General features: G+C 45.1%; 49 protein-coding genes (2 of these 49 only partly in view). 28 read left to right on the top strand and 21 right to left on the bottom strand.

The features are described 5' to 3' along the window. The 3 genes in view from JN178_RS18550 to JN178_RS18540 are tightly spaced (at most 18 nt apart) and all read right to left on the bottom strand, a layout consistent with a single transcriptional unit that may run on beyond the window. A protein-coding gene (locus JN178_RS18550; protein ID WP_202262786.1) for a sugar porter family MFS transporter crosses the window boundary here: on the bottom strand, positions 1-828 show its 5' portion. The gene continues 747 nt to the left of window position 1, outside the view; the window shows 828 of its 1575 coding nt (coding positions 1-828); the start codon lies at positions 826-828; the stop codon falls past the left edge of the window. Continuing rightward, positions 829-1830 carry a LacI family DNA-binding transcriptional regulator gene (locus JN178_RS18545; RefSeq protein WP_202262785.1) on the bottom strand — a complete coding sequence of 334 codons (1002 nt, stop codon included), beginning with the start codon at positions 1828-1830 and terminating at the stop codon, positions 829-831. Between the two features lie 18 nt (positions 1831-1848). Beyond that, positions 1849-3207 carry a GH1 family beta-glucosidase gene (locus tag JN178_RS18540; RefSeq protein WP_202262784.1) on the bottom strand — a complete coding sequence of 453 codons (1359 nt, stop codon included), beginning with the start codon at positions 3205-3207 and terminating at the stop codon, positions 1849-1851. A 207-nt stretch (positions 3208-3414) separates the two neighbouring features. Here JN178_RS18540 and JN178_RS18535 point away from each other — a divergent pair, with 207 nt between their 5' ends. Both JN178_RS18535 and JN178_RS18530 read left to right on the top strand, forming a co-directional pair. Then, on the top strand, positions 3415-4677 hold the full coding sequence (locus JN178_RS18535; RefSeq protein WP_202262783.1) for a sugar MFS transporter: 1263 nt from the start codon (positions 3415-3417) through the stop codon (positions 4675-4677). 2 nt (positions 4678-4679) lie between these two features. Continuing rightward, positions 4680-7268 carry a glycoside hydrolase family 3 protein gene (locus tag JN178_RS18530; RefSeq protein ID WP_202262782.1) on the top strand — a complete coding sequence of 863 codons (2589 nt, stop codon included), beginning with the start codon at positions 4680-4682 and terminating at the stop codon, positions 7266-7268. An 85-nt stretch (positions 7269-7353) separates the two neighbouring features. On the opposite strand, the gene JN178_RS18525 is transcribed toward JN178_RS18530, so the two are convergent. From JN178_RS18525 to JN178_RS18510, 4 genes are all read right to left on the bottom strand, one after another. Next, positions 7354-7785: a DUF3015 family protein gene (locus tag JN178_RS18525; RefSeq protein WP_202262781.1), complete on the bottom strand. Its 432-nt coding sequence runs from the start codon at positions 7783-7785 to the stop codon at positions 7354-7356. Positions 7786-7823: 38 nt separating this feature from the next. Further along, positions 7824-9641, bottom strand: a complete 1818-nt coding sequence (locus JN178_RS18520; protein ID WP_202262780.1) for an Lnb N-terminal periplasmic domain-containing protein — start codon at positions 9639-9641, stop codon at positions 7824-7826. 171 nt (positions 9642-9812) lie between these two features. Beyond that, entirely contained in the window at positions 9813-12758 is a 2946-nt protein-coding gene (locus JN178_RS18515) for a TonB-dependent receptor (protein ID WP_202262779.1), read from the bottom strand. Between the two features lie 67 nt (positions 12759-12825). Beyond that, a complete protein-coding gene (locus JN178_RS18510) occupies positions 12826-15504 on the bottom strand; it encodes a glycoside hydrolase family 16 protein (protein ID WP_202262778.1) in 2679 nt (892 codons plus the stop codon). A 441-nt stretch (positions 15505-15945) separates the two neighbouring features. Between JN178_RS18510 and JN178_RS18505 the strand changes: the two genes are divergently transcribed. Then, positions 15946-16896, top strand: coding sequence for a cation diffusion facilitator family transporter (locus tag JN178_RS18505; protein ID WP_202262777.1), 951 nt, complete (start codon positions 15946-15948; stop codon positions 16894-16896). A gap of 57 nt (positions 16897-16953) precedes the next feature. Here the strand turns inward: JN178_RS18505 and JN178_RS18500 are convergent, their stop codons facing one another. From JN178_RS18500 to JN178_RS18485, 4 genes are all read right to left on the bottom strand, one after another. After that, positions 16954-19374 carry a TonB-dependent receptor gene (locus JN178_RS18500; RefSeq protein ID WP_202262776.1) on the bottom strand — a complete coding sequence of 807 codons (2421 nt, stop codon included), beginning with the start codon at positions 19372-19374 and terminating at the stop codon, positions 16954-16956. Between the two features lie 305 nt (positions 19375-19679). Further along, positions 19680-21410 carry a solute:sodium symporter family transporter gene (locus JN178_RS18495; protein WP_202262775.1) on the bottom strand — a complete coding sequence of 577 codons (1731 nt, stop codon included), beginning with the start codon at positions 21408-21410 and terminating at the stop codon, positions 19680-19682. 17 nt (positions 21411-21427) lie between these two features. Next, positions 21428-23497: a glycoside hydrolase family 31 protein gene (locus JN178_RS18490; protein WP_202262774.1), complete on the bottom strand. Its 2070-nt coding sequence runs from the start codon at positions 23495-23497 to the stop codon at positions 21428-21430. A 142-nt stretch (positions 23498-23639) separates the two neighbouring features. Beyond that, positions 23640-24392 carry a sulfite exporter TauE/SafE family protein gene (locus tag JN178_RS18485; protein WP_202262773.1) on the bottom strand — a complete coding sequence of 251 codons (753 nt, stop codon included), beginning with the start codon at positions 24390-24392 and terminating at the stop codon, positions 23640-23642. Positions 24393-24492: 100 nt separating this feature from the next. Between JN178_RS18485 and JN178_RS18480 the strand changes: the two genes are divergently transcribed. From JN178_RS18480 to JN178_RS18440, 9 genes are all read left to right on the top strand, one after another. Continuing rightward, positions 24493-25242, top strand: coding sequence for a GntR family transcriptional regulator (locus JN178_RS18480; protein WP_202262772.1), 750 nt, complete (start codon positions 24493-24495; stop codon positions 25240-25242). Positions 25243-25533: 291 nt separating this feature from the next. After that, the gene (locus tag JN178_RS18475; protein WP_202262771.1) at positions 25534-26487 is read left to right on the top strand and encodes an aldo/keto reductase; all 954 of its coding nucleotides are present in this window, start codon (positions 25534-25536) and stop codon (positions 26485-26487) included. A 9-nt stretch (positions 26488-26496) separates the two neighbouring features. Next, positions 26497-27504 carry a TauD/TfdA family dioxygenase gene (locus JN178_RS18470; protein ID WP_202262770.1) on the top strand — a complete coding sequence of 336 codons (1008 nt, stop codon included), beginning with the start codon at positions 26497-26499 and terminating at the stop codon, positions 27502-27504. A 5-nt stretch (positions 27505-27509) separates the two neighbouring features. Continuing rightward, positions 27510-28514, top strand: a complete 1005-nt coding sequence (locus tag JN178_RS18465) for a YeiH family protein (protein WP_202262769.1) — start codon at positions 27510-27512, stop codon at positions 28512-28514. A gap of 73 nt (positions 28515-28587) precedes the next feature. Continuing rightward, positions 28588-29886, top strand: a complete 1299-nt coding sequence (locus JN178_RS18460) for a sulfite oxidase (RefSeq protein ID WP_202262768.1) — start codon at positions 28588-28590, stop codon at positions 29884-29886. Positions 29887-29888: 2 nt separating this feature from the next. Then, positions 29889-30269 (top strand): hypothetical protein, encoded by a 381-nt coding sequence (locus JN178_RS18455; protein ID WP_202262767.1) that lies wholly within the window; start codon positions 29889-29891, stop codon positions 30267-30269. A gap of 204 nt (positions 30270-30473) precedes the next feature. Continuing rightward, positions 30474-31553 (top strand): methyl-accepting chemotaxis protein, encoded by a 1080-nt coding sequence (locus JN178_RS18450; protein ID WP_202262766.1) that lies wholly within the window; start codon positions 30474-30476, stop codon positions 31551-31553. A gap of 48 nt (positions 31554-31601) precedes the next feature. Next, positions 31602-33104 carry a sensor histidine kinase gene (locus tag JN178_RS18445; protein ID WP_202262765.1) on the top strand — a complete coding sequence of 501 codons (1503 nt, stop codon included), beginning with the start codon at positions 31602-31604 and terminating at the stop codon, positions 33102-33104. Positions 33105-33257: 153 nt separating this feature from the next. Continuing rightward, positions 33258-34841: a methyl-accepting chemotaxis protein gene (locus JN178_RS18440; RefSeq protein WP_202262764.1), complete on the top strand. Its 1584-nt coding sequence runs from the start codon at positions 33258-33260 to the stop codon at positions 34839-34841. Positions 34842-34864: 23 nt separating this feature from the next. Here JN178_RS18440 and JN178_RS18435 read toward each other — a convergent pair whose 3' ends face one another. From JN178_RS18435 to JN178_RS18425, 3 genes are all read right to left on the bottom strand, one after another. Next, positions 34865-36214, bottom strand: a complete 1350-nt coding sequence (locus JN178_RS18435) for an ABC transporter permease (RefSeq protein ID WP_202262763.1) — start codon at positions 36212-36214, stop codon at positions 34865-34867. Beyond that, complete coding sequence (locus tag JN178_RS18430; RefSeq protein WP_202266122.1) at positions 36208-36894, bottom strand: ABC transporter ATP-binding protein; 687 nt, start codon at positions 36892-36894, stop codon at positions 36208-36210. Before JN178_RS18430 ends, JN178_RS18435 begins: the two co-directional genes overlap by 7 nt. A gap of 384 nt (positions 36895-37278) precedes the next feature. Continuing rightward, positions 37279-37566 (bottom strand): YebG family protein, encoded by a 288-nt coding sequence (locus JN178_RS18425; RefSeq protein WP_014951121.1) that lies wholly within the window; start codon positions 37564-37566, stop codon positions 37279-37281. A 246-nt stretch (positions 37567-37812) separates the two neighbouring features. On the opposite strand from JN178_RS18425, the gene rpsF reads away from it, so the two are divergent. The 7 genes from rpsF to JN178_RS18390 all read left to right on the top strand — a co-directional run bounded on the left by rpsF (position 37813) and on the right by JN178_RS18390 (position 45189). Beyond that, the gene (gene rpsF / locus JN178_RS18420; protein WP_014951120.1) at positions 37813-38214 is read left to right on the top strand and encodes a 30S ribosomal protein S6; all 402 of its coding nucleotides are present in this window, start codon (positions 37813-37815) and stop codon (positions 38212-38214) included. Between the two features lie 11 nt (positions 38215-38225). Then, complete coding sequence (gene rpsR, locus JN178_RS18415) at positions 38226-38453, top strand: 30S ribosomal protein S18 (protein WP_012519954.1); 228 nt, start codon at positions 38226-38228, stop codon at positions 38451-38453. A 26-nt stretch (positions 38454-38479) separates the two neighbouring features. Further along, positions 38480-38932 carry a 50S ribosomal protein L9 gene (gene rplI, locus JN178_RS18410; protein ID WP_202262762.1) on the top strand — a complete coding sequence of 151 codons (453 nt, stop codon included), beginning with the start codon at positions 38480-38482 and terminating at the stop codon, positions 38930-38932. A 293-nt stretch (positions 38933-39225) separates the two neighbouring features. After that, complete coding sequence (locus JN178_RS18405; RefSeq protein WP_202262761.1) at positions 39226-42351, top strand: efflux RND transporter permease subunit; 3126 nt, start codon at positions 39226-39228, stop codon at positions 42349-42351. A gap of 13 nt (positions 42352-42364) precedes the next feature. Then, a complete protein-coding gene (locus JN178_RS18400; protein WP_202262760.1) occupies positions 42365-43453 on the top strand; it encodes an efflux RND transporter periplasmic adaptor subunit in 1089 nt (362 codons plus the stop codon). A 135-nt stretch (positions 43454-43588) separates the two neighbouring features. Then, the gene (locus tag JN178_RS18395) at positions 43589-44674 is read left to right on the top strand and encodes an MBL fold metallo-hydrolase (protein ID WP_202266120.1); all 1086 of its coding nucleotides are present in this window, start codon (positions 43589-43591) and stop codon (positions 44672-44674) included. A gap of 74 nt (positions 44675-44748) precedes the next feature. After that, a complete protein-coding gene (locus tag JN178_RS18390; RefSeq protein ID WP_202262759.1) occupies positions 44749-45189 on the top strand; it encodes a hypothetical protein in 441 nt (146 codons plus the stop codon). Here the strand turns inward: JN178_RS18390 and JN178_RS18385 are convergent. Next, a complete protein-coding gene (locus JN178_RS18385) occupies positions 45137-45775 on the bottom strand; it encodes an MOSC domain-containing protein (RefSeq protein WP_202262758.1) in 639 nt (212 codons plus the stop codon). The genes JN178_RS18390 and JN178_RS18385 overlap by 53 nt on opposite strands. Positions 45776-45899: 124 nt before the next feature. Between JN178_RS18385 and JN178_RS18380 the strand changes: the two genes are divergently transcribed. From JN178_RS18380 to dnaB, 5 genes are all read left to right on the top strand, one after another. Then, a complete protein-coding gene (locus tag JN178_RS18380) occupies positions 45900-46475 on the top strand; it encodes an RNA polymerase sigma factor (protein WP_202262757.1) in 576 nt (191 codons plus the stop codon). Next, complete coding sequence (locus JN178_RS18375) at positions 46468-46974, top strand: hypothetical protein (RefSeq protein ID WP_202262756.1); 507 nt, start codon at positions 46468-46470, stop codon at positions 46972-46974. The genes JN178_RS18380 and JN178_RS18375 overlap by 8 nt, the downstream gene beginning before the upstream one ends. A gap of 13 nt (positions 46975-46987) precedes the next feature. Then, on the top strand, positions 46988-47974 hold the full coding sequence (locus JN178_RS18370; RefSeq protein WP_226431967.1) for a DUF4097 family beta strand repeat-containing protein: 987 nt from the start codon (positions 46988-46990) through the stop codon (positions 47972-47974). Positions 47975-48205: 231 nt separating this feature from the next. Beyond that, on the top strand, positions 48206-48676 hold the full coding sequence (locus JN178_RS18365; RefSeq protein ID WP_202262755.1) for a hypothetical protein: 471 nt from the start codon (positions 48206-48208) through the stop codon (positions 48674-48676). A gap of 133 nt (positions 48677-48809) precedes the next feature. Continuing rightward, positions 48810-50195: a replicative DNA helicase gene (dnaB, locus tag JN178_RS18360; RefSeq protein WP_202262754.1), complete on the top strand. Its 1386-nt coding sequence runs from the start codon at positions 48810-48812 to the stop codon at positions 50193-50195. Positions 50196-50260: 65 nt separating this feature from the next. Here the strand turns inward: dnaB and JN178_RS18355 are convergent, their stop codons facing one another. The 5 genes from JN178_RS18355 to rsd form a co-directional block, all read right to left on the bottom strand. Next, a complete protein-coding gene (locus tag JN178_RS18355; protein WP_202262753.1) occupies positions 50261-51457 on the bottom strand; it encodes an OmpA family protein in 1197 nt (398 codons plus the stop codon). A gap of 102 nt (positions 51458-51559) precedes the next feature. Then, complete coding sequence (locus tag JN178_RS18350; RefSeq protein ID WP_202262752.1) at positions 51560-51997, bottom strand: secondary thiamine-phosphate synthase enzyme YjbQ; 438 nt, start codon at positions 51995-51997, stop codon at positions 51560-51562. Further along, a complete protein-coding gene (locus JN178_RS18345) occupies positions 51987-52451 on the bottom strand; it encodes a chemotaxis protein CheX (RefSeq protein ID WP_202262751.1) in 465 nt (154 codons plus the stop codon). Before JN178_RS18345 ends, JN178_RS18350 begins: the two co-directional genes overlap by 11 nt. Further along, positions 52441-52914 (bottom strand): transcriptional repressor, encoded by a 474-nt coding sequence (locus JN178_RS18340; RefSeq protein WP_202262750.1) that lies wholly within the window; start codon positions 52912-52914, stop codon positions 52441-52443. The genes JN178_RS18345 and JN178_RS18340 overlap by 11 nt, the downstream gene beginning before the upstream one ends. A 54-nt stretch (positions 52915-52968) precedes the next feature. Beyond that, entirely contained in the window at positions 52969-53415 is a 447-nt protein-coding gene (gene rsd / locus JN178_RS18335) for a sigma D regulator (RefSeq protein ID WP_202262749.1), read from the bottom strand. A 211-nt stretch (positions 53416-53626) separates the two neighbouring features. Here rsd and nudC point away from each other — a divergent pair, with 211 nt between their 5' ends. The 3 genes from nudC (at position 53627) to JN178_RS18320 (ending at position 56448) form a co-directional block, all read left to right on the top strand. Further along, positions 53627-54460, top strand: coding sequence for an NAD(+) diphosphatase (nudC, locus tag JN178_RS18330; protein WP_202262748.1), 834 nt, complete (start codon positions 53627-53629; stop codon positions 54458-54460). A gap of 269 nt (positions 54461-54729) precedes the next feature. Continuing rightward, positions 54730-55821: a uroporphyrinogen decarboxylase gene (hemE, locus tag JN178_RS18325; protein ID WP_202262747.1), complete on the top strand. Its 1092-nt coding sequence runs from the start codon at positions 54730-54732 to the stop codon at positions 55819-55821. 24 nt (positions 55822-55845) lie between these two features. After that, positions 55846-56448 (top strand): hypothetical protein, encoded by a 603-nt coding sequence (locus JN178_RS18320; protein ID WP_202262746.1) that lies wholly within the window; start codon positions 55846-55848, stop codon positions 56446-56448. A 10-nt stretch (positions 56449-56458) separates the two neighbouring features. Here the strand turns inward: JN178_RS18320 and queG are convergent, their stop codons facing one another. Continuing rightward, positions 56459-57601: a tRNA epoxyqueuosine(34) reductase QueG gene (gene queG, locus JN178_RS18315; RefSeq protein ID WP_202262745.1), complete on the bottom strand. Its 1143-nt coding sequence runs from the start codon at positions 57599-57601 to the stop codon at positions 56459-56461. Between the two features lie 6 nt (positions 57602-57607). Here queG and JN178_RS18310 point away from each other — a divergent pair, with 6 nt between their 5' ends. Beyond that, positions 57608-57671: the beginning of an NAD(P)H-hydrate dehydratase gene (locus JN178_RS18310; RefSeq protein WP_202262744.1), read on the top strand. 1436 nt of this gene lie beyond the right edge of the window; 64 of the gene's 1500 nt are visible here — the first part of the coding sequence; it begins with the start codon at positions 57608-57610; its stop codon lies off the right edge, out of view.

Below are 57671 nucleotides of genomic sequence, written 5' to 3'. Positions count from 1 at the left end.
TATACCGGTAATTTGTTGTGCGATGGCCAGTATGACGCCAACCATTAAGGGATAGCGCATGCTCTTTGCGGTGACAAAGCCTAGTCTTTCTTTAAGTGACCATGTTTTTTGTTTTAAGGACGACTTAATTTCACTCAGTTGTGCGCTAGCCTGATGCTGGCTAAACAGTGTTTTAATGGTACTTTCTGCTTCGGCTTTATACCCTTTCATCACTAACCAGCGAGGACTGCGCGGTACGGTAAATAGTAAACATAACCACAGCAGTGCAGGAATGGCCTCAAGGCCCAACATATAGCGCCAGGTTTGTGTGTCTATGCCCAGCGCGACAACCCAATCAAGATTACTGCTACTTAGCTGCAAGAAGTAATAATTACTGAAATACGACAGTGCAAAACCGAAAACGATATTAAGTTGATTAACCGATACCATTTTACCGCGATTTTCAGGAGAACTAATCTCAGAAATATAAACAGGCGCAATAATGAGTGAGCAAAACGCAATACCGCCAATAAAGCGAGCAAAAACTAAGGTTAAGTAATTTGGTGCCAAGGCTGAGCACACCGATGAGACAAGGTAAAGTGCTGCAACAATGATCAGCGCTTTTCGCCGCCCTATGGCATCACTTACAGCCCCTGCAAATAGCATCGCAAATAGTGCGCCGAGTGTAGGCGAGCTAACCACGAAGCCTTGTTCCCATTCACTTAATGAAAATTGTGCGTCAATAAAGCCTATCGCACCTGAAATTACACTGGCATCAAAACCAAAAATGAAGCCTCCCAACGAGACTATGAGGGTGTAATACAACGACGGCGATAGCGCTTTATTCATTTATAGTGTGCCTAATGTGTCTCTCATCACGATTTCAGGCTCAAATAAATGCTCGATAGGTAGGCTACTTTTAATGTTGTAAACATGCTGTAGTACCCAGTGAGCAGCCATTTCGCCCATAGCGTGAATGGGGTTGTTTATGGTTGTTAACTTAGGATAAAGATAGCGGGAAAACAGCACGTTATCGAATCCAACAATTGAAAGCTGTGTTGGAATATCAAAACCGGCTTCTCTTGCCGCGGTCATCGCGCCAGAAGCCATTTCATCATTTGCACACACCAAGGCTGTCATGTCCTTGAATTGCGCTAGCATGTGATGCATCCCTTCTTGACCTGATGATTCATGAAAGTCGCCTTCAAATAAGGCGTTTTCATTAAACGCTATGCCTGCTTCTTTCAGCGCGCGTTTGTGACCGAGTAATCGGTCGTTGGCATCCTTTTTAAATAAAGGACCACTGATGTAACCAATATTCTTATGACCTTGTTCGAGAGCAGCTTGCGTAGCCAGATAGCCACCTTGTTCGTTATCTACAACAAAGCAGTTCTCATCAAGCTTATCGACTTTACGGTTAATTATGACAACGGGTAACTTTTCACTAACGAGTTTTTGAAGATATTCATCAGAAACAGCCTCTGCATGTAAAATGAGCGCATCACATCGGCGGCTTTTAAGAAACTCTATAGCGTCATGCTCACGTTTTTCATCGGTATGACCTGCGGTAATGATAACGTGCTTACCATTTTGCTTAAGTACTTGCTCAACGGTACTCATTAAGTCACCAAAATAAGAGCCGTGCAGCTCAGACACCAATAAACCAACGCTATTGGTGCGGTTAGAGGCGAGAGATTGCGCAATCGCATTGGGCTGATATCCCAATGAAATCATAGCGTCTTCAACTTTTTTTCGCGTGCGATCGCTAACTTTAGCGTTTCCGTTCATAACGCGAGAAACGGTAGCAAGTGATACGCCAGCCGCTTCAGATACTTCGTAAATTGTTGCCATACTCTTCGGTATTGTTCCTTATTTTATACCGCTAATGTACCTATTAATTCTGCTCTTAACCAGTTCTGCGTAGGCATTACCACTTTGCTTTATTGTTCTTTTTTGCGTTTCATAGTCAACGTGAACAATGCCAAAACGTTTAGAATATCCCAGCGCCCACTCAAAATTGTCCATCAGGCTCCATGCGAAGTACCCTTTAATATCCACACCTTGCTCAATGGCTTCATTAACCGCGTTAAGGTGGGTGTGGAAGTATTCTGTACGATCATCGTCTTTAACTTCGCCATCAATTAACTCATCGTTCATTGCCGCCCCATTTTCAGTGATGTAAATGGGAGGTAGTGTGTATTCGTTGTGCAAATCCACCAAGAGTTCAGTGAAAGCGTCAGGTGTAATTTCCCAACCCATAGCCGTTAACGGTGTATCAACAGGCGGAACGACGTTAAACCAATTTTTCTCATTGGCTTCATAAACGGTGCGGGTATAAAAGTTAATGCCCAAATAATCGATAGGCTGGGAAATAATCTCCATGTCGCCCTCAAGAATATCGGGGCGTTCTTCATTGCTCAGCTTTTCTATAACGCAGGGGTAACACGCGTCCATTAACGGTTTTAGGTACCACTGATTGTGATATTCATCAGCCCACTTAGCAGCCTGCTTGTCTTGCTCTGTATCTGTGTTGGCATGACAGGTACTGAAATTGAGTACGATACCGTGCTGACTGTTAGGGCATAATTGACGAAGTGCTTGTAGTGCTAAACCATGGGCAAGCAATAAGTGATGTGCTGCTTTTCGGCCATTGCCAACGCCTGTTTTCCCAGGTGCATGTATACCTGTCTCATAGCCTAAATAAGCTGAGCAAAACGGCTCATTAAGTGTGGCATAGGCATGCACTTTACCACCTAGTGCATTGGCGACAGCGGCGGCATAGCGCTGAAATGCGTAGGCAGTGCCTCGATTTAGCCAGCCACCTTTATCTTCAAGATGTTGCGGTAAGTCCCAATGGTAGAGGGTAACAAACACCTTCATTTTTCGTTGCAATAGCGCATCAACAAGGTTGATGTAAAAACGCATGCCCAGTTCGTTGACGCTGCCATCTTCGTTCATTACGCGTGGCCATGAAATTGATAGGCGGTACGCATCAACGCCAAGAGATGAAATTAGTTCAACATCTTGTAAGTAGTATTCAACATGTTTACAGGCTATATCGCCATTACTTCCGTCTTCGATAGTACCCGGTTGTGAACAAAATGTATCCCAAATGCAGTCAAGTCGACCTTTCCGGTCGCCTTCAATTTGAAAGCTAGATGTCGCTACTCCGTAGACAAAATCCTTGGTTAACATCAAGGAATTAGCGGGGAGGGTAATTTTGTGCATCGTTCTACTGTCCTGCAATTAACAAACATTTCAAATTCGCAAAGCAATTAGGTTTATCGAAATAACATGATTTTTACATTGAATTCGGCAACACTTCGTGTAATTATTCGATAAATGTAAGCGCTTACAAATTTATTCGTATTATGATGTAAGCGCTTTCAAATGTAAATTTATCATTAATTAAAAAAATAGCAATAGAGGTTACTCGTGGAAACACCAGCGCAACCGAATACGACAACTGCTTATCAAGCCGAAGACAAGGGGGGATACCGCTTTGCGCTTATCTCACTTACTACACTGTTCTTTATGTGGGGATTTATTACATGTCTGAACGACATCCTAATTCCTTACTTAAAAGGCGCATTTAACCTTACATTTACACAAGCAATGCTTATTCAGTTTTGCTTTTTCAGTGCGTATTTTATTGTGTCTTTGCCTGCAGGTATGGTGGTTTCTCGAATAGGTTACCAAAAAGGCATCGTGCTTGGACTCGGCATCGCATGTTTGGGGTGTGTATTGTTTTTCCCCGCCGCTGCCAGTCAAGTATACGGTATCTTCCTCCTTGCCCTGTTTGTACTCGCATCTGGGATCACTATTTTGCAAGTGTCGGCTAATCCTTACGTGACGGCGCTTGGGGATCCTAAAACAGCGTCATCGCGTTTGACAATGACACAAGCGTTTAACTCATTAGGCACAACGGTTGCGCCTTTCTTTGGCTCATACCTTATGTACGGTGCAACTGGTGAACATAGTATGGCAACCGCCTCAGCTTCTGATGTTCAGGTTCCTTACCTTATTCTTGCTGCTGCGCTTTTGTTACTCGCTCTTGTCTTTTTGTTTTTAAAGTTGCCAACACTCAACCATACCAGCGCGAATACGGGCGTTTTCAAAGGTGGCGCATGGCAACACAAACACCTAGTGCTTGGGGCAGTAGGTATTTTCATGTACGTCGGCGCTGAAGTTGCCATCGGCAGCATGCTCGTAAACTATCTGGCCAGCCCGAGTGTAGCGAATTTAACAGAAGCGAAAGCGTCTAAATTGCTTGCCTATTACTGGGGCGGAGCCATGGTAGGTCGCTTCATTGGTGCCCTTGTTATGCAAAAGGTGTCTGGCGGTTTAGTGCTAGCCTTTAACGCATTCTTTGCCATTGTGCTTATTTTGATTTCAATATCGACCACAGGCGATATGGCACTTTACAGTGTGCTTGCTGTTGGACTGTTTAACTCAATTATGTTCCCAACCATCTTTAGCTTGGCGCTTCAGCAGCTAGGTAAAGACACGCCACAAGGCTCAGGCATTCTTTGCTTGGCGATCGTTGGCGGTGCAATTGTCCCACTTTTACAAGGGATGCTAGCTGACAGTATTGGGGTAACACTGTCTTTCTTACTACCGGCTTCTTGTTACTTGTACATTGCTTACTATGGTCTTGTGGGCAGCCGTGTATCACAAACTAACTCGATTAAGGAATAACAATGCGAAAAACAAAACTCGCCAACATTGTTACGACGGCGCTAATTGGCGCGTTAACGGGCACAATGCTTAGTGCGTGTTCATCACCTGAGAGTCCGAGTAGCTCAATACCTAAACAAGAAGCCGCCAGTGATAAATCGCCATCTCAAGCTGCAGAAAATGCTGCTGCCATATGGCCAAAGCTTGATATAGAAGTAAAGCCTGATGCAAGTGTTGAGGCGAAGGTGTCAGACATCATGGCGTCTATGACATTAGAGCAAAAAATTGCTCAAATGATTCAGCCAGAAATTCGCAATATCACCGTGGAAGATATGCGAAAGTATGGCTTTGGGTCGTACCTAAACGGCGGTGGCGCATTTCCTAATAATGACAAACATGCCACGCCTGACGATTGGGTAGCATTAGCAGAAGCGCTTTATCAGGCTTCGGTAGACGATAGTTTAGATGGTTCAACGATTCCCACCATGTGGGGAACAGATGCGGTACACGGTCATAATAACGTGATTGGTGCCACGCTGTTTCCCCACAACATTGGGCTTGGAGCAGCAAACAACCCAGAATTGATGGAACAGATTGCGCACATTACAGCGAAAGAGGTAATGGCAACCGGTATTGATTGGGTATTCGCCCCTACGGTGGCTGTTGTGCGTGATGATAGATGGGGGCGCACTTATGAAAGTTATTCAGAAGACCCTGCCATTGTGCGTGACTATGCTGCATCTGTTGTAAAAGGCTTACAAGGGGCAGCTGATAAAGACTTTTTAAGCGACCAACGCGTAATTAGCACTGTTAAACATTTTGTCGGTGACGGTGGTACGGTTGCTGGCGATGACCAAGGTGACAACATCGCGACTGAACAAGAACTCTTTGATATTCATGCGCAAGGTTATGTAGGTGGTCTCACTGCAGGTGCGCAGTCTGTTATGGCCTCATTTAACAGCTGGCACGGCGAAAAACTTCACGGCCACAAGTACTTGCTAACTAATGTATTGAAAGAGCAAATGGGGTTTGATGGGTTTGTTGTGGGCGACTGGAATGGTCATGGCCAAGTGGCGGGATGCAATAACGAAGACTGTGCACAAGCCATAAATGCCGGCTTGGATATCTTTATGGTGCCGAACGACTGGAAAGCACTGTATGAAAATACCCTCGCTCAAGTTAAAGATGGTACTATCGCGATGTCGCGAATTGATGATGCTGTTCGTCGTATCTTACGCGTAAAAGTGCGTGCTGGGTTATTTGAAAAACCAAGCCCGGCCAACAGGCCTTTATCAGGTGACCGCTCTCTTATTGGGAAAGACAGCCATAGAGATGTGGCGAAGCAAGCGGTAAGAGAATCCTTAGTGTTGCTTAAAAACAAGGCAAAGACGTTACCGCTTGATGGCGCAAAGCGTATTTTAGTCGCTGGTGACGCCGCTGATAATATTGGTAAGCAATCAGGTGGTTGGTCAATTACCTGGCAAGGTACTAACAACACCAATGATGACTTCCCCGGTGGTACGTCTATTTTCGATGGTATTAAACAGCACGCTGAGCAAGCAGGCGGTGAAGCGGTATTATCGGTGGATGGTGAGTTTGATGCGAAACCCGATGTCGCTATTGTTGTATTTGGTGAAGAGCCTTATGCAGAAGGGCACGGCGACAGAGAAACACTGATTTATCAGTACGGTAACAAGCGCGACCTCGCACTACTTAATAAATTGAAAGAACAAGGTATTCCTGTTGTTTCTGTTTTTATAAGTGGTCGCCCTATGTGGGTTAACGCTGAGTTAAATGCATCAGATGCATTTGTTGCCGCGTGGCTACCAGGTTCTGAAGGTGCAGCGGTTGCTGACGTTCTTTTTGGTAAGCAAGATTTTAAAGGAAAGCTACCGTTTTCTTGGCCTGCGACACCGCAACAAATTGTGAATGTAGGCGATGACGATTACGCGCCACTTCTACCCTACGGCTTTGGTCTGACATTGAGTGATGAAGATGTACTGGGTGATTCACTTAACACCAAAGTTGAAGTAAGCAGCGAGAATGAAGCGCCTATGGCAATTCTAAATGGGTCGGTGCAAGCGCCTTGGGTGCTATGGTTATATTCTGGTGAAGAGTCTTTGTCAGTAAATGCGAGCACGCATACCGTTGGCGCTGTGAGCTATCGCACGGTGGATAAAGAAGTTCAAGAGGATGCCCGTAAAGTGAGTTTTGATGGCAGTGCGTATGGCGCAATGCGCTTTGCGAGCAAGAGTTTCTTCCGTGAAGATCTTAGTGCGCAATTACTCAATAATGCGGCGCTCACATTCAGTGTAAATCGTCACTCTGAGATAAATGCGCCAGTGAATCTTGCGATGAACTGCGAAGGCGAAGGCGATGCAGCAGGTAGTTGTTCTACTAATATCGATATTAGTGAGCAACTAAAGGCTTTACCACGTGATACATGGTCAACATTAAGCATCGATTTACAGTGCTTTGTTGAAGAAGGTATTGATTTTACCGGGCTTGTAGTGCCATTCGAGTTAGGCAGCGCCGGAAAGGCAAGCTTGAGTGTGGCTGATATCCAATTTACGCCTGATATGGCCAATGAGGCTGAAATTTCTTGTCAGTAGCCATTAGCCTATAAGCGAAACTAAACTATAAAAAATGCCGCTAAGTCTTAAAGACTAAGCGGCATTTTTGTTTGCGCTCTATGTATTAGATAGCAGCGATAACTGCGTTGTAATACGCTTCTGGTTGCGTCTCAGCATTTACTGAACCACGAACCGCAGCTACTACAGCAGCTTTGTTTTCGTTCGCTACTTCAAGGATGTCTAGCATTGCATTTACGTGCTCGCCTTCACCCATAGCAGTTTGCTCTAGTACTGCGTCAAAGTTGTCTTGAATGAACATTGCAACTTTAGTGCGCTTGCCAGAACAAGAATCTTCAGAAGACACTTTTGATGTAATAGCTGTAGTACCCAAGTCCCAAATGATGTTAGAAAGTGCAGCCGCAGTACCGTTGTCGTCAAAGATAGCCGCGCCAATACCACAGTGTTTCCACGGGTTAACCGCTTCAACGCTATCTTGAGCAAATGCGTTAGAAGATAACGCCGCAACAGCTACTGCAATAGATGCAATCTTTTTCATTGTTTTAACTCCATTTTTTTAGATTTATTATTTTCACTTTAAAAGTAGTGTGACCATGCGATTGAAAATTCAAATGCATCGTCATAGCGTAATAACGTTCTGAAATCGAATGTTTGTTCATTCGTAAACCGTTGTTCCCACGTTGCGTAGGTCCGGCTTTTATCAAAAGCGTTTACATACCTCTGATGTCCCACGCTAAAGGACATAGCATATTGTGGTGTGACTGTTGTCACGCCACCAATCTCAGTACCTACTCCAAGGTAGCCACCAAGGTTGTCTTTGCTTGTTAGCGTGCCTGAAAGGCCGCCGTACAAGGCAAAATCTTGTATAATTTGCGTACTTTTCCCCACTAAACCATCAACGTAAAACGCGCCTGTCTCGCCGCTTAGATTCATCTCTCGATATCCAGTCGCAAGCTTCCATGCATATCCGGTGTCGTGAGGTAAGCCGGTTTGCGCAGCATTGAGGTTGAATATACGCAGTAACGTTAGATCAGCAAGATGTATATTGGCTTTGTCGTCTACTCTAAGATTTAGGTCGAACGTGCTGAGTTCAGAAAAAGGAATACGCGCAGCGTTCAGCGTTAGCAAATCATAGTAATTAGCGCGAAAGCGAAAAGCTAGCCCTTTATCAAGTGTCTCATTGTAATAGGTGGATACTTGTAACAAGCTCGTATTTTGAGCTTGGTGTGGCGCTTTGGGTGTGTGCTTTACAAATCGACTTTGTCCCACAGGCAGTGAAAACCTTAGGTTCACCAGTGTTTTTCGTAGAGTCTGCATTGTAGGCGTCATACTGCCGCGTTGTTCTATGTAGGCAAAATAATCAAAAGCGCTATCAATGATTCTCTTGGCATTCTGCTCGCTAACTATACTAACTAAATCAGATGGCTCAATGATGCCTTCCAACAGTTCTGTAAACACAGCGCGCTCATGTGACGACAATTGTGCAAACCGGCTATATAAGACCTCTTGGCGTGAAGGATGGAAAGATACGTTACTTATTAACGCAGGGTCTACGCGCTCAATTTGAGTAATGATATCAAATGGCATGACCCATAATTTTGACTCAGGAATATAAGACTTGCCGGTTATCATAGAAAGCAAATAAGCAATCTGATACGCACAATTTTGTTTAAAGAAATAGTAGGTCATGGGAACCTGTTCTAGTTCCCATAGGTGCCCCAATAGAAGGGTTATGTCATCTTGCGCTAAACTAAGTGAATATTCCCATAAATCGCGTAACTCTGATTCATTGTAGGTCAGCGTTTGGTGGTGAAACTTTTGGTTGGCAAAGTAACCGTCGTAACCACCAAATATACCATTAATAATATAGCGAATAGGGTGTTCGTCTTTGGGATAGCGCGCGCCATAGTTGTAAGTGTTATCCAGTAGCTCACTTTTTTGTGCACCGTTGAATTTTAAAAAGACATGGCCATACATACTGGCCGGGTTGCCTAGATACCCTGACGCATAAATTAGACTGACACTTTTGGCGCCCACCGTCGCAACAAAGTCTTCGAACTCAGCGCACTTAACTGTAGGAAGCTGTGTAACATTATTGTCGATAAATTTTGCGCGAGCAGGAAATTGACACTGCAATTCAGGCGTAGTGGTAAAGGCCGTTAAACTTGCGCGCAGTTCAGATAAGGGGTCAATGTGACCTGTATCTGAAAAAAAGAAGTCTGAGGACGTAATCGCAGATTGATTATCTGTGAATATAGCGCGTTCATAGTGAAGCAACGCACGCCATTGATGAGACTGCGCTGCATCTTCGATAGATAGGCGTGTTTCACTCGCTGAGACCAATTGAGAAATAAGAAGTATGGAAACTGCGAGGAATAATTTTATTCCATCCATGAACTAAGGGGACATCCGTAATTATTGTTATTATTGCCGTAACTTTCTCTGCTCAATAAAAGCGCCTAAGGCGCAAATTGACTGAGGCAGCAAGAATAATACATAGACTGTTCTGCGTAAATAAAAAAAGGCCGCTATAAAGCGGCCTGAACTCACACGAGAACACACGTTTTAAAAGGTATATCTGGCACCTAAGGTATAACGAGGTCCGTATTGACGAGCAAACAAGAATTGCTCTTCAAAGCGGCCGTAACCACGTTCGGTTTCATCGTTGATGTTCACACCTTCAAGGAATACCGTTAGGTTTTCGTTTACGTCATAGTTGATGCTTGCGTCAACTTGGCCAAACGTATCAAATTGGGTGGCAGGGTTGTCAGATGAACCTTGCGCTTGACCAATACCAACGACATAGTCTGAACGCCACGCATAGGTAACTTTTACTGACAGACCCTCTTTTTCATAGAAAACTTGGAAGTTAGCCGAGTCACTGATACCTACTAGCGGATCTTGCTCACCAAGGTTATATGGGTCGTACTCCACATCACCGTCAACAAGCGTAGCGTTTGCACCAAAGCCGAAGCCGGTGTCGCCAAACGTATGTTGAATAGCAAGTTCGATACCCTCAACCGTCTTAGAGTCACTTGAGTTACCAGGCTGAGTGGTACGCCACGTAATTAGCGGATCATCAGCATTTGGCGTCACAACACCATTTTCATCGGCATAGCCATTTTGAACAAAGTAATCGTAGATGGCGCTATCAGTAGCTTGTTCACCGGCAGCTTCCAGCGCACTTACCGCTTCGTTCCAGCGAGGACCTTGATAGATATCACGTAGTCCTTCGAACTGCCTGTCTTGGCCTGTTGTTGTAATATAGTTTTCAACAGACTTTCTGAATAAGCCTACAGCCGCATAGCTTGCATCGTCGTAGTACCATTCTAACGATAGGTCTATGTTGCTCGACTCGAATGGCAATAGACTTGTGTTGCCTGCTGATGCGGTACGCGCGCCAATTTTCGGGCTTCCGCTAAACGATAGACCGCCTTGCAGTAGACCAATCGGAGCACGCGTAATTGATTTACCCCACGAGAATCGCGCCACGATGTCGTCGGTTACATCTACTTTTACGTCGAACATTGGTAATACAACGTCGTACTCACCGGTGAAGTCTTGTAACTGCAAGTCATCTTCAAACTGCGTGATCCACTCAGACGCCGCTACCCAGTTAACCTGAACTGGTACACGTACTTCCGCAGAACTTGGTACTTCGGTTTCTTCGTAGCGAACACCTGCATTAATTTGCACAAGGTAGTCACCTACTTCGAAATCCCACTCAGTTTGTACGTATATTGAGTCTGTGATCTCTTCAACATTGCTGACTGACGGTGCACCCATAAAGTATGGGTCAATAGAGTAAGCGTTGCCTTCACCTACTACGTCAGCAGTGATAAACGCCAACTGACGGGCAATGGCTTCATCAAAGTTGAAGGTATAGTAGTACCCTGGATTCATACCTGCACCGCCACCGTCAAAGGCATCTAAGAAGCCTGAGGTGTCGTTGCGAATAAACATGCTATCAGGGAAAATTTGTGTAAATGATGGGTTAAAGCCCGGACCACCACGTAAACCGCTCCACGCAGTAAAGCCGCTAAGCGCTTGTTCAGTGCGTGCAACTCCAAAGTCGACTTTAACAAGCGGGATATCGAACGCAGAGTTGTACCACGTACCATCAAGTTGAAGTTGTTCAATATCAGAGCGACCAGGCGAGTAGATGAATTGACTGAAGTTTGAGTCAATCTCGCTAGGTAGAATTTCGTTGGTACCGTTGTTCCAGTTTACGAAAACTTGTGGGATTTCGCCTGAACGGAAGTCGTACACTTTTGATTCTAGCTGATTAGAGCCAAGAATAACTTGTCCAGCACTGCCTAGACCTTTGTCATAACCATTGTCTGTTTTGTTATACGAGTCATGGTAGTCAAGCTTGAAGTGCCAGTCGTCGTTTACCATCCAGTCTAGGTTTACACCTAATGAGCGAGCATCTACGCGTGTTGTGTTGCGGCTTGCAGTGAATGAACCGTCATCACCACTAATATCAGCATAAACTGCAGTGCCGTTTTCATCTAGCTCATAAGCATTAATGTTAGCACCGAAGTTGTTCCAGATACCCCAACCCACAGAGTTAGTACCAGTAGTGGCACGTGATGCTGTGTAATCAACGGTCGCAGTGAAGTTATCTACAGGACGGAATTGGAATGTCGCTTGCGCATTTTGACGCTCACGCTGTACGTCGCTGATACCATAGTTCATATCTTTCGGGAAGAAAGCGACATCGGTAAGGTTCGTACGATTATCAATAACGTTTGCCGCATCAAGTTCTGGAAGCGCACTATTTTCTTGTAGCTGCCAGCCTTGAATATTTGCAGATTGTTGTTGGAAGTCACGCTCTTGATGTGAGAAAGACAAACCAAAACCAAACATATCGTCGGCAAAGGTGTTGCTGTATACACCCGCAATTTCAGGTGTTACATCGTCGCCTTCTTCGTTGGACGAGTCATAAATGCCTTTCACAGAGATGGTTGCATTTTGGCCAGGTTGAGAAAGCGGCTTCATAGTGATGATATTCACTGTCGCACCTAGACCACCACTGGGGTTTTCAGCGCGTGCTGTCTTCTGTAACTCAAGCGTGTTCACGCCTTCTGAAGACAAGTTGGCCAAATCAAATGAACGGGTGAAACCTGTACCCGGCATTTGGCGGCCGTTTAGTGTAACTAGGTTGAATTCTGGACCAAAACCACGAACAGTGATTTGGCTACCTTCACCATTGTTACGGCTTATTGTCACACCGGTTATACGTTGCAGTGCTTCTGCAAGGTTGGTGTCTGGAAACTTACCCAGTTCTTCTGCAGAGATAGCATCAACAACACCATTAGAACTGCGCTTAAGATCCATCGAGCGCATCATACTACCGCGTATACCGCTAACCTGGATAACTTCTACTTCACCTTCAGACGGTTCAGCTGTTTCTGCTTCTTGTGCAAAGGTAGGAAATGCAAGGGATGAGCCCATCAACAAAGCCATTGATGTGGCAAGCTGGGTCTTTTTAAAAGTTGTGCGTTTCATAATTGCCCTACTAATTCTTATCAATTCAAGACTGCCGCCTGCACTGTTACAAGCGGCAGTTGCTTTGTTACTGCGCTGCTATTTCAAGGTTGTCCACACGATAGACTGCGCCTTCACCCTGTCCCCAAGCTGGGAACATCATGATCACGTTGATAGCACTGATGTCTAAGCCTGCATCGTATAGCGTTTGAAGTGGGAATGTATAAGTCTGCCATTCACCTTCAACAGGGTCTGCACCTTCCACACTGGCTGACATAGCCAACTCAACCGCAGTAGATGCGCCTATCGACTCAATCTTGAATAACCACGGTGCTGATGCATCATTTGGCATAGCGCTGACTTTCATTTCAAAGCGAACTACGCCAGTTGATAGCAGTGCTGATGCATCATATGAAGTACCTTCATCAGCAAGGAAGCCCATTACCGTTGGCGTACCGCCGATACGGAATTCGGCAACTGTACCGTGATCGGCATCGTCGACCTCTTCAGTTGGTGTAGAACCACCACAGCAATCCCAAATTGACCATTGGTCAGCGGCAGTATCAGCAAACAACGTAATGCCGCCCGCTGGTGCTTCACCGCTATCAGGGTGGAAAAACTTAACGTTGTCTAGGCGGTATACTGCACCTTCACCTGTACCCCAAGCTGGGAATACCATGATGACGTCAATCGCGCTTACATCTAGTCCACGTGCTTGTAGATCTGACAGCGTGAATGTGTAAGTCTGCCACTCACCCTCTACAGGTGCTTGACCTTCAACACTTTCTGCAAGAGGAAGCTCAACAGCTGTCGCGGCGTCATTAGATTCAATTTTAAATAACCATGAAGCATCAGGGTTGCTTGGTGCATTAACAACACGCATTTCAAATTGTAGTAGACCGCCATCAGTTAGTGCCGTTGCGTCAAACGGTGTATCGCCACCACCTGCTGCTGGACGAGTAATGAAGCCCATTACTGTAGGATCTGCGCCAATTCTAAACTCAGCAGTTAGACCGTGGTCTTCGTCATCCATTTCTTCTGTTGGTGTAGAACCACCGCAGCAATCCCACATTGGCCAGTCTGGGTTTTGACCGTCTTCAAAGATAACAAGCTCTGGGTAGCTAGCGCCGCCTTCTTGTGAAATTTCAACATTGGTCATGCGATACGTTGCGCCGTTACCTGTATCCCACGCAGGAAATACCATGATTACGTCAATTGCACTTGTATCCAAGCCCGCTGCTGCTAGTGTGCTCAGTGGGAACTCGTACGACTCCCATACACCTTGTTCTGGTGTTGCACCGGCTACGTCTGCTGGGCCAACATAACCATCCATCAATGGCAGCTCAGCCGCAGTAGAGCCTTCACTACTTTCAATTTTGAACAACCAGTTAGTTGTTGCATTGTTCGGTAGTGAAACAACTTTCAAGTCGAACTTAACGCTACCAGTTTCTTCCATAGGCGATGCATCAAACGGTGACGCTTCACCTTCTGGATCGGTAATGAATTGAGCGCGGCTAATAAAGCCCATTACGGTTGGCGCTTCGCCAATAGAGAATTCGTAAACTTGACCTTCGTCTGCGTCTTCAACAAGTGCTGGCGTTGTGCCACCACAGCAATCCCATGCCGGCCAGTTCGGGTTCGGTGTGCCGTCGAATATGGTAAGGTCTTGGGCAATACCTGTTGATGGTGGCGTAGGAATAGGAGCAGCGCCTTCTACAAGTGCATCTTCCAGTGAATCGTATCCAGGACGAACGGTCTCACAACCTTTGCCAGTTTCTGGATCAGACGCACATTCGTATACGCGAACGTAATCAATTTCATAAGTCTGACCGTCTGCAAAAGCAGCAGCATCAATACCAGTTTCATTCACCGCTTCCGGCCATGCACCGCCAACCGCTAAGTTAAGAATTAAATGGAATTCTTGGTCGAAAGGGGCATTGTCCCAATGCGTTGTAAGCTCACCAGTACCTTGCTCATAGTACTCAGCATACCAACCGCGATGCGATAAACCGGTTGCATCACCATTGGCGTTGTAACGAACTTCTGAGCGACGTTGCGTTGCATATAGATAGCCATCCATATACCAGCGAATTTCACCTTCTTGCCATTCAATAGCATAAGTATGGAAATCGTCGGCAGGGTTCGCGCCGCTTGGCAATGAGTAGGCTTGTCCTGAACTGTCGTTATTTGGCCATTCCTGACCATAATGCAACGTACCGTAAATGTGGTTTTCTGGATTACCATCGATATCAGCAGCTTTTAGGTTAACTGCCTCAACAATGTCGATTTCACCAGAACGAGGCCATCCGCCATATACTTCATCAGTAGGCATCATCCAGAACGCTGGCCAGCTGCCTTGACCTGATGGCATTTTAGCGCGCATTTCAATACGGCCATATTTGAAATCTGCTTTGTAGCGAGTGTTTAAGCGTGCTGACGTATAAGGTTTTTGTGCACCTTCCTCAGCTGGCAAGGCAACAATTTTTAAGCTACCTTCTGATACATATGAGTTATCTGCACTGTCGGTATAACATTGCGCTTCGTTATTACCGCCACCGTCGCAGTTAACTTCGTGTGTCCAGTTATCATCATCAATACTGGTACCGTCAAATTCATCAGCCCACACGAGTTGCCAGTCTGATACTGGCTCTACTGGGTCGACAACGTTGATATCGGTGGAAGTGGTTGATCCACCACCGCAGCCAAATAGGGTTGTGACTGATAACGCGGCAGCTATCCGCGTAAGTTGAGTTGCTTTTTTAGTCATTATTTTCAGCCCTGATCCAAAGAAATTAGGTTGTTATGTTGCGGCGATGGCCACGTAAAAAGCGTTTTGTAAGCGCTTACAAATTGGGTTAAATAAAAACGGCTGTTTTGAAAGCGCTTACATTACATTAAGCCACTGACACGTAAAGATCAATACTGTTCTCAAAATTTTAACATTTGCAAAATGCGTTTTTTCTGAAAAATTTGCTTGTGCTCATTATTTTTAAAGGCCTTCAGCGTTATTTTATCCAAAAGTTTAAAATTTGGTGTTGCTCAGTTCACGCACTGTTTACAAATTATCGTGTCCAGTGTTAATTGATAATAACAATCCATAGAGCAATCTCCTTGGGCTAGAGGAAGCTTTGGGCTTTATCTACCGTGTATTAGGGCCAAATGCGCTTTTTTGTGTATGCTGTAGCATTCCCTTTGCAGAGAATTAACCATGCATCACCATCATCATTCCCATGCACATACTCATGACGTTGACAATGCCGACACAACGCGTATTGGTTGGGCATTTTGGCTGAACTTTATTTTCACCATTATCGAGTTCGTAGGTGGTTGGCTAACCAACAGTGTCGCCATTATGGCTGATGCCGTACATGACTTAGGTGATTCTTTGTCCATTGGTTTAGCGTGGTACTTAAGTAAGCTTGGCAAAAAAGCGGCCACACAAAAATATTCCTATGGCTTTAAACGTTTGAGCTTAATGGGCGCTATGATTAACGGTGTTATCTTAGTGATAGGTTCTGTTTGGGTGCTATCTGAGGCGATTCCTCGATTAATGGAACCTGAAATGCCAATGACACAAGGCATGATTGGACTTGCAATACTGGGTATTGCGGTCAATGGTTTTGCCGCGTACAAACTCCACGGCGGTCATTCTATGAATGAGAAAGTGCTCAATTGGCATTTAATTGAAGACACCATGGGGTGGGTGGCAGTGTTGGTTGTCGCGATTGTATTGCACTTTGTCCATTGGCCCATTCTTGATCCTATCCTTTCTATTGTCTTTACACTCTTCATTCTAATTAATGTGGTGCGATACGTAGTGCAAACGATGGGACTATTCCTGCAAGGTGTGCCAGATATAAAAGTGAGGGAAGCGATCAGCAAAGCGCTACTGTCGATAAAACACGTTGATGAGATTCACCACGTACACTTTTGGTCGTTAGATGGGGAGCAGCATGTGTTAACTGCGCATGTTGTTATTGACTGCAGTATTAGTAACGACACGCTTCGCGAACTGAAGCGCCAAGTAAATTCTCTGTTGGCGCCATTCAATCTTGCTCACACAACGATTGAGTTTGAATTGCCTGGAGAGCCTTGTCGTGATGAGCCGGACAATCTTCATACCCATGCGCATGATCATCAGCACGACGAACTCACCTAGTAATAAAAAAAGGGGCGTTAGACGCCCCTAATGAACACACACGGTTTACAAAAATAATTAGAACTGTGCTTTAAACGCCACACCGAAATAACGGTCTGCATCACGCGGAATTTGGTAACGGAAATTGTCACCGCTATACGTAGTAGCATAGCTGTCATCCAACAAGTTCTTAGCTATCAATGACACGCGGAACGCATCATCTTTGAACGACAAGCCTATGCTCGCATTAAGCATGTTGTAATCTGGCAACAGCGATGCGGGGTTGAAGTTACCGGTATTACCTGGCAGGTCAGAATATTGCTCATCGGTATACACGTATGATGCGTTGTAATACACGTCAAAACCGTGTGACGTTTCCATAAAGTATTCTGCTGATAAGGAGTACTTCATATCAGGTGAGAACGGCACATCAAGACCTGAACGGTCAGTACATGCGTCAGGGTCTACTTCTACCGGGCAATTAAATTCGTCGATTTCTGCCTTCGTGTAAGCTGCACCACCGATTAAGGTTAGGTTTTCCGTAGCATTCCACATGAAATCAACTTCAATACCTTGTGTAGTAACATTTCCGGCATTGGTTAAACGTGTAATACAGGCACCGTCTGAACAATCGAAGTTATTCGCTTGGAAACCTTCAATGTCAGTGGTAAATAATGCAACGTTAAATAGTACATCGCGGCTAGCGTATTTGTACCCAATTTCAAATGCATCTGACTCTTCTGCGCCGATAGGACGCCCATCATTTGCGGGATTGAAGTTATAGTAAACGTTGAAGCCAGGGCCTTTATAACCCTGAGAGTACATACCATAAATCATCTGCCCTTGGGCGACATCATATTGAATACCAATACGTCCTGATAGATTGGTTTCATCTACGCTGCCCTGAGTGTCAGTATTTTCAGTAGCCGGACGCACACCTACGCCACGGCGACCATACTCGTCGTTATTGACACGACGATGGGTGTAAGACACTTCGTCGTCGGTATAGCGCAAGCCGAAAATAAGACGCATGTCATCGCTAATGTCATAGGTGCCATCGCCATAAAGTGCCCAGTTATTAAACTCGGTGCTCATATACGCCGTTGCTGAGACAATATCATTTGCATTACAACTTACACCTAGTGAAGCGGCATAAGCGTCTAAATCACCAAGTGCAGTGCTTAGTGCGTCACCTGATAAATTATTCTCTGCGTAAAATGTAAGGGCTTGATCAAGTTGCCCGTTGTTATTTTGACAGCTCGCATCACGCGTAAAGTTACGCTCAGAGTCCATGTTCCAGTAGAAAAGGCCTGCCAAGAAATTAAACGGACCGTCTAAATTAGATGCTACGCGGAACTCTTGAGAAAACTGGCTCCACTCTTGAGGGCCTACATCGTGTAATTGAAAAGGTACGCCAAATACAGGTTCGTTGCTGTCGCCCGCGATAGACGTAAAGTCACCCTCTCGGTATTCGGTGTTTTCCCACGAACGCTGTGCAGTAATTGATGTGTACGTGTAGTCACCTACCGTTTTATCTACCTGTACAGAGAACGCTGAATGATCATCAATAGTACGAGACTCAAAATCATGATCGATTCGACGCTGGTCAAGGTCTATATCGGCAACGCCATCAACGATGCCATTGCTGTTTGGTGCAGCTTTAGAGTCAGGGTTTCTGCCACTTGGGAGACCTTCTAAATCAGCACAGCAATCATCATCTGCACTATAGAATTCACCGATAAATTTAACGGTCAAGTCGTCTGCGGGCTCATATAGCACGACTGCGCGAGCACCTTCGCGATCGTAGCCATTAACCTTTTCGTTGTTATATACATTGTCGATGTAACCATCGAACTTACCTTGGAATAACGTCAAGCTTGCTGAAAGCTCATCGGTTAGGCCGCCACTTACGGTACCTTTTAAACGATATTCATTGTCTTGATAAAACTCGGTAGATAAGCTGCCAGTCAGCTCTTGAGAAGGATCTTTTGTGGTAATGTTAACCACGCCCGCAGAGGCGTTTTTACCAAAAAGCGTTCCTTGCGGGCCACGTAGCACTTCAATTCTATCCACATCATATAGGTCGGCAAATGCTTGGCCTGAACGACCTAACACAACCCCATCAACGACTGTAGCAACACTAGGCTCGGCGGCAATACTAAATGAAATAGTACCAATACCACGAACAGTAAGTGCTGAATTACGGGTAGTTGTTCCTTTTCTAAAGCTTACTGAGGGTACAAGTGCTTGCAAGTTTTCAACATTATTGGCGAAGGCCGATTCAATTTGATCACCGCGCAATACCGAAACAGCAACAGGCACATCGCTGATACTCTGAACGCGCTTTTGCGATGTAACGACAATTTGTTCAAATGATTTTTCATCGTTTTGCGCTTCGGTTTGTTCTGCGTCTTGCGCATAACCATGTGCACTTACGAGTAATCCAGATGTCATTGCGAGCGTAACCGCTCGGCTTACAATCGACCTTCTTGTTTTCATGTTGTTCTCCAGGGGTGTTTCGCTTATCGCGCTTTTCATCCTTCGGTATCAAGCAAGGCGTGAACGTATGAAGGTAAAAAGTGCTTGGTTTTTATTGTCGCGGCGTAGGGTACAGCGCTACGCGATTTTCATTTTAAATAAACGGTCTTATGTATAAGAGTTATCTTGCGTCTAATGTCTTATATAAGAGTGATTAAGTTAAACAATTGTTAAGTGATTTGCAAACGCTATGTTAATTTTTTTGTGTTTTTTCTATACAGCGCAGAAATTGATAAGGGGAGCGAGGCAGACGCCTCGCGTTTGACTTATTGCGACGTGGCGCTCGCCAGTCGCTTTAAGCCGTTCTCATACTTCACTCTCCACCACTTGAGACTTACACCCACTGCAATAAAGCAAGTGGCCCAAAGTGTTAATAAAATGGGAGTGAAAGCACTACTTAAGCCTCCCACAAAGCCGATAGGAGAAAACATTAGGTAGAGTGTGGCAATTAGGCTCACAAGCACAATAGCGCAAGGAATAGCGTATCGCCACGGCGTCATATTAACTTCGGCTTTGGGGATAAATTGCCATGGTGTCGCCATAGGGTAGAGTTTGCCTATAACCAGCATAATGGCCAACTCAATTGCAAACAAAATGGCGTAGATGTGGATGAAGTTTATCTCAACGTCCCAAACAAACTTCAATAGACCATAAGCGATTACATGAAACACAATGGCGACCTTGGCAGCTAGCGCTGGCACGCGTTTCGTAAATAGTCCAACAAGTACAATAGTGATAACCGGAATATTATAAAAGCCGGTGAATATTCGAATTATTTGCCACAAGCCCTCGGGTGCTAACATTAATAGCGGCGCAGTAATAAACGAAAGAATGGCGATAACCAAGCTTGTTATCTTGGCTACGCGGATAAGTTTTTCATCACTTACCTTATCTTTCTTAAGTGGCTTGTAGACATCTAAGCAAAACAAAGTTGCCGCGCTGTTAAGCAGAGAATTAAATGAGCTGAAGACCGCGCCCAATAAAACCGCTAGAAAGAAACCAGATAGGTATTGTGGAAGCACATCTTTCACTAAGTGCGGGTATGCCAAGTCGATAGTTTGTAAGTTGTCGTCTTGATAAAGATGGTAGGCAATGACACCGGGAAGCATCATCATAAAGGGCACTAGCACTTTGAAATAACCTGAAAATAGAACGCCTTTTTGACCCTCAACAAGGTTCTTTGCACCCAGCGTTCGTTGGATAACGTACTGATTTGTTCCCCAATAAAAAAGGTTAGCCAAAATCATACCCGTAAATATGGTGCCAAAAGGCACAGGGTCTTCCGCGCTGCCTATGGCATTTAGCTTTTCCGTTTCAGTGGTGGCAATGGTTGCAAGACCATCGCTGAAATTACCTTCTCCCAAGGCAATAAGCCCTAAAACAGGGACAAGTAATCCAACGATAAGCAGGCCAATGCCGTTAATAGTGTCAGACACTGCCACTGCCTTAAGGCCGCCGAATATGGCGTAAAGCGCACCAATAGTGCCAACTATAACAATTGTGAGAATCAGACTGGCTTCATAACTTATGTTGAAAAGCCCTGGCACATCAAATAAGCGAAGCACCGCAATTGAGCCTGAGTAAAGCACAGAAGGAATGGTGACAAGCGAGTAGCCAACCATAAACAGTACCACTGTCATTCGACGCACACTATCGTCAAAGCGATCGCGTAAAAATTCTGGCAGCGTTGAAAATGCACCAGCTAAATAGCGAGGTAGAAAGATAAGCGCCATGATAATGGTTGAAACGCCCGCGGTGACTTCCCATGCCATTGCGCTTAGGTTGTAGCCAAACGCCGAGCCATTGAGACCAATAAGTTGTTCGGCTGAAAGGTTTGTTAAAATCATGGAGCCGGCAATAAAGGTACCAGTCAGCCCCCGCCCCGCAAGGAAATACCCATCTTGTGTATTTACCTCGCCTCTTGTTTTCATGTAAGAGATAACAGCAACGAGCGCCATAAACGCGATGCATGATAAAAGGGTGAGGGTGATATCCATGAACTACTCCTTGTGAACTACTGCGCTGGCCACACAGTGGTGTCAGACATGTCCATATCGGTGTGTTGAACCTCTGGTCCAAAAGTAATGTGCTTACCTTTGGGTATAAACACTGCCATTTCATTTAGCGCCAGTATGGCTTCTTTATAATCGCCACCGGTTAACACCTCATTCGTGCCAAGGCGCACCCATTCGCCCTTGGGTAAGTAGTACTTTATTTTGCCACCGGGTACGACACAGGGTACAACCAACAGGTCATCGCCACACATAAATTGCTGTTCGAAAGCATGCGCTAACGGTTCGTCGGGAAATGCCAACGCCATAGCTCTTTGCACTGGTAAGCCAGATACTGAAGCTTGCTCGGCTGTTTTTTGTAAATAGGGAATTAATCGGTAGCGCAGCTTCAATGCTTCAAACACAGCGGCTGACGCAGCGTCGCCATACGACCAGGGTTCGCGAGGGCCTATGCCGTGAAGACGCATGTGAGCACTGAATACAGAAGCTTGAGTCCAGCGCACATATAGCTCTGCATCGCGAGTATCTTTATAAAAGCCGCCTATATCAGTGGCAAAAAAAGGACCGCCTGACATGCCCCAAGACAAACTACCTCGGATACTCGCCGAGAGGCCGTGCCAATCAGCTTGCGGATCGCCTCCCCATTGTGAAGGATAGCGCTGACTTCCTGTCCACGCTGAACGACTAAAAAGAAAGGGGCCGGTTTTACAATATTTCTGAGCAGCCTCATAAACGCATTGGTTGTACAACTTACTATAAACATTATGTAGGCGATTACCTGAGTCGCCACTGTATGAAAGCATGTTGTCATCTTCGATTTGCTCACCAAAATCGGCTTTAATCATATCGACACCCAACTCAAACAAAGGCTTATGTGACTCTCGCCAAAACTCGTAGGCCTCTGGGTGCGTGAAGTCCAGAATACCTGAGTCGGGAAGGGGCGTAAGCACTTCGCCAAACGGGCTTAAATCCCACTCATAGCGATAGGCTTCACCCGTTCGCTTATCTTTAATCAGCCAACCGTTGTCTGCTGCTTTTTTAAAGAGTGGGTTTTTGACCGAAATCATCGGGTATTCCCACACACAAATCTTGAAGCCTAGCGCTTTTAGCTCGTCAATGACGGGTTTTGGATCTGCGTAACGTTTCGGGTCCCACTCAAAAGCGAAGCGCGTATCAGTATCCTGCCACGCTCTGCCATCTAAGGTGATTACGTCACAAGGCATTTCTTTCTCGCGCACTTCTCGTGCAACTGCCAAGAGTTCTTCGGCGTCTTTGTAATATGCTTTTGAGAGAATAACGCCTAAGCTCCATGTCGGTGGTGTAGGAGCGAAGCCGGTAAGTTGACTGTAAGTATGAATGCTTTTAGCTGGTGTCGCCTCGTGGTAAAGGAACATATCTAATAGTGCATCTTCAACAACGCACACATAAGCGCGCTGCGACCATAGGGCGTAACCCGCACCGTGAGTAACAGGCGCAGGGGTATGGATAAATAAATTCCAGCCTTGCGGGCTCCACGCATATGGTGTGTTTTTATAAGATTTTTCGGCATTCACACCGAGCGCATCATGATTGTATGACCGAACGAGCTGGCCGCGTTTGTCCAGCTTAGCCCATTTTTCCCCAAGGCCGTATACCGCTTCATCATAGCCAAGTTCAAGACACACAATCCATTGACCATCAGTTTTAGCAAAAGGGGGAAGGCGGTGCTGTCGCACAAAATGCCCATCAGTCGCACTTTGCTGTACAAGTTCATCGTTTTTGTAGAGCTTAAAGTGAAGCGGAGAAGCGAACAACTCGAGACGATAGTCACCACCAAGTAATGTGCAGTGATCTTTATCGCCAGACAATACCAGTGTCTCATTTTCACACTTGCCAGTGAGCATGCCGTAGACGTGTTGGTCGTCATCAGTGTTTTGAATACGCAGACCAAACTGACTGATTGATAGCTTAAGTTGACCATATTGAGTAGGTACAACAAGCATATCATCACTTGCTAAATAAGGTGTCTGGACAATATCCGCGGGTTCTATGCTGTTCCAGTCTGGCTCTACTGTGTTAAAGGCATTGCTCATTAGTACACTACTCTTTATGTCTTATATAAGACATAAGTTAATGAAATGTAACTTTGGTGTCAATGTGCATTTGGTATTTTATAACAATAATCTAAAAGCCAGTGAGCGCTGCTGAAAAGACAATCGCCTATATGGATTGGTGTTAGGTAGGGGCATTTTGTACGATTAAAGTCAGGCCGCTGATAGCAAGCATAGCAAGGGCGATGGCGCGAACGGTTTTAGGTTCTACTTTAGCGGCAAGTAATCGACCAACGCGAGTAAAAATCAGGATGACCGGGATGGAACAAGCGCAGGCGATCACAACGTCATAAGTAGGTAGTGTGCCAAAAGGAACAATACATAGGCGAATAAGTGCGGTAACACTAAATACCGCTAATAACGTAAAGCGAATTTCGTTGATTGGCCAATTCTGTCTATAACACTGGAAAACAACAGGAGGGCCAAATGTCGAAAACAACCCGCCTAAAAGCCCGCCAACAGTGCCGGCTATCGCAAAACCAGAGTCTCGGCCAGAAGCGGGCGCTTTTGTTCTTTTAATCAAAAGCAACAAACAACAGCTGAGTATGGCAATACCGAGTAATAAGTTTAGCCAAGTTGTCATGTTGCTAGAGAGATACTCCAATAACGCATAGCCGACTGCCATAAATGGCACACCACTTAACAACATTATTGAGAAGGCACGCTTGTTCACTTGGTGTGTGTTCTTAATCACAAGCGATACAGAGTTAAATAGGCTCAAGAAACTGACTAAAAACGTGGTGGCTGTCAGCGGCATAATATTAAATAACGTAAAGCTAGATACTACCATCAAGCCAAACCCAAAGCCGCTAAGCGTTTGTAGTACGGTAGCGAGACCTAACAGGGCAAACATGGTCACGAGTGTTTCCAGTAGCATCTAGTGTAATTCCTACGATGTATGTGATTTAAATCAAAAATGCGCTATAACTCTTGTGTATGATATAACAACAGAATAATAAGCATTAGGTTACGGTTTCATGTCGACATCTCAATTTGACCACAAGCTTGGCGGTCCAAGTCTTGCTTTCCAGCCTTTGTACCAACAGGTTGCCGAGTATATAAAGCAACTTATTGTAGAGCGTAGGTGGCAACCTGGCGAGATGTTACCCAGTGAATTTAAACTTGCCGACGAATTTAAAGTGAGTCAGGGAACGGTGAGAAAGGCGCTTACGTTGCTCACTGATACAAAAATTGTGACCCGTCGACAAGGCGTCGGTACCTTCGTGTCTGAGCACACCGCCCAAGATGCACTCTTTCGCTTTTTTCCTCTGCAAGCTGATGGCAAAGGTGCTGACCTGCCAAAAGCAGAGTTGCTCAGTAAAGAACAAATTGAGCCTACTGAAGCAGTTCAAGAAGCGCTGGCTATTTCAGCAAAAGACAAAGTGATAAAGCTTAAGCGAAGACGTATTTTAGATAATGAATTCTGTATGTTAGAAACCATTTATCTACCAAGTAAGTTATTCGCCGATATTGATAAGCGCGAAGATATTCCGCATACGCTTTATCACTTCTACCAAACTGATTACAACCAAACCGTATTTAAAACGCGAGACAGTATCAAAGCTGTGCTGGCAACAAAGAGTGATGCAAAAAGCCTTTCTGTTGAAAAAGGTGCACCATTACTTTTAGTCACGCGCGTAACCGAATCTATCGACGGTAAGCTTATCGAGTATCGAGAGAGTAAATGCCGCACCGATCATTATCACTATCAAGTTGAGTTGGATTAACGCGTTCATCATTTCTTCAAAATGATTCTGTGTTTGTCTTTGATAAACGGCTGGTCAAATCCTATTGATTAGCCGAGTTATTCCTCTCTACCTACTCTCAGTCACATTCTATCGCCCAACAAGTTGTAGCTATCTAGGCTCCACTTGCGGCTTTTTGTCGTATCTCAATAAGTTTGTTAACACTTTGTTGACAATGTTTGGTCGCTATAATAACTTATGTCTTATACAAGACTAAAGTGTAGTGATAAACTTACTTTATCTCAACAACAGATAACTAAGGTTGAATACGCGATGGATAAAATACCAGAAGTAGGCTTTGGCTTTTGGAAAGTAGATAAGGCGATTTGTGCCGATACTGCTTATGAAGCGATTAAGGCGGGCTATCGCCATTTAGATTGTGCGTCTGATTATGGCAACGAGAAAGAGGTGGGTGCGGGTATTAAGCGCGCCATTGAAGATGGTCTTTGTACCCGAGATGAACTTTGGATAACGTCAAAGCTCTGGAACACCTTTCATGCGCCAGAGCATGTGGAGTTGGCACTAGACAAAACACTGGCTGATTTGCAGTTGGATTATCTTGATTTGTATCTTATCCATTTTCCTATAGCGCAAAAATTTGTCCCTATTGAGACACGCTACCCGCCAGAGTGGTTTGCCGACCCTGAGGCCGACGAGCCTAAGATGGAACTTGCCCCTGTCCCGCTTTATCAGACGTGGGGAGCAATGGAATCATTAGCTGATGCAGGTAAAGTAAAGCAGATTGGTGTGTGTAACTACAATACAGGCCTCATCCATGATCTTATGGCCTACGCGCGCATCAAGCCCGCTATGCTACAAATTGAATCACACCCTTACCTAACTCAAGAAAGGTTAATTCGCTTAGCCAAAGATTATGGCCTTGCTGTAACAGCGTTCTCACCACTTGGCGCTTTATCGTATTTGGAATTAGAAATGGCTGATCAAACCGAGTCTGTGTTAGAGCAGAGTGTCGTAAAAGCAGCGGCAAAGGCCCACGGTAAAACACCAGCGCAGATTGTGTTGCGTTGGGGGATTCAACGTGGCAATGCCATCATTCCTAAAACGTCGAAAGTTGAACGTATGAAAGAGAATCTTGCATTGTTCGATTTCACCCTTAGCGATGATGAAATGCAGGCAATTTCTGGATTGAACGTTAACCGCAGATTTAATGACCCAGGTCACTTCTGTGAAGCTGCTTTCAATCGCTTCCACCCTATTTACGACTAGGAGTAAAACATGAAAAACGTCAACCAGACCTCAAGTGTTGAGTATGCAAATGTCGCCACTCAGCATCATTACAATGATGATGTGTTTCCTCAAATCGTGGTAAATAACGGGCAATGCAAAACAGTGGCTGATACAGTGGCATTTGTAAACGCCAATCAAACTGAGCTAGAAGCCAAGCTTGCCAAGGCTGGAGCACTTCTGTTTCGCGGCTTCCCCATTGACTCCGCTGAGGCCTTTGACGTTTTTTCTGCTGGGTTTGGCTATCCAAATTTCACTTATCAAGAGTCTTTATCTAACGCGGTACGCATCAACTTTACCGAACGTGTTTTTACCGCCAACGAAGCGCCCAAAGACGTAGAGATTTTCCTGCATCACGAAATGGCGCAAACTCCCATTTCGCCCAGCAAGCTGTTTTTCTTTTGTCAGTCTGCTGCAGAGCAGGGCGGTGCTACGCCTCTTTGTCGTTCGGACAAATTGTTTGAAGCCCTAAAGGTAGAGAACCCATCACTTGCCAGCGATTTCAAAGAAAAAGGGTTGAAATACACCACAACAATGCCGGCTGCGAATGACGCTAATTCTGGCCAAGGTAGAAGTTGGAAAAGCACACTAAGTGTTGAGACACTTGAAGAAGCTGAAGCGAAACTACAAGAGTTAGGCTACAGCTGGCAGTGGCTGGAAGATGGAAGCTTAAGAGCGGTAACTCCTGTCTTACCTGCGGTGATCGAGTTAGATGATGGTGCTGAAGTGTTTTACAATCAGCTAATTGCTGCCTACATGGGGTGGAAAGGTGTTCGAGAAAAACCCTCGTCAGCCATTACATTTGGTGACGGCAGTGCTATTCCAAAAGACGGCTTAGAGCGAGTGTCTGAATTGGCAGAAGATTTTACCTTTGACCTAGAGTGGCAAGACGGTGATGTAGCCATTGTTGATAACTATCGCGCAATGCATGGTCGACGTCCCTATTCGGGCGAAAGAAAGCGCGTAGTTCTTGTGGCATTGGTAGCCTCAGAGCGATAATTGAAATGAATGACTTAGCCGTTAAGTGCAAAAATATTTGGCCGGGGTTGGGTATTGCAACCATTACAGGAATGGCAGCACTCTTTCTTAGTGAGCATTACAATGCGCCGGCCATGTTATTTGCGCTACTGCTAGGTATGGCAGTGTCGTTTCTTTATCAGAACGATACGCCGTGTGCGTGTGGCATTGATTTTACCGCCAGCACATTGTTGCGAGCCGGTGTTGTTTTACTGGGGCTGCGGATAGCGCTTGGCGATCTTGCAGTACTCGGCTGGCAAACTGCCTTAATGCTCGCTTTTGCAATTTTTACAACGATTGTTTTGGGTGTTTTTCTTGCAAAGTCGCTAGGCTTACAAAAACGCTTCGGGGCATTAACGGGTGGCTCTGTTGCCATTTGTGGCGCTTCTGCGGCTCTGGCGATATCCACTATTCTTCCTAAAGGCCAAAATCACGAGCGAGATACCTTACTGACCGTTATTGGTGTGACTGCCATGTCCACAATTGCCATGATTTTGTACCCCATTTTATCTGCTCAATTAGGCATGAACGATACCGACGCCGGCATATTTCTTGGGGGCACCATTCACGATGTCGCCCAGGTGGTCGGCGCGGGTTATTCAGTGTCTGATAGTGCTGGTGATATGGCGACACTGACAAAGTTAGTTCGCGTCGCGATGCTGATGCCGGTGGTACTTATCATGATGTTGGTGATTAAACGCTTTTATAAAGCAGACGCCAATGCGGGTGAGGGGGATATTCCCAAAATGCCAATGTTTCTTGTTGGCTTTATCTTATTGATGCTGTTGAACAGTTTTGTGTCCTTGCCCACTGTGGTGGTTGAAACCGGTACACAGGTCTCTCGCTTTTTTTTGGTGGTATCGATAACCGCTATTGGCATGAAATCTAATTTAGGAAAGCTGGCCGAAGTTGGCGTCTTACCCATCGTTATGATTATCACAGAAACGCTTTGGATAGCGTTACTCATTCTGGGTTATTTGTTTCTAATTTAGGCGTTTTGGCGCCCACAATAAGCGTGGTGTTTACCACACTGTCATTGTGGTGTTTGGTTAAGAGGTGTGAGTGATGAAAAAGCGCGGTCTTCATGAGCTTTATGCTGAAAATCCTATAGAAGCTGACAAAGCTGTTTTTGGCAGAACAAGTGATACGTTAACACGTAGAGGATTTCTCTCGGGACTAAAAGGGTTATCTATTTTACTTGGGGCCGAAGTGGTATACGGACGCTTTATGCCAGCAGGTCTTATTCCCGCTGCGTTTGCCCAAAGTGACTCGCCATTTACGATTGAAGGTAAGGAAGGATTAGTTGTACTCAATGACCGACCTGTCAATGCAGAAACGCCCGCGCATTTACTTGACGATGCGGTTACGCCTGCAAAACACTTTTTCGTGCGCAACAACGGCATAGTGCCACCAAACCCCAATGCCAATTCATGGTCACTTACAATCGAAGGGGAATCTGCAAAGCAGTCGCGAACCTTCACCCTTGACGAGTTGAAAGCCGAATTTACGCATTACACCTATCAACTTACATTAGAGTGTGGTGGCAATGGTCGTGCAGAATTCTCTCCCGCTGCAACAGGTAATCAGTGGACAACGGGAGCGGTAGGGTGTCCTAGATGGACGGGAGTTCGTTTGAAAGACGTTCTACAGGCTGTCGGTGTAAAAGAAGATGCAGTGTACATTGGCTACTACGGAGACGATCAGCACTTGAGTCGCACACCAGGGAAAGCAGCAATATCCCGAGGTGTACCTATTCATAAAGCCATGGAAGATGAGTCGTTAATAGCGTGGGAAATGAATGGTGAGCCCTTACCGCTGATGAATGGCTACCCGCTGCGATTGGTGTTTGGCGGCTGGCCCGCTTCAACTTCCGGAAAGTGGCTTAAAAAAATAGTCGTACGCAATAAAGTTCACGACGGCGCGAAAATGCTTGGTAAAGCCTACCGCGTCCCGTGCAAACCTGTAGCGCCGGGTGCGTCTGTTGCCGACGAAGACATGTGTATTATTGAAGCGATGCCGGTGAAATCGCTCATCACTTTCCCTCAATCAGGAAGTACCCACAATGTGTCTGAACCACTGAAAATAAGAGGGCATGCATGGTGTGGTGAGAGTGCGGTAGATAACGTACACGTGTCTATCGACTTTGGGCAAACGTGGCAAGCTACTACCTTGACCGCCCCGGTAAATAAACACGCATGGCAACACTTTGACGCTAAGCTTCGCTTTCCTCAGCAAGGGTATTACGAGGTGTGGGCGAAAGCTGTAGATAAGCAAGGTAAAGCGCAACCCATGGTGTTACCAGGATGGAACCCTAAAGGGTATTTGAATAATGCATGTCACCGTATAGCACTTAAAGTGGTGTAGGCATGACTTTTCGCATTCTTTCCTATGTTTGTACATTAACGCTGTGTTTACTGTCCCCGTCAGTGCATGCTGTGGCCGCCGACAACAGCGCGGAGATAGTCAATTCAACCCAAAGCATCGACCCTCAATCTGGGCTTGTAGTAGCTAAGGGTATGAGTCTGGTTCAAGCCCACTGCAGTGCGTGTCACTCACCATCACTTATCACGCAAAACGCTATGAGCAGAGAACGTTGGCTGGAAACCATACGTTGGATGCAAGAAACCCAAAAGTTGTGGCCACTGGGCGATGCAGAAGAAGATATTCTCGATTATTTGTCGACATGGTATGGCCCTAAAGTTTCTGCGAGACGTCCACCTCTAGTCCCCCATCTTTTGCCGAAATAAATTGTCAGCTTTTTCTTATCTTTGCCGATAAACGATAACACGCTCTAATTATTACTGGCTTTCCTTGTTATTTTTTTGTTACTAATAACAATTGCAAAGCTCAAATGTTCTAATAACTCTACTTCAGACTAATGGTTAAGTTACTCATAATTCTGTTAATCTGACTAGTAGTACTTATAACGACAACAATACTGGTAAATACTTATGTTTGTTTCTCGCAGTAAATATGAAGAAAAAGAAGCGCAGGTTCGTCAGCTAGAAGCGCGCGTACAAGACGCTATGGACAAAGTTGCAGCGTTAGAAGCAGAAAATGCTGAGCTTTTGGCATCTGTTGAATCGGCTGCGCAAAAAAGCGTGCAGAACGATTCTGTTGTGATGAAATGTGCGGTAGATGCGTTGTCGCAAATGGCAGGTATCCGCGAAACTGTGTTGGCCACATATGAACGCATAGATGCTGAGAATCAATCTAGTGCCGACATTAATGACATTTTTAGCTCGTCAGCAGCCACGTTAAAGAAAATTGTGAGTGACATGAGCGGTCTTAATGTTCAAATGGGCAGCATGAGCGAACGTATTTCTGGCCTGTCGACAACGGCTGACAACATCAATAAATTTGTAACCACAATTACCAGTATTTCTGACCAAACAAACCTACTTGCACTTAATGCGGCAATTGAAGCGGCGCGAGCTGGTGATGCAGGCCGTGGGTTTAGTGTTGTGGCAGATGAAGTACGAGCACTTGCTACTGAAACCAATAAGTCGGCAACAGAAGTATCTGAACTCGTTAACGGCATCATCCAGTCAACGTCAAAAGCGGTATCAGGTGTTAATGAATTACGTGGTAACAATGAGCAGCTTGAGGCTGGTATCAATGAGCTGAACGGTAGCTATGAAAGCATGGTTCAGCATTGTGACAGCATGAAAAACACCATTAACGATGGCGCGTTGAGCACATTTATTCAAACTGTGAAGCTTGATCACGTTGTGTGGAAAGCCGACGTATATGCGGTGTTGTGTGGCTACAGCCAAAAAGCGGTATCTGACTTTGGCGATCATACAAGCTGTCGTCTTGGCCGTTGGTATAGTGAAAATTCAGGCAAGCCAGTTTCACAGAACGCTGCATTTAGAGAGTTGGAAGCGCCGCATGCAGCAGTTCACAAACACGGTATCGCTGCTATGCAAGCAAAACTTAATGGCAATACTGCCGAGGCTGATGCCAAGCTCTTAGAAATGGAGCAGGCCAGTCATCGTGTGATGGCATTGCTAGATAGGTTGGCAGGCTAACATACTGGGGCGCATCGGCTGATGCGCCATTGACTAAAGGGGCTTTGAGTGAGTGGTTCCTATTCTGCAGAGCAAGAGAGAATTGCTTCGCTTGAAGCTCGGGTCAATTCGTTAGAGCGTCAGCTAAAACGTCAAAAAATTGCACGAAAAAATGCAGAGTCCTTTCTAGAAAGTTATTCTCAAGATGCCTATCTGGCAAATCAAGCGCTTCGCAAGTCGCTAAGCGACTCGAAAAAGCGAGAGCGTGAACTTCTTTATCTCAATCGCACCGCAGCAGAACTTACCAAGTCGCAGAGCTCTAAGGGGTTTATTCATTCTGCATTGTCATCTGCGGTTGAATTCAGTGGCGCTTATTGTGGCAAAGCTCTCATTGTTAAGGATAAAAAAATCGTTGTCGGAGATGACGACAGCATCTTAATGGGCAAAGGTAAGTGGCAAAGCAATACTGACATTAGCGCATTGTTTCGCGAGACATTGCCTTTACATTTAGAGGAAAGCTATGAGCACTGGTGTATCAGTGTGGTAGAGAGGCCTGACACTAAACAAGAGGCTCGCGTGTTGCATTTTATGCACGAGGTAACTAAGGGGGAATTTGCCTGGTTAGCCTTGTTGACCAACGATGATAGCCTTGATGAAGAAATGTTATTTGTGCTGGACACCACAAAGCACTACATCAACTTTAACTCTCGTTATCAAAGTAAAAAAAGTTTGCTTACCCATCAGCAAGATGAACTGAGCTCTATCAAAAAAGATCGTGATTCATTGGAAGCGAGATTAGTTAGTGCAGACAAGATGGCAATGTTAGGACAACTTGCCGCAGGTATAGCTCACGAAATTAATAATCCTATCGGTTACGTAAGAAGTAACACTGTTGTAGCTAAGGAGATTTTCAACGACTATCAACATGCATTAGAGGACATAGGCAGACTATGTAACGAGGCCGGGGGCGTGCTAAAGGATAAGTTTCACGAATGTGAAAAAGGCTACTCGTTAAAGGAGAGTGCAGCTGAGATAAAGGAAATGTTTGATGAGTCGCTAGAGGGTATTGAGCGCATCATTGAAATAGTGAAAGCGCTGAGAAGTTTCTCCTACCCGGGCTCTGGAAAACACGTGAAGTTAAGTGCCATTGAGTCTATGAATTCAGCCATGAAACTCACCAACAATCTACATCGCTATAAAAACCAAGTGTCATTGGTGGCCGAGCACGGCGATGTGGCATTTATGGGAAATGCCGGGCAGATTCAGCAAGTGTTAGTGAATTTTTTAACTAACGCTATTTACGCAACTCCGGAAGGAAAGCATATCTATCTAAAAGTTGAAAAGCGTGTTGATAAAGCACTACTCATCGTCGAAGATGAAGGAATAGGTATGTCTGACGATGTCTTGCAGAAAGTGTTTACGCCTTTTTTTACCACCAAACCGCCCGGTGATGGCACCGGGCTAGGCATGTCCATTTCCATGACCATAGTTGAAGAACACAATGGCGAAATTTGTATACAAAGTGAAGAAGGTAAGGGCACGCAAATAACGCTTATTTTGCCATTAGTCTAAAGTATAAAGTGCTTGCTATAACTCTCTGAAAAATAGTAACGTTCTACGATTTTTCGTTTTGGCTAGACGTGTCGGTTTTTTGATCTAGTCTTAACAAGGTACATGTTCAGTTTTCTGATGGAATATGACATTGCTGAACGGAGAGAGCATTTTATGAGAAACAACCAGCCGGTTACCCAAAAAGAATATAAATTCCCCAAACATCACAGGCTGATTTCGTCGACCGATAAACGCGGTGTTATTAAGCATTGTAACCAAGAATTTATTGAAGCGAGTGGATACTCCCGGGACGAACTTATCGGGAAAAACCACAACTTGATCCGTCACCCAGATATGCCCCCCCCTGTTTTCAAAGAGATGTGGCGTACACTGGAATCAGGCCAAAGCTGGCTTGGATTAGTAAAGAATAGACGTAAAAACGGCGACCATTATTGGGTGTCGGCGTTTGTAACACCCGTTTACGAAGGTAACAGTATTTCAGGCTACGAGTCAGTTCGTGTTCCTGCACTTGAAGGCGAAATAGCACGTGCAAGTGAAGTGTACGCCCGCTTACAAAGTGGCAAATCGCCTATTCCTGCCACGACACAGCTAAGTCAAATGATAGGCCGTTTGTGGCCAACGTTGTTGATAGGTGTGTTACTGGTCATATCGTTAGGCGCGACCAGTGGACTAATGCCAGCACTAATTGCATTGGGCGCACTTCTCATATCTACTTTTGCCCAAGATGCAAAATCGCGCAGCGAGTGGAATGGGGTACTTTCATTGAGCCCTGAAAGCTACAGCAACGACATTGTGGCGCAAACTTATTTTCCTGATGCGAAACACGTGGCGCAAGCTAAATTGGCCCTTGGTTGCGAGCTTGCAAGGACGCGAACGGCGCTAACGCGTATTAAAGACGCTTCTGCTGGGTTGGAAGCCATTTCAAATACGACGCATGAGCAAGCTGAAAGTACAAGTGCGGCGGTCGTTCAGCAAAATCAAGCGACACAACAAATAGCCTCTGCGGTAACGCAAATGAGCCAAGCTATACAAGAAGTCGCTGAGCGAGTAGAGAGTAACGCAAAAAGTGCGCGCTCTGCCGCTGAAAATGTCAGTACTGGTAATCAAAAAGCCGAAGAGGCTATGCAGGCCATTGTCTCATTGAGAAAAGCGGTTGAGTCGATCTCGGAAACCGTCACAGAGCTAGCGCAATCCACCAGCGACATCGGCGAGGCAGCCAACATAATTTCTACCATTGCTGAGCAGACAAACTTACTTGCACTAAATGCAGCCATTGAAGCAGCGCGCGCAGGCGAACAAGGTCGAGGCTTCGCTGTGGTAGCGGATGAAGTACGTACGCTGGCATCAAAAACCCGTGAGTCTACCGACAAAATTCACAATATAATCAGCGAGCTTGCCGAACGCTCAGACCGAGCCGTTCGCGTATCCACAGAAGGACTAGCGTCTGCTGAGCACGGCAGTAATATTGTTGAAGAAACCCGAGGAGCCCTGTTTGAAATCAACAATGCGGTTAAAGGGATAGCCGATGCCACCGTTGAAATGTCATCTGCTGTTGAAGAGCAAAGTACGGTGGCCGAACATATAAACCAACAACTCGTAGAAGTTGCTGATGGTGCAGCGGAAACGCAGCGTTCTTCTGAAGCGTCACTGGCAGCAAGTAACGACTTGAAAAACACGGTTAATCAAGTTCATGAGCTCATTTTACGTTTTAGTACCAACAAGCGCGTAGGCGAATAACTTGAATAGGCGGGGCAACCCGCCTATTTGCTATTTAGACCTGCATGTAAGCCACGTCTATAAGCGGCAATTGCTGGGAATAATGAAACGATATAAGTACTAACAAGCACAAGTGAGCCGATAATTGCACTGCTTTGACCAAAAAGTTGCCCAGTGATGAACAAACCATATTCACTGCTAAGCCATGGCTTTATCGCTGTGATTAGCCCCGCTACCAAAACTACACTGAGTATCAGACTGACAAGCGTAATAAATAGCGCTTCCAATTGAATAAGCAGTAATAAAGTAAAAGGCCCAGCGCCAATAGTGCGTAGCACGGCTATTTCTTGATAGCGCTCGCGCATACTCGCCAATAGCATTGTTGCTAAACCAACTAACGCACTAATCACAATGATAGATGATAAGCCTAGCAGCAAGGCTTCGATATTCCCCATAATTTGCCATAACTCAGCAAGCGCCATACCCGGTAAAATTGCCATTAACGGTGTGTTGTTATTCTGATTTAATTGGTATTGCAGTTGAAGCGCGGTAACACGGTTTTTTAGCCCCAACATAACCACAGACACTTGCTGTGGTGCGAACTCATTACTGTTGTAGCGAATTTCAGTTGCGCCATGTTTAGTTATATTACTCTCATCATGCTCATGCTCATGCTCATGCTCATGCTCATGCTCATGCTCATGCTCATCGAGTTTGGGCTTGCTAATAGAACGCATTGAACTATTTTTGCCCCCAGTTTGGTGGCTGTGCGCTTTTTCTAACCCTTCAAGGGTAACATAAACGGCCTTATCGACAGGTGTGCCTGTCTTTTCAAGGACCCCAGCTATGACAAATGGGTGGGTATCGTGATTATTGAACGACACGTTACCCAAGCCATGGGATATTACGATTTTGTCGCCTACCTTATAGCCGAGCGTTTGCGCAATATCGGCACCTACCACGGTAGACAGAGGTTGGGTGAAGTTGCTTCCATGGGCGAAAGCAAGCGCTTGCTTATCACCATACTTAAAGTGCGTAAAAAATTGATTGTTTGTGCCTATAACACGAAACCCTTTGTGGGTGTCGCCCAAAGACAATGGAATTATCCATGCCACTTGCTTGTTCGACTCAAGCGATGCAACGCTATTCCATGGGATCCCTTTAGATGGTGTGCCAACGTTGAAAACCGACGAAAGTAACAAATTAAGCTGCCCGCTTGGTGCGCCAACAATTAAGTCAACACCCGAGACCGTGCGTGTGAAGCTGGTTTTAACTTGAGTACGCACAATATCAACCGTGAGCAAAAGACAAACGCTAATGGTGATACTTAACAGGGTCAGCAATGCGGTGTGCTTGCGTCGTTTTAAACTCGCTAGTGCAATTGTCGTTAGCATTGACCCGCTCCTTCACCCGCATTACCCTGCCTTTTAGTGCTGCTGGCAAGTAGTTCCTTAATGTCTAAATGCGTTTTGAAATAGGCGGCCATTGCTGGATCGTGACTGACAAACAATAAGGTGCTGTCTTTTGCAACTTCTTTAAGTAAAGACATGAAACTATCTCGCGCGGCTACATCTAACGCAGACGTTGGTTCATCTACAACTAAAATTTGTGGCGCGTTGACAAGTGCTCGTGCAATAGCGACGCGTTGTTGCTGTCCAATGCTCAAAGCATCAGCTTGTGTGCTTAACACATTATTGGGTAATTGGAGCTTTTCGATTAAGCGTTGAATTTTCTGGCTGAGGGCGTCACTACCTAATGTGTTTTTGGCAAAGTAAGCAGCAGCACGAATATTTTGTTCGACTGTTAGATAGGGAATTAAATTGAACTGTTGAAATACAACACCGATATGCTGTGCCCTAAAATTATCTCGCTGACGATTTGATAATGTTGAAAATGGGCGGTCGAGTAAGGATATTTCGCCACTTGTTGGTGTGAGTGTGCCGCTTAGTAAGTTGAGCAATGTACTTTTACCACTGCCTGAGGGGCCCGAGAGAAAAATATGTTCGCCCTCTGCAACTTGCCATTTGTCTATGGCCAGTATTGGTGACACTGATTTGTTGTAAGCAAACCGCATCTGGTTTACTTCGATGGCTGGCGCGTTGTGGACTATCGGCAATTCGTTTTCTATCACACTCTTTTAAACCCGTTATTTCTGACAACCTAATAGCAGTGAACTAAAGCGCTTTTAGCTTAGCACTATGTTTTTCAGCTCGCTCAAATTACAGCGTGTTCTCAATACCATATGGCAAAACCACACAGCTAAACCACAAGGCCAAATCACAAGAATAAACCATAAAAGCCGTGTAAAAAATAATAAAGGTTTGGACCTAAGCGCTGTAGTCGCGTTATGTTATCAAATAACAATCGCGACTACAGTATCAGATAAGTTTTTGCTCGCAGAAACGAGTTAAGTTGTCGAGTGCAGCTTTGTATTTTGGGTGTGTTCTAGCTTAAAACGTTAACCATTAGCCTGTAGCTTCACCACTTCTGCGCTTTCGTCTTCTAACACGCTTTCTGCAGTAGCACCTTTAAAGATTTTGCTAATTTTATCTTTGTTTTTTGACAGCATAATTGTCAGTTCTTCCACTACGCTGTCATCTAGCTTGATGCCCTTCGCATGAATGTAGTCGGCAAGGTTGTCTGCTGCGTCGAGCATTTTGTCGTACTGATCGGCTTCTTTTTTGTCGGTAGTTACCAATTTTTCTACCCCTTTGTGCGTAACAACATACTGTGTGGTAATGGCCATGGTAGGTCCCCTGTTTATTAAAGACGCAAAAACTGTACAGTAATTTACTGTATAAATAAACAGTATTTTAATTAAATGTTTGAGTTTTAGTAGTGAGAGAAGGGTAACAAGCCGTTTTAAAGGTGATTAATGCTTGTGCAATTGGTAACCGCTGCGTATAATGCGCGCCCTTACAGCCATCCCAATTCGTTCCTTGTCTCCATACAGTCGGCTGTACTGTCGAGGCTACAACCGTAAGGAGCTATAATGCGTCATTACGAAATCGTATTTATGGTTCACCCTGATCAGAGTGAACAAGTACCTGGTATGATCGAGCGTTATACCACAATCCTAAAGCAAGACGGTGGTCAGATTCATCGTTTAGAAGATTGGGGCCGTCGTCAACTGGCTTACCCAATTGAAAAGCTGCACAAAGCCCACTACGTACTAATCAATGCTGAAGCGTCTGCAGAAGCTGTTGATGAATTGGAAAATGCTTTCCGTTTCAACGACGTGATCCTACGTAACATGGTTATGCGCACTAAGACTGCTGTGACTGAGCCTTCTCCAATGATGAAAGAAGAGCCTCGTCGTGAGCGTCGTGACGATTCTGCTCCTCGCCAAGACCGCGCGGAAAAGAAAACTGAAACCACTGAAGACAACGCTTAAGGAGATCACCCATGGCTCGTTTTTTCAGACGTCGTAAGTTCTGCCGTTTCACTGCAGAAGGTGTGACTGAAATCGATTACAAAGATATCGCTACTCTTAAGAACTACATCACTGAGAGCGGTAAAATTGTCCCTAGCCGTATTACTGGTACAAGCGCAAAATATCAGCGTCAGCTGTCTTCTGCGATCAAGCGCGCACGTTTCCTTGCGTTGCTTCCGTACACTGATTCACACAAGTAATTTGGCGAAAATAAGGGTTAGCTAAGATGAATATCATCCTACTAGATAAAATCGCCAACCTTGGCGGCCTGGGCGACCAAGTGACTGTAAAGTCTGGTTACGCTCGTAACTTCCTTTTCCCACAGGGTAAAGCGGTTCCTGCAACTAAAGACAACGTTGAAAAGTTCGAAGCACGTCGTGCTGAACTTGAAGCGAAAATTGCTGAGCAACTAGCTGCTGCTAACGCACGCGGTGAGAAAATTGCTGAGCTTGCTGAAGTTACAATCGCAGCACCAGCTGGTGACGAAGGTAAACTGTTTGGTTCTGTTGGTACTCGTGACATCGCTGATGCAATCACTGCAGCTGGCGTTGAAGTACAAAAAGCAGAAGTTAAACTACCTACTGGTACTCTTCGTGAGACTGGTGAGTATGACATCGACTTACAACTTCACTCTGACGTTATCACTTCAATCAAAGTGATCATCATTGCTGAAGCGTAATCGCTGACGTATTTGAAAAAGCCGCTCTTTTGAGCGGCTTTTTTGTGCCTGTTTGTCATTACGCGCTGATACTCGTATGTCATACGGCTGCGTTAAATGTAACAAATTAATTACAATCTCGACCAATAACCTAAAATCCAAGTCCACTTATCTGCGATAAATAGCGGTTTTTAAGCCACATTTAAAAGAAATGTTAATTATCGCTAAAAATCTTCGTATCACGGTTTTAAACTTTTTCTGTCACTTCTGCGACCTATAGTAAATCGAACTATAAAAAGCATAAGTACCACGTTATGGACATCACTCGTGCAGCAATAAAAAACGCAACTGGGGTAGGTATCGGCATTACATTGCTGGTATTTCTTGGGCTTTACAGTCTATTTAATTTACCCGTTCAGTTATTTCCCGATATTGATCGCCCCTATATCAATATTCAAACTTCGTGGCGGGCTGCGTCCCCGCAAGAAATAGAATCAGAGATTATAGAGCCTCAAGAAGAGGTTCTGCAGGGTATACCTGGGCTTGAGTCGATGAGCGCATGGGCAAACCAAGGTAATGCATGGATAAACCTTGAGTTTGGTTTAGGTACGGACATGCAAAAAACGCTTATTGAAGTGATTAGTCGCATGAACCGTGTTCCACCTCTTCCACGGGATGCCCTATCGCCCAACATAATGCTTGCTGGCAGCGGTGGTGATGCCCCCGCGCTTACCTATTTCTTCTTACAACGCTTGCCCGGCAACCCTAATGAAATTAATACTTACGTTACTTATTTCACTGATGTAATTAAGCCGCAGCTAGAATCTATTCCTGGCGTAGCACGAGCAAGGATGGAAAGTGGCGTTGGTGGCGTTGAAGAATTCCAAATTGTTTTTGACCCATTTAAAGCTGCACAACTGGGTATTAACCTAAGTGCAGTTGCCAATGAACTTGGTCGCGCCAATGATATTTCTGGCGGGTTCGTCGATGTTGGTCGCAGACGTTACACACTGCGCTTTGAAGGGCGTTATCAACCTACTCAAATGGGTGAGATGATCCTTGAATGGCGTGACGGTAGCCCGATAACGTTAAATGATATTGCTGTGATAAAAATTACACGTGCTGATGGCAATAACGCAAGCGTACAAAACGGCAACCCAGCAATTTCTATTCGCGTTGACAGACAAAATGATGCCAACGTACTGGCAACGCTTGAGGCGGTTAAGGCAAAGGTCGACGAAATTAATCGCAATGATCTTGCTGCGCAGCAATTGGTGATGGCACAAAGCTTTGACGCATCAGTATTTATTTATCGCGCGGTGCAGTTAGTAACAAGTAACCTGTTTATAGGTGTGGCACTTGCTATTGGTGTGCTGTGGCTATTTATGAGACAGCTTCGCGCAACACTCATTGTGGCATTGGCTATCCCAATCTCGCTTCTAAGTACCTTTGTCGTGCTTCAAATGACGGGGCGCTCATTAAATATTATCTCATTGGCAGGGCTTGCATTTGCCGTTGGCATGGTACTCGATGCGGCCATTGTCGTGCTTGAAAACATAGTACGTACGCGAAAGAGCGTAGGTAGCGACGAAGAAAGTGCACATAAGGGCACTAAAGAAGTGTTTGGTGCACTGATGGCGTCAACAGCCACAACAGTAGCTATATTTATTCCGGTTATGTTTCTCGAAGATGTAGAAGGACAGCTATTTGCGGACCTAGCGCTTACTATTGCCATCGCGGTATGTATGTCGTTAATTGTGGCGGTTACGGTACTACCCGTTGTGGCGGCCCGTTATCTACAAGGCGATATGCCTGAAGATAGTTTGAAACGTGTTTGGGAAAAAATAACCCAGACGATAATGCGTCTGTCTTCAACACCACTAAGAAGGGTTGTTATGGTCGCTACATTAATGGGCATTCCTATTACGGGAAGCATGCTATTAATGCCTTCGATGGACTATCTGCCGCCAGTGAAGCGCGATGCTGTCGACGCCTTCTTAAGTCTGCCAGCAGGTGCCAGTGAAAATTTCATTTCAGAAGAAGTTATCCCGATTGTTGTTGAACGACTAAAGCCCTACATGAATGGTGAGAAGCAGCCTGCCCTAAAAAATTACTACATTATCACCTGGCCTAATGGCGGTACATTAGGGGTGCGGGCGAAAGACCAGTCCAAAGTGAAAGAACTTGAAACTATCGTGCGTGATGAAATCCTTAAAGATCTTCCTGATACGCAGGCCTTTGCCCAACAAGGTAACTTGTTTGGCGGTTTTGGTAATGGGCGCTCCATTGCTATTCATCTGCAAGGTACTGACCAAGATATGTTGGGTATTGCCGCACAAGCTGGTTTAGATAAGCTTCGAGAAGTCTTTCCCAATGCCAATGCGCGCTCTAATCCGCCGCTAGAACAGGCTGAACCTGAACTGCGTTTTTATCCAAACGATAGCAGAATGATGGAAGTCGGACTTAATCGCGGCGGCATGGGTAACCTCGTGCGTGCTATGGGCGACGGTATGTATGTGGGCGAGTACTTCGATGGCATAAAGCGCATGAACATTATTTTTCGCTCTGAACCGTGGCAAACACCTGAAGATTTAGGTAGCACCCCCATCATGACGCCAGTTGGTGAAGTGGTGCAACTAGCTGATTTGGTTGAAATTGAACGCGCGGTAGGTCCAAGTCGAATTCAGCGTATTGAAGGTCGTCGTACGTTGACGATAAACGTCAATCCGCCCGAAGGAATGAGTCTTGAACAAGCCATGAATGTCATTAAGTCAGAGGTAGAGCCCGTCATCATGAGCATGATGCCATCTGACGGTGCCATCAACTATGGTGGTAGCGCAGATAGCCTTAAAGGCGCTATTTCATCAATGGCTGATAACTTCCTCTTTGCCATGATTCTATTATTACTGCTAATGGCAGGGCTATTTAAGTCATTGAAAGATAGTGTGTTGGTTGTACTGTCTATTCCTCTGGCCACTGTGGGTGGTGTGGTAGCGATACGCATAATGAATACCTTCATGTTCCAACCCATGGATTTATTAACCATGATTGGCTTCATTATTTTATTAGGCTTGGTGGTGAACAACGCCATCTTGCTCGTGCATCAAACCCGACTTGGTGAACAGAAGGGGCTAAGTCGTGACGCAGCCGTTGAGCAAGCCATTGAACTGCGCCTGCGCCCCATCTTTATGAGCACGCTGACATCAATATTTGGCATGTTGCCCCTGTTACTTATGCCTGGTGCAGGCAGTGTGATATACCGCGGTTTGGCTGCCGTAATCGTTGGTGGAATGACCGTGAGTACCGTGTTCACTTTATTGCTTCTGCCTACGTTGTTGAGAATGACGGGCAGCAAAGCCGTCACCCCAATTTCACATGACACTGTGGGAGGTATTACACCTAGAGCAGTGAAACTAAACAAACACAGTGATCATTTATAAAGGATTTAGTCTCATGAAAACATTAACGCGTTCAGTTGTTTTGGGTATGTCAGCATTGACGTTAGTTTCCTTCTCGCAGGCATCATTGGCACAGGAAAATAGCGCTCCACCGCCGGTGCTAGTGCAAGTTGATGAGGCCCGTGAACAAGCTATATCTCAACTCACGTGGGTACCAGGTACTATTCTAAGTCAAACTGATGCGAACTTGGCTTCTGAAGTCGACGGTCGCATTACGTGGATGGCTGAAGTAGGGGATATTATCCGCGCAGGTGAACCGCTTGTCGTTTTAGATGATACGCGCCTAAACATCACATTAAACCAAAACAAATCGAACATAGCGCAATGGCAGTCTCAAGTTACGTTGTTTGAAAAGCGTCTAGCGCGTTATGAAAACCTTAAAGCCAATAACAACATGTCGCAGGGAGAACTTGATGCTGTTGAGGCTGATTTAGAGAATGCAAAGCAAGAGTTGGCACAAGCAAAGCTCGACTTGTCGTTTACCGAATACCAACTTGCTCAAAGCAGGGTAAAAGCGCCTTTTACCGCATTGGTTGTTGAACGACTTCAATCACCCGGTGAATATACAGGTGTTGGGCAAACCCTGTTACGTGTAGTGAATCCAGATAACGTAGAAGTACAGGTACGCGCACCACTCACTGTTTTGCCTTATATTGAAAGTGGTATGGCTGTCAGTGTGCAAAGTAAAACGCACCAGGTAGAAGAAGCGATTAGAGCCATTGTGCCTGTGGGTAACGCTAACTCCAGAATGATGGAGCTACGCATAGCAATAAAACCCGGCGACTTTCCAATAGGCAGCGCAGTGAGGGTCGCGATTCCCAGTAGCGATACCCATGACGGCGTTACGATCCCTCGCGACGCACTGGTACTGAGAAAATCAGGGACTTACATTTATCAGCTCAATGAAAATAACGAAGCTCAGCAGGTCAAAGTTCGCACGGGTGTTGGCCTAGGCGAACGTATTGAAGTGTTCGGTGAAGTTAATCCATCCCAGTATGTGGTAGTGCGTGGCGCAGAGCGTCTACGCGAAGGTCAGAAAGTAAGATTCGAAGAAACAAACAGTACGCTAACCGCCAAAAATTAATAATTTCTTACGCTTAAGTGGGGCAGTTGCCCCACAAATTAGGTAAAGTGCCTGATTATTAATGGTGTTTATCAGGTATGTTTAGTGAAGCAAAAAATAGTCAGCACCCGTTTATATCGCAACGCAAGTACAGCAATAAAGGCCAGTGCGCTCACATTATCAGTGGGTATATTAGTTGGATGTGCAACGCAAAATAATGTAGAGCGTGTTGTGGGTGAAAATTCTGTCATCACATACACTGACGTTGAAGGCTACGAAGACAGATTCAGCAATATCTATGATGATTTCAAAGACTACCCCGTAACGTGTGAAGGCGATTGTTACCCTGCCACAAAAGATATTGTGTGCGAGGATACTATGCAGCATTGTCAGTACCAAGGGGATCGCCCGTCGATAAACTTAAATACTGGTTTTTCGATCAAATGGCTTGGACATGCTAGTTTTGCAATTACCACAGACAGTGGTGAGCAATTTCTTATCGACCCCGTATTTGGACAATTCGATTGGCCTGTTAACTGGGCATTTAGGCTGTCTGAAGGCTTCAATCGAAAGCCAGCTTCATTGCTAACTGATGAAGAGTTAGCGAATACGGATGCGGTGTTATATTCCCATATTCACTATGACCACTTTAACAAAGCCGATATAAGTGAACTTGGTAATCAGCCCACTTACCTTGTGCCTTTGGGGTTTGCCGAGCATTTCGAGGATAACGGCTATGCCATTAAAGAAATGGCGTGGTTTAGTTCGCAACAAATAAACCGCACAACGGCGCACTTCGTGCCAGCTCACCATTTTAGTAATCGCATTTGGGTTCCCTTTATTCACGAAGACAACAACGCTACGCTGTGGGGCGGATGGGTGCTAGAGAATAACGGAAACACATTATTTTTTGCTGGCGACACTGGCTACTCACCGCACTTTAAAGACATCAATGAACGCTATGGACCCATTGATGTGTGTCTTTTACCTATCGCGTCGTATTTCAGTGAAGAATCCCCTAGGTGGTATCGAAAAGTACATACAACGCCAGAAGATGCGATTATTGCCGCTCAAGAGCTCAGCTGTAAGGTTGTGATCCCTTGGGGGTATGGCAATGCTAGCTGGCGAATGGGAGATAAAACATCACATTCAGCCTTATTTCGATTGCTACATATGAAAGAACAGCTAAATACTGATGTGCCGTGGTATGTGTTAAATGAAGGAGAGTCGGTGAAATTTTAATCTTGTAGAGTACGTAAGTTTGGACTAATATTTCTCCAGTTTCTTCAATGCAGCTTTACATTCAGGGATTGAATATGCTCACAACGCGCAAGGAAGTCGTCTTATTTTTTGCTTTTAGCCTGTTCGGTTATATAGGCGCTTGCAGCTACTTTTTGAAACAAGCGCCTGTCACACAGCCAGCGCCATTTAACGTGTGTATACAGAGTTGTACAACAACAGTTGAATACTCGGTTGCCTACCCCTCAGAACAATACGTCTTCAAAGGTACAGTAAAGTCGATATTTGAAAAATATCGCCAAGAAGAGGTGGGTTATTATTTAACGTGTTCAGAGCATTATTGTGCGCTGTCTATATACGTTAACGCACCATCGCAGCTTGCGCCCCTATTACAGGCAGTTAACAAGCAGTTCTCCCCACTTATCAAAGAAGAAGCGGGGGCACCGCAAAACTGGTTAGACAGTACTATTTATTTGCTATTTTCTCACACTTTAAACGCCATTCATCGTCCAGCGTAGGCAGAGCAGCAAGCCTAGCTGCCAGTGCAGCATCGACTTTTGTATGCGCGCATTGCATTAACGTATGCACATCAACAGTGTCAGGCTCTCGGTGCAGGAGAGTGACTGTGTCACCTACACTAATAGTGCCGGTTTTAATGACGCGATAGTACCAACCCGTTATACCTCGCTCGCCCACAAAGCGATCCAGATTAGCGATACCATAGCGCAGCGATATCTTGTTACATGGCGCGCGAGGCGCGCTCACTTGCAATTCCACGTCGCCAAACTGCCATATATCGCCAATGCAGACAGTCGCATCATCCATGCCTTCAACACTGATGTTTTCACCGATACTACCCACAAAAAATTCGCCATCGGGAAAATGTTTTGCAAGGGTAAGATAGTTAGTTGGACAGAATTGGTGAAGTACCTTCTCAGGTCCACCATGAAGACGTAGATTCGCTTGCTCATCTTCATCAGTGCTATCTATATTGACGGTTAATGTATTTACTGCACTTTTTATAATACTACTGGGTGCACCTCTAGGCCCTAGTGGTTGTGGCTTCCCAGCAAAAAGTCCATTCACTTTAAACGATGACGTCATGGTTTCTCCAAAAAAAAATTTTGTGCATTTAAACCTTTCTCCTATAGGGTACGACTAACCTTATAACACTAACAAGTGCCACGATAAAAAAGGCGCTAATCCATATAACGATTAAGAGAACAACATGGAACACACACAACAACGTGTTGTACACGCCAATGTGGTGTTTGGTAGCAAAGACGAAGAGAGTTTGATCGCGTCGGCGAAGCAGGGTAACAAGCACGCGTTTCGCCAGCTGTACGACAAACATATTGGTAGAGTCTACGCCTTATGCTATCGACTTACAGGTGACAAAGGAATGGCTGAAGATGCTTCTCAGGAGGTGTTTATTCAGCTGTGGCGAAAGCTTGAAAATTTCGATGGTCAAAGTCAATTTTCAACGTGGCTACATAGCGTAACGGCAAACATAACCATTTCTTACATTCGTAAGCAAAAAGGATGGGTCCAACGCATGTTCAATCTTGAAGCGAGTGGCATCCATGAGATGACGGCTGAGTCAGATAGCACTGACATTGATTTAGAAGCACTTGTTGTACGGTTGCCAGAGCGCGCACGAATGGTGTTTGTACTGCATGCATTGGAAGGTTATCGCCACGAAGATATTGCAAATATGCTGAACATGGCGGTGGGATCAAGTAAAGCGCAGTTTTTTCGCGCAAAGCAGCTTTTGAAAGAATTTATGGGGTATGACAATGAGTAATTTTGATGAACAACTCGCGCGACATATCGCTGAACTGAACAAAGAAAAACAACCCGAGCGTGATTTATTTCGCGGAATTGAACTGGGTATTGAAGCGCAAAGAGATAGCGAGGCAAATACCAATAATCAAGGCGTTACGCCCAAGCAGTGGATGGCCATTGCCGCAAGTGTGTGCCTAGTTACGGTATTGTGGTTTTCGGCGCCTTTTGCTTTTAAGCCTGATGACCCGCGCAGTGACAATTACGCCTTAATCGATGCAATGAGTACGCAGCAGCAACAACAAGTCAGTAGCTTGCTAGCAAGTTACCAAAGTACGCCAGCGTTAACTGAAGACTGGCAACAGCAATTAAAAGAATTAGATGATGCAGCAGATGCCATTAAAGCCGCGTTGAAGGAAGATCCTGATAATTCGGCGCTAATCAAAATGTTACATCACGTATATCAACAGCAAATTGCCTTAATTGAGCGAGTGCACGCGCCAAAGTGGCAGCAAATTTAATAAGGGTAAGACAATGATGAGTAAGAAAATGACGGAACTATCTAAAATGATGACAAAGGCGTTTGGCGCAACGGTGTTACTAACAATCGCACTTAGTGTGAGCGCAGGGGAGAAAGTAGACAAAACCCTTGATACTTCTTCGTCACCTAAAGTCGATATTGAGCACGTCAATGGTAAGGCAGACATTCGCGTGTGGGACAAGTCTCAGGTAAGGGTTACAGGCGAATTGGGTGATGATACAGAAGAGTTTGTATTTGAAAAGCGCGGTGATGTTGTCGTTATCCACGTTGAAGTAGAGCGCAGTAACAAGAGTTGGTACAAAAAGAGTAAAGACGGTGATGACCTCACTATCTTCATTCCAGCTGACAGTGATTTGCACTATGAAGCGGTCAATGCAGACGTAAAAGCCGAGGGTATCAAGCGTTCGGTGAATATTGAAGTTGTTAATGGTGATGTGTCAATTAACGATGTAGGCGAAAAAGTTGAGGTGGAATCGGTCAACGGTGATATTTCAATGACAAATGTGCGTGGGCGACTTGAAGCGGAAGCGGTGAATGGTGACATCGACGCGAAGCATACGGGTAAAGAAGAGGTGTCTGTTGCCACAGTAAATGGCAAAGTGAGCGTTGAATCTAACAGCCCAGACGTACAGGTAGAAACGGTTAACGGTCGCATTGAGCTAAACTTGCAAGAGGTTGATACTCTTCACATCAATACGGTAAATGGACGCACTTATGCAAGTTTGTCGGTTAATGATAACGGTAGTGTTAAAGCAAATTCAGTTGGCGGCACGATTGAGTTAGTGTTCCAGAAAGATGTGTCTGCGCAGTTCGATATTGAAGCCCATGCTGGTGGCGACATCATCAACAAAATCAGCGATGAAAAAGCTAAAGAGCCTAAGTATGGACCTAGCAGCTGGTTACGTTTTATCAATAATGGCGGTGCAGCAAATGTAGATATCTCGACAGTTCACGGTCGCATCGTAGTAGACGAAAAATGAATAAGCTATAGTCAACGCAATCGTTGTTGTGGGTTGAAAAAAGTGTTTTAGTCCACATTTATTAATCAATGAGTCATAAAGCTGCTTCTCTAAGCAGCTTTTTCTTTTCATCGTAAAGGCGTGGTAATTGAGCGCAATTACACAACAAATTCTGTTTTTACTGCTCTATGTTTTTCCACATATGTCGTTGAATCATGTTAGAAGGTAAGGCACGTTTTTAAGGAGAAAACATTGAGTATCTCAGGACACTTCAAACGGTTTTGGCGTTTTCATGGCCTAATTTTAGGCGCAATGAGCATTTCAGTACTGACACTAGGTTGCGCCGTACAAGAGCCCGCTTTTTATGAAGGCACATGGGTAGTGACTGAATCTTATCAATCAGGTGCAGATTCAGGCTCTGGACTTGAAACAAAGCGTATCTTAGGCCGCTCCATTACTTATGAGGCCAGTTTCGCCAAGCTCGATCAGTATCAATGTGATACGCCAACTTATGCTTCAGAAGATTTGAATGTAGAGGAGCTACAACGTCAGTATCACGTTTCTGCACAGGCGCTTGGTTTTTCAGATGACACGATTACTCAAGTGCAGCTGGATTGTGCAAGTCTCGATAAGCCACTTGGTGCGACCTTGCTGTTCCAAGAAAATACGTATGCATATACCACCATTGATGGTGTCTTCTTTAAATTAGAAAAAACACTGTAAGCGTTATCCACAAAACCATATCAAGTCAGAATTTATGCTTTTAGCATAATTCTGGTTGTTCGTTTGTTGAGGGTTAAGCGTTAAAAGCGCATAATAACCAACTGACTTTTGAAGATTGGTAAAGGGTTGTTTTGTGGCTTCTGCTCCTAAAAGCGATAAGAATGTAGAGAAATTGAAGGTTCCTCCTCATAGTATTGAGGCTGAGCAGTCTGTTTTAGGTAGCATGCTTATCGATCCAGATAGTTGGGACAAAGTTGCAGAACTCGTTACCGACACCGACTTCTATAATCGCTCCCACCAAATAATTTTCCGCGCGATTACTCGTTTACTTAATGCCAGTAATCCTATTGACCTTATTACGGTCTCAGAAGAGTTAGAAAAGCACGATGAACTCGATGATGCAGGTGGTTTTGCTTACCTAGGCGAGCTCGCAAAGAATACGCCGAGTTCAGCTAACGTAGTTTCTTATGCACAAATTATTAGTGAGCGCGCGATCACTCGTGAACTTATTGGGGTGGCTCATGAAATTGCCGAAGTGGGCTATAACCCTGAAGGTAGAGATAGTGCAGATATTCTAGACCTTGCCGAAAGCAAAGTGTTCGAGATTGCCGAACGTAGAACCGGCGAAAACGAAGGTCCTCGCGGCGTAGAATCCATCTTAAGTAAAACTATTGACCGCCTTGAAGAGTTGGTCAAAACCAATAAAGAGGTAACCGGTGTTACCACTGGGTTTACCGATTTGGACAAGATGACCAGTGGTCTTCAGCCTTCAGATTTGATCATTGTGGCAGCACGTCCATCAATGGGTAAAACCACATTCGCAATGAACTTGGTCGAAAATGCCATGATGGCAGAAGATAAACCAGTGTTAGTGTTCAGCCTTGAGATGCCTTCAGAGCAAATCATGATGCGTATGCTTGCGTCACTAAGTCGCGTTGACCAAACAAAAATTCGTACTGCTCAGCTTGATGATGAAGACTGGGCGCGAATTTCTAACACTATGGCAATGCTTAAAGATAAAGATTGTTTATTTGTGGATGATTCGTCGGGTCTAACACCAATGGATGTGCGCTCTAGAGCGAGAAAGTTGGCTCGTGAACGCGGTGGTATCAGCCTTATTATGGTGGATTACCTTCAGCTAATGCGTGTGCCTTCACTTAGCGATAACCGTACTTTGGAAATCGCGGAAATATCACGCTCACTTAAGGCGCTAGCAAAGGAGCTAGAGGTTCCTGTGGTCGCATTGTCACAGCTAAACCGTACGCTAGAGCAAAGAGCAGATAAACGCCCAGTTAACTCTGACCTCCGTGAATCAGGATCAATCGAGCAGGATGCCGACCTTATTATGTTTATTTATCGTGATGAGGTGTATCACGAAAACAGTGAGTATAAAGGTATAGCTGAAATTATTATTGGTAAGCAGCGTAACGGCCCAATCGGCACATGTCGCTTAACGTTCCAAGGGCAGTTCTCACGTTTCGATAATTACGCTGGACCTGCAATTGCCGATGAGTATTAACATCAGAAACAAAAAAGGCGCCGTCTCGAAAGAGCGGCGCCTTTTCTTATTATCTCGTTACTGACTTATTTTTCTTCAGCAACTTTAACTGTACCTTTAACCGTCACTGAGATACGACGGTTAACACGGTGCGCTTCTGCGTTGTTCGCTGTGTCTAGTAGTTGTGACTCACCGTAACCTACCGTTTCAAGGCGAGATGAATCGATACCGTACATGTCTACCATTACTTCTTTGAAGCTAGCTGCGCGACGCTCTGAAAGGCCCATGTTGTATGCTTCAGCACCTGGTGCAGAAGTGTGACCTTCGATTACCGCAGTAGTAGACGGATATTCTTTCATGAATTGTGCAAATTCAGAAATTTCTGGATCTTTAGGCATTTTAACAACAGCACTTTCGTTATCGAAAAGAACGCGTAGTGTAATTTCTACGGTTTCTTCGTCAAACAAAGTACAACCTTTCGCATCAACTTTAACGCCAGCTGGTGTGTCAGGGCACATGTCTTTGCTGTCTACTACGCCGTCGTTGTCTGCATCTTTAAGTGCACAACCTGTTGCGTCAACTTGTGTGCCTGCTGGCGTGTTAGGACACTGATCAACGTTGTTTAGTACGCCGTCATTGTCGTTATCTACCGAGCAACCTGTAGCGTCAACACGAACACCTGCTGGTGTCATTGGGCACTGGTCTTTATTATCCATTACGCCATCGTTGTCGCTGTCTTTAGGCGCAGATGGAGTACGCTGACCGAAAGGGATCGCAAGACCAACTTTTACGCTGTAATCGTTGTAGTCTTCACCGAAATCATGGTACGCCGCTACTTCTGTAATTAGTTTTACATTTTCGTGGATATCCCAGTGTTTACCAATACCTAAATTACCCAGAGTAGTAGATTCAAGAACAGCCTGGCGCTTAACACCACCGAATAGGTACCACATGTCGTCTGGTAGGAAGTACATAGCGTCAACGCCAGTCATTTCACCACTTTCGTCGCCTGCGGCAGAGTAGTCTAGGTCTAGTGCAGTAAATTCAACACGCGCAGCCCAGCTTTGTGTAAAGCGGAAGCCATATTCGAAAGTAATACCTTGACCGTTATCAATGGTACCGCCTTGCGTTAACTCAAGTGGACGTGATTCGTCAGTATTATAATACATACCTGAGATACCACCCCAGCTTTGATATGCTGGTTCTGATGAGTCCTGTGCAAAGGCATTAGTTGAGGCCATTACCGCTAACGATAGCGCTGCCATTTTGAATTGTTGTTTCATAGTCACATCCTGTTTAACGTTGAGTGATTATCGATTTTGATAATTTTATAGTTTGTGCTTGGTTAAATTAACCAGCACAAATTGTGCCATTTATAATATGGGCTAAGATGCAATCCCTTGTAATGTGGCTACAATTGTTCGTCTACCACCATGATCTCGGTGTTCACCGAGCATGATACCCTGCCATGTGCCCAGCGCAAGTCTGCCTTGCTGAACGGGTATGGTAATTTGGCACCCCAGTATACTTGATTTTATATGCGCTGGCATATCATCTTTTCCTTCATACGTATGGGTATAAAGGGAAAGTTCCTCTTTGACGCTGTAATTAAAAAACGCTTCCATATCTTGGCGAACCGTGGGGTCAGCATTTTCATTAATGGTTAAGCTCGCACTTGTGTGTTGAAGCCATAAGTGGAGCAAGCCCACTTCCACGACTTTAATAGATGGAAGTGCGGCAATAACGTCGTTAGTTATAAGGTGAAACCCTCGGGGGTAACTGGGCAGTGTAATTTTTTCAGACTGCCAGAAATTATTTGTCAAAGCAGATTTCCAAATGCGCTAAGCCTTCATCGCACATAAATGGCAAAATGATTTTTGCTCCGTCAACCTGATGACTTATGGTGTGCTGCTTGCCTGATACTACGATTGGCGTAGCCATACCGAATTCATAGCCTCGCTCTGCGAGATCGCGCTTTGCGTTGCCGCAAATCATGTTGGTAACCTCACCAACCATATCGCCTACTTCAGCGTCTAACTTTTCTGGGCGTTCCCCTACCATGCGTTCCATGATAGTTAAGGCTAGCGCTTCATCAAATGTGATAGACATTGAGCCTCGAACGTTGGGACCAACCATACCGATAAGACCTGATACGTCACCTTTGGCAACGTCACTTTGCTTACGCTTGGGTTTACCAGGCGTCAGTTTAGTTTGCGCCATGGTTTCCATTACATTCAGTAAACCAGAAATGAACGGGTTCACAAAATCAGCATTCATGTACATTCTCCTTAAGAGATGAGTCTTCCGTTTTTTGGCAATCAGCGCATAGGCCGTGTGCTTCTATTGTTTGTTTTGATACTCGAAAACCATGCTGTTGAGCTTGGTTTTCCAAGGTCTCTTGAAGACCTTCAGATTGAATTTCTGCCACATCGCCGCAGCTATCACAGATAAGAAATTGCACTGGGTGATTACACCCAAAGTGGTAACATGCAACGAATGCGTTTGTTGATTCCAATCGATGAATAAAGCCGAAGTCGAGCAAAAAATCTAATGCGCGATATACGGTAGCGGGTTTAGCGCTTGATTCTGTTTCTTTCAGTGAGTCGAGAAGCTCATAAGCGCCCATCGGGCCGTGCTTTGAAACGAGAATTTCGTACACTTTCTCTCGAAGCGGAGTGAATCGTGCACCGCGCTGTTCGCAATATGCGCGGGCTTTGTGGATAAGTGTGGTTTTATTCATGAATTGAAACCGTAAACTCGACTTTCATTGTTATAATAAAGCGCCATGTATGGATCACGCTTTGTGCGTGTGTACGTGAGCAATTAGTTCATCTTCAAGGGCGAACCGCTCCTCGAGTGTTTCCCCAAGCGTTGCAAGTGCAACATCAAAACCCGATGCTTGTTCTGCGCTAACTGCTTCTGCAAATTTATCATTAAACGACAGCGCGGCGTCAGTAGTTTTTGTCAATTGAGGGTAAAGATCTTCTTTTAATTGCTGCCCTTTTTCGTCGTTCTCGACAAGTAATTCGAATATTTCAAAGTGTCCAGCAGACAAATAGTCCAAAAGCGCACTACAAAAATCAGAAATTTCATCCGCATCAGGTAGGCATTCGGTTTGTTGATTAATGCCCGCTAAACTGCAATACGACACTAACAACGCCTGCCTTTCAAGCAACCATTTATCTATAACGTGGCTCTTTCCGCCCCATTTCGATTTAACGCTTTCCAATTGCTGCAACATGATAATTTTGCTACCTGCCTAGCGATATTCTTGATCAGTATAACACTGTGCCATAGCGACACAAATTTTGCGCACAATATCCTCACTATCACGCCAATTACTGTCTCAATTTTGAGACATGTAAGAGTATGGCAATTCTTTTGCTCAATACAAAGATAAATGGGCGCTAATTATATGTTATCGTGATGAAATTAGATGTGAGGTAACGACAATGATGATACGACAGGACGAAAGCCGTTTAAAAACGCAAAAAGCAATGTGGGTGGTTTTCAGCCGTGGAAAGTTAGTGGTTGATGCAAAGTCACAAATGCTCCCTGTAGCCCACTTGACGGAACTACCGTTTTTGTCGTCTTACATTGATGATATTCATCAGCTTCCCCCGTTGAACGAGAGTGCGCATCAGGAGTTACCTGTTTTTGTAGTCGATATGGGGGCTGAGCATTTAGAGGCTGCAGAGTGGGAGCGTGTTTCCCTAAGACAGTTGCTGGTTAGTGCACAGGATATTGCTTTTTCAGTCATTGGAAGGGCTTGGCAGTACACGCATTTCCTACGTACTCATCAATTTTGTGGTCAATGTGGCGCGAAAGCAGAACGTGTTGATTGGGAAATGGCAATGCACTGTCACCGTTGTCAGCATCGCAGCTACCCACGCGTGTCGCCTTGTGTGATTGTATCTATCCACAATAACGAACAAATCTTATTGGCAAAAGGCGTACGCCATAAAGAAGCCAATATGTATTCAACACTAGCGGGATTTGTCGAAAGTGGCGAGAGCCTTGAAGAAGCAGTCCATCGAGAGATTTTTGAAGAAGTTGGCGTAAAGGTAAAAAACTTGCGTTACTTTAACAGTCAGCCTTGGCCGTTTCCCCATTCACTCATGGTTGGCTTTATTGCTGAATACGCAGGGGGAGAGATTCGCTGTCAGGAAAATGAAATAGACGACGCACAGTGGTTTGATATTGATAGGTTGCCAAATATTCCACCTAAAGTGTCGATTGCAGGCCAACTCATTGCAGAAACGGTGTCGCTAATTGGCAACAAATAAAAAACCCTGCCGAAGCAGGGTTTCAATAAGATTAGCACGGTCCCGTGTAGGGCTTCTTTTTAGTTAACGTGTATAGTAATAGCAAACACTCACTTTAAGTGCAAGTTACAAATTCAAGTATTATTCGTCTTTATTTGTCGACAGTATGTCGCAAGTCAAATTTTTTCCATTAGGTTTTAGCACACGCCGTGAATAATACTGGTATACTCCCGCGTTCAGGCTGCTATTGCCTTTTGTCTATTCTATCTACAGTTATTTAGGTGAGCTATATGTCGCAAAATATTCCCAGTGTTGATAAACCCGCGTTGAAGAACGATCGTTATTTACGTGCGTTACTTAAACAGCCGGTTGACATGACACCCGTATGGATGATGCGACAGGCTGGACGTTACTTGCCAGAGTATAAAGCGACACGCGCAGTTGCAGGTGACTTTATGTCTTTATGCAAAAATGCTGAATTAGCTTGCGAAGTGACACTGCAACCACTGCGTCGTTATCCCCTTGATGCCGCCATTTTGTTTTCAGATATTCTTACAATCCCTGATGCTATGGGGCTAGGGTTATATTTTGAAACTGGCGAAGGTCCTCGTTTTAAAAACCCGATTACGTGTAAAGCAGACGTAGATAAAATTGGTTTGCCCGATCCAGAGGGTGAATTGCAATATGTGATGAATGCTGTTCGTACTATTCGTCGAGAACTAAAAGGTGAAGTACCGCTAATCGGTTTTTCTGGTAGTCCGTGGACGTTGGCGACCTATATGGTTGAAGGCGGTTCAAGCAAAGCGTTTACCAAAATCAAGAAAATGGCTTTTGCGGAGCCAGCAACCCTTCATGCGCTTCTTGCAAAACTTGCTGACTCAGTTACTGAATACCTTAACGCGCAAATTGCAGCTGGCGCGCAGTCTGTAATGGTATTTGACACGTGGGGTGGTGTGCTATCACCGCGTGACTACAAAGAATTTTCTTTGCAATACATGGAACGCATTGTAAATGGTCTTACACGCGAAAGCGAAGGGCGTAAAGTGCCAGTAACCTTGTTTACCAAAAACGGTGGAATGTGGCTTGAATCTATTGCTGCAACAGGTTGTGACGCGGTTGGCCTTGACTGGACAATCGATATTAAAGAAGCCCGCGCACGTATTGGCGATAAAGTGGCTTTGCAGGGCAATATGGACCCGTCAATGCTTTACGCACCTGCAGCTCGAATTGAAGAAGAAGTAGGCTCTATCTTAGCGGGTTATGGAGAAGGTACTGGGCATGTCTTTAACTTAGGACACGGTATCCACCTTGACGTTCCGCCAGAAAACGCCGGTGTATTTGTCAATGCAGTTCACAAATTAAGCCAGCAGTACCACAAATAAGTACTAAGGCAACAAGGAAACTGGATGAAGCGGTGGTTTTTACTATTGTTGGTGGCCTTTATTGGGGTAGCGGGATATAAATTTTCTAGCTACCAGCATCAGCTTAGTGAGTCTAAAGCAGAAAAAGAGCGTCTAACTTCGGTGCTAGAACGCTCTCGCGCCACCGATACCAGTGATCTTAAGGTCATCAAAGCAGCGCCTAAATTACTTGTAAACTCAGCAGACAGTAAGTCTACCGGATTGAGTGATGAGCCTTTGCATTTGTCAGGCCCTCAATTGAGCGCAAATGCTGAAGCGTCTGCTATTGAAATATTGTTAGATTCAGATATTGAAACCTCGTTAACGCACTTCTTCGCCAATCATCCTCACAGTGAAGATGTGGTGCTGGAAAAGATCGAATGCTTATCGGGTCTGTGCGAAGTGGTTGGCAGCTACAATAAGAGTGAAAAGGAGCTATCTGAACTCGTTAACGCCTTACAAGCTGAACCTTGGTGGCAATTTACTTCTCCTGTACTCAAAACTCAGTTGGCTCAACGTGGCGTGAAGGTGAATTTGACGTTTTCGTCTAAACAGGCAAGTGAAGATAAAGCGATTGCACATTCACAGCCTGCTGTGACAGCAGGTTAGCTACTGGGTTTTAAGCGTCGCGAGGTAACCCCTTTTCAATCGCTCTTATTAAACGTTTTTGCTGACGGGTCGCATCTGTCTCGCTACTGGCTTTTGCTTGTTGCTGTGCGAGCGCCCAGTCAATATGCCGGTCTACTAAATCACTTACCATACCCCGACGTTGTATTAAAAGTTGTATGCTCATTTCATTAAAAGGGGCATTACCTAGAGCTACCGCAATATTTCGTTGCCATTTTTCGTAGCCTATGCGTCTGATAGGTGAGCCTTCTGTATTAGCCAAAAACGTTTCTTCTGACCAACTAAATAGCGTATTTAAGGACTTTCCATGAAGAACTTGGCGAGGGTGGAAATCTTCTTCAGTGGTAATATCGCTAAAACGGTTCCACGGACAAATTAATTGGCAATCGTCACACCCGTAAATCCTATTACCCATACTCGACCTGAGTGCTTCGGGAATGTCGCTATCTGACTCTATCGTTAAATAGGAAATACAGCGCCTAGCGTCTACTTTATAAGGCGCAACAATCGCGTTGGTTGGGCAGATTGTCATGCAGGCCGTGCACGTACCACAATTTTCTTCAACAGGGGTATCTACGGGCAGCGGCAAGTTGATGAAAAGCTCCCCCAAAAAGAACCAAGAGCCTGCATCTTTGTTAAGTGTCAGGCTGTGCTTTCCTGTCCAGCCGATGCCTGCTTTTTCAGCAATAGCGTGCTCAAGAACGGGGGCTGAGTCTACAAAAGGCCTATACTGAGTATCAGATAATGCGTTGGTGATTTTTTCGCCCAGTTGCTTGAGCCTTTTGCGTAGCACTTTATGGTAGTCGCGACCAAGCGCGTAGCGGCTGATGTAGCCGATGTCAGGACTATTCAAATGCTTAGCGAAAGAGGCATCAGGCGGAAGGTAATTCATTCTTACGCTGATTACGCGCAAGGTTCCAGGAACCAGTTCGTCAGGTCGCGCGCGTTTCATTCCATGACTTTCCATGAATGTCATGTCACCGTGATAGCCTGCGTCTAACCACGCTTGTAAATGGGCCTCGTGCTGATGCAGATCAATATCACTGATACCAACTTGCTGAAAGCCTAGCGCTACACCCCAAGCCTTGATATTGTTTGTTAATTCAACGAGGTCGATGGAATTAATTGCGGACATTTGCTCATGCTAGATACTCAACTCACGTCAAGTTTATCATACAAACTATTTAGAGCCGATCAGGTTCGTG

It is taken from the genome of Alteromonas sp. KC3 (assembly GCF_016756315.1).
Classification (GTDB): Bacteria; Pseudomonadota; Gammaproteobacteria; order Enterobacterales; family Alteromonadaceae; genus Alteromonas.
The sequence above is the reverse complement of the archived record's forward strand: the minus strand, read 5'-3'. Positions and strand labels throughout refer to the sequence as shown.

What these genes read in the sequence shown, in the direction of transcription:
- JN178_RS18455 (WP_202262767.1), top strand. Translation starts at nt 29,889, where the DNA reads ATGACTTTTCGCATTCTTTCCTATGTTTGTACATTAACGCTGTGTTTA.
- JN178_RS18475 (WP_202262771.1), top strand. Translation starts at nt 25,534, where the DNA reads ATGGATAAAATACCAGAAGTAGGCTTTGGCTTTTGGAAAGTAGATAAG.
- JN178_RS18515 (WP_202262779.1), bottom strand. Translation starts at nt 12,758, where the DNA reads ATGAAACGCACAACTTTTAAAAAGACCCAGCTTGCCACATCAATGGCT.
- JN178_RS18540 (WP_202262784.1), bottom strand. Translation starts at nt 3,207, where the DNA reads ATGCACAAAATTACCCTCCCCGCTAATTCCTTGATGTTAACCAAGGAT.
- JN178_RS18545 (WP_202262785.1), bottom strand. Translation starts at nt 1,830, where the DNA reads ATGGCAACAATTTACGAAGTATCTGAAGCGGCTGGCGTATCACTTGCT.
- JN178_RS18405 (WP_202262761.1), top strand. Translation starts at nt 39,226, where the DNA reads ATGGACATCACTCGTGCAGCAATAAAAAACGCAACTGGGGTAGGTATC.
- JN178_RS18425 (WP_014951121.1), bottom strand. Translation starts at nt 37,566, where the DNA reads ATGGCCATTACCACACAGTATGTTGTTACGCACAAAGGGGTAGAAAAA.
- JN178_RS18375 (WP_202262756.1), top strand. Translation starts at nt 46,468, where the DNA reads ATGAGTAATTTTGATGAACAACTCGCGCGACATATCGCTGAACTGAAC.
- JN178_RS18355 (WP_202262753.1), bottom strand. Translation starts at nt 51,457, where the DNA reads ATGAAACAACAATTCAAAATGGCAGCGCTATCGTTAGCGGTAATGGCC.
- JN178_RS18385 (WP_202262758.1), bottom strand. Translation starts at nt 45,775, where the DNA reads ATGACGTCATCGTTTAAAGTGAATGGACTTTTTGCTGGGAAGCCACAA.
- JN178_RS18435 (WP_202262763.1), bottom strand. Translation starts at nt 36,214, where the DNA reads ATGCTAACGACAATTGCACTAGCGAGTTTAAAACGACGCAAGCACACC.
- JN178_RS18380 (WP_202262757.1), top strand. Translation starts at nt 45,900, where the DNA reads ATGGAACACACACAACAACGTGTTGTACACGCCAATGTGGTGTTTGGT.
- rsd (WP_202262749.1), bottom strand. Translation starts at nt 53,415, where the DNA reads ATGTTGCAGCAATTGGAAAGCGTTAAATCGAAATGGGGCGGAAAGAGC.
- JN178_RS18440 (WP_202262764.1), top strand. Translation starts at nt 33,258, where the DNA reads ATGAGAAACAACCAGCCGGTTACCCAAAAAGAATATAAATTCCCCAAA.
- JN178_RS18505 (WP_202262777.1), top strand. Translation starts at nt 15,946, where the DNA reads ATGCATCACCATCATCATTCCCATGCACATACTCATGACGTTGACAAT.
- JN178_RS18465 (WP_202262769.1), top strand. Translation starts at nt 27,510, where the DNA reads ATGAATGACTTAGCCGTTAAGTGCAAAAATATTTGGCCGGGGTTGGGT.
- JN178_RS18320 (WP_202262746.1), top strand. Translation starts at nt 55,846, where the DNA reads ATGAAGCGGTGGTTTTTACTATTGTTGGTGGCCTTTATTGGGGTAGCG.
- JN178_RS18530 (WP_202262782.1), top strand. Translation starts at nt 4,680, where the DNA reads ATGCGAAAAACAAAACTCGCCAACATTGTTACGACGGCGCTAATTGGC.
- rpsF (WP_014951120.1), top strand. Translation starts at nt 37,813, where the DNA reads ATGCGTCATTACGAAATCGTATTTATGGTTCACCCTGATCAGAGTGAA.
- JN178_RS18500 (WP_202262776.1), bottom strand. Translation starts at nt 19,374, where the DNA reads ATGAAAACAAGAAGGTCGATTGTAAGCCGAGCGGTTACGCTCGCAATG.
- rpsR (WP_012519954.1), top strand. Translation starts at nt 38,226, where the DNA reads ATGGCTCGTTTTTTCAGACGTCGTAAGTTCTGCCGTTTCACTGCAGAA.
- JN178_RS18495 (WP_202262775.1), bottom strand. Translation starts at nt 21,410, where the DNA reads ATGGATATCACCCTCACCCTTTTATCATGCATCGCGTTTATGGCGCTC.
- rplI (WP_202262762.1), top strand. Translation starts at nt 38,480, where the DNA reads ATGAATATCATCCTACTAGATAAAATCGCCAACCTTGGCGGCCTGGGC.
- JN178_RS18345 (WP_202262751.1), bottom strand. Translation starts at nt 52,451, where the DNA reads ATGAATGCTGATTTTGTGAACCCGTTCATTTCTGGTTTACTGAATGTA.
- JN178_RS18480 (WP_202262772.1), top strand. Translation starts at nt 24,493, where the DNA reads ATGTCGACATCTCAATTTGACCACAAGCTTGGCGGTCCAAGTCTTGCT.
- JN178_RS18525 (WP_202262781.1), bottom strand. Translation starts at nt 7,785, where the DNA reads ATGAAAAAGATTGCATCTATTGCAGTAGCTGTTGCGGCGTTATCTTCT.
- JN178_RS18470 (WP_202262770.1), top strand. Translation starts at nt 26,497, where the DNA reads ATGAAAAACGTCAACCAGACCTCAAGTGTTGAGTATGCAAATGTCGCC.
- queG (WP_202262745.1), bottom strand. Translation starts at nt 57,601, where the DNA reads ATGTCCGCAATTAATTCCATCGACCTCGTTGAATTAACAAACAATATC.
- JN178_RS18485 (WP_202262773.1), bottom strand. Translation starts at nt 24,392, where the DNA reads ATGCTACTGGAAACACTCGTGACCATGTTTGCCCTGTTAGGTCTCGCT.
- JN178_RS18460 (WP_202262768.1), top strand. Translation starts at nt 28,588, where the DNA reads ATGAAAAAGCGCGGTCTTCATGAGCTTTATGCTGAAAATCCTATAGAA.
- JN178_RS18430 (WP_202266122.1), bottom strand. Translation starts at nt 36,894, where the DNA reads ATGCGGTTTGCTTACAACAAATCAGTGTCACCAATACTGGCCATAGAC.
- JN178_RS18450 (WP_202262766.1), top strand. Translation starts at nt 30,474, where the DNA reads ATGTTTGTTTCTCGCAGTAAATATGAAGAAAAAGAAGCGCAGGTTCGT.
- JN178_RS18520 (WP_202262780.1), bottom strand. Translation starts at nt 9,641, where the DNA reads ATGGATGGAATAAAATTATTCCTCGCAGTTTCCATACTTCTTATTTCT.
- hemE (WP_202262747.1), top strand. Translation starts at nt 54,730, where the DNA reads ATGTCGCAAAATATTCCCAGTGTTGATAAACCCGCGTTGAAGAACGAT.
- JN178_RS18340 (WP_202262750.1), bottom strand. Translation starts at nt 52,914, where the DNA reads ATGAATAAAACCACACTTATCCACAAAGCCCGCGCATATTGCGAACAG.
- JN178_RS18490 (WP_202262774.1), bottom strand. Translation starts at nt 23,497, where the DNA reads ATGAGCAATGCCTTTAACACAGTAGAGCCAGACTGGAACAGCATAGAA.
- nudC (WP_202262748.1), top strand. Translation starts at nt 53,627, where the DNA reads ATGATGATACGACAGGACGAAAGCCGTTTAAAAACGCAAAAAGCAATG.
- JN178_RS18370 (WP_226431967.1), top strand. Translation starts at nt 46,988, where the DNA reads ATGATGAGTAAGAAAATGACGGAACTATCTAAAATGATGACAAAGGCG.
- JN178_RS18400 (WP_202262760.1), top strand. Translation starts at nt 42,365, where the DNA reads ATGAAAACATTAACGCGTTCAGTTGTTTTGGGTATGTCAGCATTGACG.
- JN178_RS18390 (WP_202262759.1), top strand. Translation starts at nt 44,749, where the DNA reads ATGCTCACAACGCGCAAGGAAGTCGTCTTATTTTTTGCTTTTAGCCTG.
- JN178_RS18510 (WP_202262778.1), bottom strand. Translation starts at nt 15,504, where the DNA reads ATGACTAAAAAAGCAACTCAACTTACGCGGATAGCTGCCGCGTTATCA.